The organism is Aeromonas sp. QDB11, from assembly GCF_027705265.1.
Taxonomy (GTDB): Bacteria; Pseudomonadota; Gammaproteobacteria; order Enterobacterales; family Aeromonadaceae; genus Aeromonas; species Aeromonas allosaccharophila.
In genome coordinates this window covers 1-57,671 of record NZ_JAPDBM010000017.1, presented here as the reverse complement: position 1 = coordinate 57,671, position 57,671 = coordinate 1, and the positions used below count along the sequence as shown (strand labels likewise).

The following is a 57,671-nucleotide window of genomic DNA, read 5'->3' as shown; positions in this document are numbered from 1 at the left end:
AGCACCAGCACCGGCTCCAGCCAGTCCCGAATGGCGGCAAGTCGCCCCTTTGACTCTATAACTACATGATTTTCCATATCTATCCTGCGGTTCATCTGTGCGTGTGTGGTTATTTTTATGGTTGTAAACGGGCTGGGCCCAATAGAAAAAAGCCCTTGTCTTGCGACAAGGGCTTTTTGAATTGGCTCCTCCTACTGGACTTGAACCAGTGACATACGGATTAACAGTCCGCCGTTCTACCGACTGAACTAAGGAGGAATTGTACTTCGGAGACCAGATATCGCTATCTCATCAACCTTAATTGGTGCCCAGAGACGGAATCGAACCGCCGACACGGGGATTTTCAATCCCCTGCTCTACCGACTGAGCTATCTGGGCAAATGGTGCCGGCTACCGGAATCGAACTGGTGACCTACTGATTACAAGTCAGTTGCTCTACCTACTGAGCTAAGCCGGCACACTTTAAACCATTGTGCATGAACAAATTTTTCTTTCATGGCACCAAAATTGGTGCCCAGAGACGGAATCGAACCGCCGACACGGGGATTTTCAATCCCCTGCTCTACCGACTGAGCTATCTGGGCGTGGGCGCTATTAAACGGATTTTAAGGCGGATGGTCAACGGGAAATTTCACTTTTTGTCTCGTTCGTCTCTTTTTTGCGCAACATCGCCCATTTCTGCCACTTCCTCGGCACAGGGCGCGCGTTTTCGCCCCCAGACTCTGGGTTCCTCTCCCTTGAGCAGGCGGGAGATGTTCTCGTGATGACGGATCAGAATGAGGCAGGAGAGCAGCGAGACAGGCAGGGTGTATTCGGGTTTGATCAGGTAGGTAAATAGAGGAGTCAGCAGCACGGTAATGATGGAGGCCAGCGAGGAGAAGCCGCTCACCAGCAGCACAACCAACCAGGTGCCGATCACGGCGCCCCCCATGGTAAAGCCGATGGGCATCATGGTGCCAAGGGCGGTGGCGACCCCTTTGCCACCACGAAAATGAAAGAAGATGGGGTACATATGGCCGAGACAGGCGGCGACCCCGATAAAGCCGAGGTAGACGGGTTTGATCTGCAGATACCAGGCGAGATAGACAGGCACAGTGCCCTTGAGCACATCGAGCAGCAGCACCACCAGCGCCGCCATCCGGCCACCGAGGCGCAGCACATTGGTTGCCCCCGGATTGTGGGAGCCATGATCCCGCGGGTCGGGCAGACCGGTGCAGCGGGAGACCAGCACAGCACTGGATAGTGAACCACCCAGGTAGGCCAGAATAATCATCAAAATCGTCAGGGCCGTCATCTTGGTCGTTTTTACCACGATATGAATGGGGTATGATGCGGGCCACATACGCTGGCATGGGCCCATGCCCACCCAGAGCGCCTCGGCAAGCCTGTTGCCCGGCCAGCATCCCTGCGCTGTCATCACAGCCCATCAAGAGTAAAGAAGAAGTACAGTCATGGACAAGGTGTTTATTCGCGGACTCGAAGTTTTGACCACCATCGGTGTATATGAGTGGGAGAAGGGCATTCGCCAGAAGCTCCGTTTTGACCTCGAGATGGGGTTCGACAACCGCCCCGCGGCAGCAACCGACGACATCAATCTGGCACTGGATTATGCCGACCTCTCCAACAAGATTTGCGAGCATGTCACCGGCAAGGTGGTCGAACTGGTCGAGACCATGGCCGAGCAGGTTGCCATGCTGGTTCTGACCGACGAGCGGGTGCAGTGGGTCAAGGTTACCCTGACCAAACCGGGTGCCGTGCCCAATGCCGCCGGTGTCGGCGTCGAGATCCTGCGCCATCGCACGCCAGCCACGAGCATCAACTGATGACCACCATCTATATCAGCCTGGGCTCCAACATCGAGCGGGATCGCCATATTCGCGCCGGGCTCGATGCCCTGCACGCCGAATTTGGCGAGCTGCGGGTCTCCCGGGTATTCGAGAGCGAAGCGGTCGGCTTCAACGGCCGCCCCTTCTACAACCTGGTAGCGGCCGCCGAGACCGATCTGCCGCTGGCCACCGTCTGCCAGCGACTGCGGGCCATGGAGTTCGCCCACGGCCGCGAGCCGGATGCCAAGAAGTTCGCCCCGCGCACCCTGGATCTCGATCTGCTGCTCTATGGCGATCTGGTCTGCGACACCCCGCTGGTGCTGCCGCGCGGTGAAGTACTCACCAACGCCTTCGTGCTGTGGCCGCTGGCCGAGCTGGCCCCCAAACTGCGCCACCCCGTCGATGGCCGCTCCATGGGCGAGCTGTGGCAAGCCTATGACAAGGCCTCCCAGCAGCTGTGCCCTATTCCCTTTCACTGGGAAGCGTGCGAATTGCAGCATCACTGATCGACAAGGGCGCCTCACGGCGCCCTTGTGGTTTATAGCCGATAAGAGGGCCTGACCCTGCGAGAGTGGCAGGATAGCGCCCACGACAGGAGAACCCCATGCCACTCGATACCATTCACCACTTCAACTGCCAGCTGCTGGCCGAACTGCCCCACCAGCGCTATGAGCATGAACCCATCCTCGACTACGCCACCGATGAAAAGGTCAAGGCGCGCCTCGGCTGGCAGGCGGAGTTCAGCAAGACCCTGTTTCTCAAGTTCAAGGATGGCCGCTTCGCCCTGCTGCTGACCCACAGGGACGGGCGGCTCGACAACAAGGCGGTCAAGGCCGCGCTCGGTGCCAAGCCCTCCATCTGCACCGCCGAGGAGATGCAAGCGGAGATTGGCTGCCTGCCGGGGGCGGTCTGCCCCTTCCTGCCCCGCGCCGATATTCCGCTACTGGTAGACCCGCAACTGCTCAACCACACCGCCTTCACCTGGACTCCGGGCCACCCGGAGCAGACCTTTCTGCTGGCGACCGAACATCTGGCCGAGGTTCTGGCACAGCTCCCCTGCGAGGTCAGCTATCTGCCCGCCCCGACGGCGTAGCCCCATCGCGCGCCAGCTGGGCGAAGATCAGCGCCGCCAGCATGGAGAGCAGCCCGACACAGAGATAGGTCAGATGGAACCCGGCCAGCCACTGACCGTTGGCCGCTGAGGTGCCCGCCGAGAAGAGCCCGAGCAGACTGGCGGCAATCGCTACCCCCAAACTCATGGAGAGCTGCATCACCACCGAGAGCAGACCGTTGCCACTGCTGGCCAGGGTCGGGCTCAAGTCCTGTAGGGTCAGGGTATTCATGGCGGAGAACTGCAGCGAGTTGATGGCGCCGAAGATCGCCAGCCAGCCCAGCAAGACCCCGTAGGGGAGCTGGTTATCGATAAAGTAGAAGCTGGCGATCATCGCCCCCAGCAACAGGGTGTTACCGATCAGAATGCGGCGATAGCCCACCTTCGGAATCAGCTTGTTCACCAGCGTCTTGGTCAGCATGGCGCCAATCACGGTGGGGATCATGGTCATCCCTGCCTTGCTCGGGGAGAAACCGAGCCCCAGCTGCAGAAACAGCGGGGTGAGGAAGGGCATGGCACCGCTGCCGAGGCGGGCAAACAGGTTGCCCCAGATGCCGATGGCAAAGGTGGCGGTCTTGAACAGGGCCAGGCTAAAGAGCGGCTGCTCCGCATTGGCGGCATAGAGCCAGTAACTCGCCATCGCCGCCAAGCCGAAGATCAGCGCAAACAGCGCCCAACCGGTGGAGATGCTGTGCTCCCCCAGCCCCTGCAAACCGACCGACACCAGCACCATGCCGACGCTGAACATCACAAATCCCTGCCAGTCAAAACGGGCGGTCTGCTGCCGCAGCTCCGGCATAAAATGCCAGCTCGCCATAAAGCCGAGCAGCCCCACCGGCAGGTTGATGAGAAACACCCAGTGCCAACTCGCCACTTCCACCAGCCAGCCACCGAGCGCCGGCCCCATCAGCGGGCCGAGCAGCCCCGGGATGGTGACAAACGACATCACCCGCAGCAGCTCGTGCTTGTCATAGACCCGCAGCACCGCCAACCGCCCCACCGGCATCAGCAGCGCACCGCCAATCCCCTGCAGCACACGAGCGGCCACCAGCATGGAGAGGGAATTGGAAGCGGCGCAAGCGAGCGAACCGAGCGTGAAAAGCGAGATGGCGACCAGATAGATACGGCGGGTGCCGAACCTGTCTGCCAACCAGCCGGAGGCCGGGATCAGCAGCGCCACCGTCAGCATGTAGGCGATGATCACCGACTGCATCTGCAGCGGGCTCTCCCCCAATGTCTCGGCCATGCTGGGCAGGGCGGTGTTGAGGATGGTGCCATCCAGCGCCTGCATAAAGAAACCGACCGCCGCCAGCAGGGGCAGCCACTTGCGCTGGGCGGGAGTCACCATGTTTGTGCTATCGGGCATGAGTCGCTACCTCCTCTTCAGATAAAAAATGACCCGCACGAAAGCGGGTCATATCAGCATGTCAGGCGTCCGGTTGGCCGAGCATGGCTTTGAGCCGCTCTTCCAGAGTGGGCTCGGGAGCCCTGAGGATCTCCATAAAGAGTCGCTCTATCCCCGCCTTGTCCTGGCTTTTCACGATAAACACCAGCCGGGACTGAGCCTTGCCCTCCGGCCAGTCACCCAATGCCTGCAGCGGATAGAGCTGACCGTGGACGCCGTGGATCACCACAGGCTGACTCTCCCCTTCCAGTTGCAAGATCCCCTTGAGCCGCAATAGAGCATCGCCATATTGCGCCTGCACCGCATCGATGGCAGCCAGCAGACGAGAAGGCTTGAGGGGCTCGCCGATACGCAAAGAGAAACTCTCAATATTGTTGTGAGCAAAAGCGCTGCCGTGCTCGAAGTGGGTCGGCGCAGCAGTGCCCACCTTGGCGGCGAACGGTTGCATCTTCGGCTGCATGGGTGACGCCAGCCCCTGCTTGGGGGATTCGGTGCGCAGCCAGGCCAGCAGCTGGCGCACATCGCGCCCCGCCGCCTCGTTGTAGGCGCCCAGCTTATCCAGCACCTTGGGCGAAAGCTCGCCATTAGTCACCCGCTCGATGGGCGCCGCCGGGTTGAGGGCCGCCAGCTGGGCTTCGACCCGCGCCAGCTGCTCGCTATCAACCAAATCCCCCTTGCTCACCACCAGCAGATCCGCCAGCGCCACCTGCTTCACCGCCTCATACTGGGCTGCCAGCTGCTGCTCGATATGACCGGCATCCACCACGGTGACGGTGCCATCGAAGCGGTAGCGCTGAGCGATAAAGCCCTCTTCCCTCAACGTGAACAGCACCGGGGCCGGGTCGGCGAGGCCAGTGGTCTCGATAATGAGCCGCTTGAACGGTTTGATCTTGCGCTGGATGGCCTTCATAAACAGCCCCTGCAGCGCCTCCACCAGAGAGCCCTGCACCGAGCAGCAGATGCAGCCGGAGTCGAGCAGCATCACCTGCTCATCCACCTGTTGCACCAGATGGTGATCCAGCCCCACCGAGCCGAACTCGTTGATCAGCACGGCGCACTCGCCGAGCTCCGGCTGCTTGACCCAGTGGTTGAGCAGAGTTGTCTTGCCGCTGCCGAGAAAGCCGGTCAGCAGGGTCACTGGGATACGAGTATCTTGCATATCGGTCATGTCGAGTCCTTACCGGTTGGCAAACAGGTCGCTGAGCCAGCGGTTTTCAAAGCGGCCATGGGGGTCGAGCTCGGCTTTCAACGCCACGAAGTCGTTCCAGCGCGGCAGCAGGGCCGGGAAGTCGTAGAGATCCATCGCCAGATGTTTGCCGAAGTGGGGAATGCCACCGAGCGGCACCAGCAGTTGCTGCAGCTCGCGCATCTGCTCCATGGAGCCGTTGACGAAGGTGCCGTCCGCCGCCAGATAGACCAGAAAACCGATCCAGCAGACCGGCTGGCCATAAGCGGCGCTGAGCCAGGCCTCGGAAGGGCCGGTACAACGCAGGATAAAGGGGTAGTGCAGCACGCCCGGATTGGCCTGCTGCCACGCTTGCAAGGTCTCCAGCGCCTCGTTCATGCGATGGAGCGGCACCGCCACTTCACAGTTGATCTGGGGCGCCGGGATCCCTTTGCAGAGGATCTGGTAGACGTTGCCCACCAGATCGGAGGCATCCTTGAAGCGGCGCACCGTCTCGAAGTGCTCGCCGGCCAGCGCCTCATCCTTGGTATCTTTCGCCATCTTCTGCAGGGTGGCATCAATAGTGGCGTTCATGCGGGCGTCGATATCGCCCTCCAGCAGCAGCGGCTCGCTGCCGCCAGCACGGTAGCGGGCCACCTCGTCATCGGAGGCGGGATCCACCAGCCAGATGTGGCTCTCGCCGGTCCAGGCAAACCACCAGCTCTTCACAAAGCCGTGCTCGCGATTGAGCCGCTCGTTGTGCTCCAAGAGGAAGGGGTAGTCGGTGGTGAACTTGGTACAGCGCATGATGCGATTCGGGACAGTGCGCAGGGTGACGTCGAGCAGGATGCCGAGCATCCCCATCCCCATCACGAAGGCACCGAAGCGTGGGTCGGTGCGATCCACCCGGATGATGTCGCCATTGGCCAGCATCACCGTCATCGCCTCTACCGCATCGCACAAGGCTGACTGATGCAGCCCCTGACCGTGGGTGCCGGTGCTGAGGGCGCCACCCAGGGTCTGGATACCGATAACGCCGGGAGATGCGGGCAGCATCCGCTCCATGGCGATCAGCTCGGCATAGACGGTATCGAGCGGCGTCCCCGCCTGATAGGTCACGGTATCGGCAGTATTCGCCAGCTGGCCGCGCAGGTGGTGCAAGTCCACCAGCAGCGCCTGACTGCCCTCGGCATAGACGCTGTGAATGGGTTCAAAAGAGAGTCCGGAGCCGATAAGGCGCAGCTTGCGCTCGGGATGTTCCCGCAGCAGCGCTTGCAGCTCGTCGCGGGTTTTCGGGCGCCACACCTGATCCAGCGCCCCGAGGGGATTGGTTCTCGACCAGTTGAACAGCACCTCCCGATTACCGATCGCCTTGATGCTGTGAAATGCCTGGAACTGAACCGTCATACCGCGCCTCATCTGACTTCTAAATGAGCGGCAATTCTACCGAAAAGCGAGTCACAAGGCATGGAAAACAAGCCCCTACAGTCGGGGATGGATAAGGGGGATGACTCCCCCACTCCCTCAGCGCGATTGCTGGGTCAATGCCAGCAGCATGCCGAATCCGACCAGCAGCCCGCCAAACACCCGATCGATCCAGTGGCGCACCGCCAACAGCCGACCCCGCACCGAGTCGGTGGAGAAGAAGATCGCCACTGCGCTGAACCAGACGGCGTGGGCCAGCACGATGAAGGCGCCATAACCGAGCTGAACCGCCAGCGACGTCTGCGGCTGCACCACCTGCATAAACAGGCTGACGATGAAGATGGTGGTCTTGGGGTTGAGCACATTGGTCAGAAAACCGGTACGCAGTGCCCCCAGGCTGGAGAGGACGGGCTGCTCGGCCAGCACCTCATCTGTCGCCGGTTTGGCGCGCAGCATTTTGATGCCGAGGAAGATCAGGTAGGCGGCCCCCGCCAGCTTGATGAGGTTGAACAACCAGAGCGACTGCTGGATCAGCAGGCCCACCCCGAGCAGGGTGTAGGTCACATGAACACAGACCCCGGCGGCTATGCCGAGCGCCGTCAGCACGCCGGTGCGACGGGAGAGCAGCAGGCTGTTGCGCGACACCATGGCAAAATCGGGCCCCGGGCTGATGACAGCAAAGAAGGTAATGGCCACTACGGCTAACAGTTCGGTCATGAAAAAGAGTCCTGATGCAGAGAGATATCGGCTATTTTATTTGGCATCAACACCAATAACGAACGATAACTTCTGACATGAATGGTGATAATAACTCACAGAAAGACCTCTCCCTCCCCTCCCTGACGGCACTGCGCTGTTTCGAGGTGGCGGCCCGCACCGAGCACTTCAGCCGCGCCGCCGATGAGCTGCACCTCACCCACGGTGCCGTCAGCCGTGCTGTACGCCTGCTTGAAGAGGATCTGGGGGTCATGCTGTTCGAACGGCGCCAGCGCAGGGTTTTTCTGACCGAGGCGGGCGAGCGGCTCTATCAGGCTGTCAGAGAGGGTTTAGGTGGCATCCGCCAGACCGCACAGTCACTGCGCCAACAAAGTCGCCCCCAGTCGCTGGTCATCTCCTGCGAACCCACCCTGCTGATGCGCTGGCTGATCCCGCGCTGGCCCGCCTTTCAAGCCCTGCACCCCGAGCTGGACGTGCATCTGATGGCGGGCGGTGGCGCCCTCAGCTTTGGCAACGGCATAGACCTCGCCATTCGGCGCAACGACTTTCACTGGCCTGATGACCTTTACAGCCAGCTGCTGTTTGAGGAGCAGACAGGGCCAGTCTGTCAGCCGGGCAAGGTGGCGCAGTTTTTCGAGCCACAAGGAGATCTGCCAGCGCTGCGCCCCTCTGCCCCCCGCCTGCACACCAAGACCCGTCCCGCCGCCTGGCAAAGCTGGCAGGAACAGGCCGGACAGAGTACAAGCGATGAGGCGCCGACCCAGACCTTCGAACACTTTTACTTCAGCCTGCAGGCCGCCGTGGCGGGCCTTGGCGTCGCCATCGGCCCCTACCGGCTGGTGTGCGACGATGTCGCCGCCGGCCTGCTGGCAGCCCCGCTAGGATTCATCCCGGATGGCACCGGCTATCACCTGCTCGCCCCCGCGCCGCCCATTCCCGGCAGCCCCCATGAAAAGCTGGCGAACTGGCTGCAATCCCTGAGCAAATAGGTCACGACACCTCGCGGGCCCCACCAGCGTCCCTGCCTCGCATGTGGCCGCTGGACAGTGACGACACAGATTCAGCGGGCCCGAAAACCACTGCCATGCTCTTGAGCCGCCTGCAACAAGGCATCGACCACGATACGCACCTTGAGCGGCATATGCTGACTCCTGGCCCAGATAACATTGATCGGCATCTCGCCACCAGACTGGTCATTGAGCACACAGACCAGCGCTCCCGCGTCCAGCTGCTCCCTGACCAGCCAGGTCGGTACCTGAACCAGCCCAAGACCAGCCAGCGCCGCTGCTCGTACGGCTTCGCCATCCCCCATCTCGTAGCGTACCGGGATATCGTAATCTTCCATTTTCCCCGCCCCGTTGCGGAGCAGCCAGCTATGACGATGTCCAGAGCGCCAGTCGATGATGCAATCGTGCCGTGACAACTCATCCGGGGTCAGGGGAACCCCACGCCGTGCCAGATAGGCGGGCGCCCCGCAGATGACCAGCTGCTGCTCCCCCAAGCGGCGAGCAACGAGATCGGCCTGATCTTCCAGCGCACCAATCCGCACCACCAGATCGATGTTGGCCTCAATGAGATCAACCTTGCGCTCGTTGAAGCTCACCGACAGATCCAGCTGTGGATGCTTGCCCGCCAGTTCCAGCAGGATCGGCAGCACATGCCTGCGGCCAAACGCAGCGGGCAGATCGATGCGCACGCGCCCCGACGGGCTCTGTTTTCCCGATGCAAAGCTCTGTTCCGTCTCCTCCAGCACCTGGATGGCCTGGAGACAGCTGGCCAGATATGCCTCCCCCTCCAGGGTCAGGCTCACCCGACGGGTTGTTCTGTGCAACAGCTTGACCCCCAGTCGCGCCTCAAGCCGCACTATGCTCTTGCTCAACGCCGAACCAGTCAGCCCCAACGCCAATGCGGCGGCGGTAAAACTGCCCGCCTGCGCCACGGCGACAAAGTGTCTGACGCTCAGAAAAGGGTCCTGCTCTGCCATCGACTCGGTCCTTGAGGGAAATAGAGATTGGAATAATAGCTACTTAATCAATCCCAAGGAATCAATCACACTGTAAACAGGTTCATTCAACGCCATCCCTGGCTTGGGTTGACCCAGAGAGCCTTGAGTTCCCGACTCGCTCAGACGTTGTTTTATCACCAGACAGGAGAGACCAGATGTTGACCGTTAAACCCCTCAGTGGACAAGTTGCCTTCGTACAAGGTGGTTCGCGCGGCATTGGCGCCGCCATTGTAAAACGCCTCGCTCGCGACGGTGCCGCCGTGGCCTTCACCTACGTTTCCTCGACCAGCAAGGCAGAGGAGATAGTCGCGACCATCACAGCCGCTGGCGGAAAGGCGCTGGCCATCCGGGCCGACAGCGCAGATGCCGTGGCCGTACAGCACGCCATCCGCCAAACCGTCACTACCTTTGGTCGATTGGACATCCTGGTGAACAACGCCGGGGTGCTGGTCTGGGGCCACATTGAAGAGCTGACCCTGGATGCCCTCGATCGCACCCTGGCGGTCAACATCCGCAGCGTGTTCGTGGCCTGTCAGGAGGCGGCCCATCATATGGGTACTGGGGGGCGCATCATCAACATCGGCAGCACCAATGCCGATCGCATCCCCATGGCAGGAGGGGCTGTCTACGCCATGAGCAAATCGGCACTGGTCGGCTTGACCAAGGGCATGGCTCGGGATCTGGGCCCGAAGGGCATCACGGTGAATAACGTGCAGCCAGGCCCGGTCGATACCGATATGAACCCGGCTGACGGGGAATCTGCGGCGCAGCTCAAGGGGATGATAGCGCTGGCCCGTTACGGCAAGGATGAGGAGATCGCCAGCTTCGTCGCCTATCTGGCAGGGCCCGAAGCGGGCTATATCACCGGCGCCAGCCTGACTATTGATGGCGGTTTCTCTGCCTGACCCTTGGTTTTAGGCTACACAAAAAAGCCCCTGCGCTTGCCGGGGCTTGATAACAGGGCGAGTTGCGGCGGCACAGGTCGCAGTGCTGCCACAGTGGCAAGGCGGATTCAGGCTGGCTCAAGCCTCCCCTCGACTGGCGAGGCCTCCTGCGCCAGCAGCTCCTCGCAAAACTGGCGCAACGGCATCGGGCGGGCAAACAGGTAGCCCTGCAGATAATCGACCCCCTTGGCCCTGAGGTAGTCAGCCTGACGTTCGGTCTCCACCCCTTCCGCCACCAGCGCCAGTCCGAGTCGGGTGGCCAGGTCGATCACGTTGTCCACGATATGTTCCGAGAGCGACTCGGTACCGATGCGGGCGATAAAGGATTTGTCGATCTTGAGGTAATCCACATGAAACTGCTGCAGGTAAGCCAGGCTGGAGTGGCCGGTACCAAAGTCGTCGATGGCGAGTTTGACCCCCATCTCGTCCAGCTGGCGGAACAGGGAGAGGGTCTGGGGATCTGACATCAGCAGCTCCCGTTCGGTCAGCTCCAGCACCAGTACCACCTTGCCGGGGAGGAAGTGGCCGAGGAAGGCGCGGCACTCGGCCAGCAGGGCAAAATCGTGGCAATGGGCGGCGCTGATGTTGAAGCTGATATGAAACCCGTCGGGCAACTGCGCCTGAACCCGATTCAACCGTGTAGCTACCAGCTTCATGATATGGGTGGTCATGGGGACGATCAGTCCCGACTCTTCCGCTTGCGGGATAAAGAGGTCGGGCCGGATCACCCCTTCATTGGCATGTTGCCAACGCATCAGCACCTCTGCCCCCATCATCTTGCCATCGTGGCTGGCAATCAGCGGCTGCAGATAGGGAACAAACTCCTTGGCTCGCAAGGCGCGTCGCAGCTCATCCGTTGGCGAACCGGGGCGCCCCAGCACCCACCATACCAGCCAGGCCAGCAGCGTAGAGGTTGCGGCCAGCCACAGCAACGCCTGATGCCTGGCGTCCCACAGCGACTTCCAGTAGACCGGCATGGCATAACCGGCGTGAATGGTGAAAGGATAATGGGATGAGCCGAGGGCGAGACTGGTTCTGCGATGCAGGGTGGGCGCTTCATTGAGATAGCGACCCGACGCGTCGAGCCAGGCTGACCCCACCTGCAGATAGAGGGCGCTGGACTTGCCACTCAGAGAGAGCATGAAGCTGAGCTGGGTGCTGTCGATGGCGCTCAATGCAGCATTCCTGCCCTGTTCGGTTCGCACCACTATCAACGGGTGATTCTGCCGCACCCGATTGCCACTCATCAGCAACAGCTTGTTGCCGGTATAGATCGACCTGTCATCGGCATCACTCACCGCGCCGAACAGGGAGGTACAGCTGATGATGCCGTCGCGCACCAGATTGACCGAACGCAGAAAGGGCTCGATGGCCACCTTTTTGCGCAATACCAGCAGGTTCTCGTCACAGGGCGCATTGACCAGTGGCAATACCGAGCGATTGGCCTGCTCCGCATGATCCAGCATCGCCTCCAGCAGGGTTCTGGCCTTGTGGGCCGAGGCACTGGAGTCCGCTTTCAGATCCTGCATATAGTTGCTGTGGATGATCCAGCCGCCCGCCAGCAGTGGCAGGACGAAGACCAGCAAGGCGCCGCCGAAGCGTAACCGGGTTCGGGAAAGATCGATCCTGAACAAAAACATAAAGAACCACGCCGCAATTCGTCAGGCCTGCCCAACGCAAGCACCCAGTGAACAGATATCCACTTTCCCTCGATAACGATGCCTCATCATTACCGCTCATATAGCCGTACAACATAACGCAAAGCGTTTATAAAACGAACCACCTGACAAGTGGTTGGATCTCTCTAGCAAAGATCGTGCAAACCATCCCCAAAAAAAATCAATGAAGAGCACATAAATGAATAATGCCGCGTAGATACGCGGCATTATTGGCTTTTTATTGCGTCAAATGCGCAATAACTCAGTTACACAGCTTGCTGCAGGATCACAGCATCGGCCTTCTTGGTGTAGGAGGCAATCTCGTTGAAGTTGAGGTAGCGGTAGGTATCTGCCGCAGTGGCATCGAGCGCCTTGGCGTATTGCAGGTACTCGGCCACGGTCGGGATCTTGCCGAGAATGGCGGCAACCGCAGCCAGCTCCGCAGAGGCCAGATAGACGTTGGCACCTTTACCTAGACGGTTCGGGAAGTTACGGGTGGAAGTGGAGACCACAGAGGCCCCTTCCGCTACCCGTGCCTGGTTACCCATGCACAGCGAACAGCCCGGGATCTCGATCCGAGCACCGACCCGGCCGAAGATGCCGTAGTAGCCCTCTTCGGTCAGCTGATCCTTGTCCATCTTGGTGGGCGGCGCAATCCACATGCGGGTCGGCAGCTCGCCCTGATACTTCTCGAGCAGTTTGCCGGCTGCGCGGAAGTGGCCGATGTTGGTCATGCAGGAGCCAATGAACACCTCGTCGATCTTGTCGCCAGCCACGTCGCTCAGCAGACGGGCATCGTCCGGATCGTTCGGCGCACAGAGGATCGGCTCCTTGATGGAGGCCAGATCGATCTCGATGATTTCGGCGTATTCGGCATCCTTGTCTGCTTCCAGCAGGGTCGGGTTGGCCAGCCACTCTTCCATCCCCTTGATACGACGGGTAATGGTGCGCACGTCGCCGTAGCCTTCGGAGAGCATCCATTTCAGCATCACGATGTTGGACTTCAGATACTCGATGATCGGCTCTTTATCCAGCTTGATGGTGCAACCGGCAGCGGAACGCTCGGCGCTGGCATCAGCCAGCTCGAACGCCTGCTCCACTTTCAGGGTCGGCAGACCTTCAATTTCGAGGATGCGGCCGGAGAAGATGTTCTTCTTGCCCGCTTTCTCGACGGTCAGCAGCCCTTTCTGGATGGCGGCATAGGGGATGGCATGAACCAGATCACGCAGGGTGATGCCCGGTTGCAGATCGCCCTTGAAGCGCACCAGCACGGATTCCGGCATGTCCAGCGGCATCACGCCGGTGGCGGCGGCGAAAGCCACCAGACCGGAGCCCGCAGGGAAGGAGATGCCGATGGGGAAACGGGTGTGGGAGTCACCACCAGTACCCACGGTATCCGGCAGCAGCATGCGGTTCAGCCAGGAGTGGATGACACCGTCACCCGGACGCAAGCTCACGCCGCCACGGTTCATGATGAAATCCGGCAGAGTGTGGTGGGTCTGTACGTCGATGGGCTTGGGATAGGCCGCGGTGTGGCAGAAGGACTGCATGGTCAGATCGGCAGAGAAGCCGAGGCAGGCCAGATCTTTGAGCTCGTCACGGGTCATCGGGCCCGTGGTGTCTTGGGAGCCGACCGTGGTCATCTTGGGCTCGCAGTAGGTGCCGGGGCGAATGCCCTGCACGCCACACGCCTTGCCCACCATCTTCTGGGCCAGGGTGAAGCCCTTGCGAGTATCGGCCACCGGCTGCGGGCGACGGAACACGGTGGAGAACGGCAGACCCAGCGCTTCGCGGGCCTTGTCAGTCAGGCCGCGACCGATGATCAGCGGGATACGGCCACCGGCGCGCACTTCGTCGATCAGCACGTCGGTTTTCAGTTCAAACTGCGCCAGCACCTGCTCGGTACCGTGCTTGCAGATCTTGCCGGCAAACGGGTAGATGTCGATCACATCGCCCATTTCCAGCTTGGAAACGTCAACTTCAATGGGCAGGGCGCCGGCATCTTCCATGGTGTTGAAGAAGATCGGGGCAATCTTGCCACCCAGACAGACACCGCCAGCGCGCTTGTTCGGCACGAACGGAATGTCATCGCCCATGAACCAGAGCACCGAGTTGGTGGCAGATTTACGGGAAGAGCCGGTACCGACCACGTCGCCGACATACGCCAGCGGGAAGCCCTTCTCTTTCAGGGCATCGATGGTCTTGATGGGGCCGACGGCGCCATCCTTGTCGGGGGTGATACCGGGACGGGCGTTTTTCAGCATCGCCAGGGCGTGCAGCGGAATGTCCGGGCGGGACCAGGCGTCCGGCGCCGGAGAGAGGTCGTCGGTGTTGGTTTCGCCGGTCACCTTGAACACGGTGACGGTGATCTTCTCGGCCAGCTCCGGGCGCGAGAGGAACCACTCGGCATCAGCCCAGGATTGCATCACCTGCTTGGCGTGGGCATTGCCCGCCTTGGCCTTCTCTTCCACATCGTGGAAGGAGTCAAACATCAGCAGGGTGTGGGAGAGCCCCTTGGCGGCAAGCGGGGCCAAAGTCGCATCGTCCAGCAGGTCGATCAGCGGTTGAATGTTGTAACCACCCTGCATGGTGCCCAGTAGCTCGACGGCTTGCGCGGCAGTCAGGATGGGAGAGTGGGCTTCGCCCTTGGCGACAGCGGTGAGGAAACCGGCTTTGACATAGGCCGCTTCATCAACACCGGGGGGAATACGGGAGGACAACAGCTCTTTCAGAAAATCTTCTTCACCAGCGGGCGGGTTCTTGAGCAGTTCGACCAGGGCGGCGACCTGCTCTGCATCCAGAGGTTTGGCAACCACGCCCTCGGCGGCACGTTCTGCGACGTGTTTACGGTATGTTTCAAGCACGACTAATTCCTCTTTGGTCTTTTTTTGGGGTTCGCCCAGGCTCGCGGCGATCGTCCTTGCGGGACACCCCGTAGGGTGCTCCCCACTATATAAGTTTTAACGACTAATTAAAATCCAAACCCTGTTTACTTATTCACCACAAAATCGTAACCAATTAAACAGACTGGCATTTTTTGAAAATTAATTGACCACCCTCAACCAGAGTTAACAAATTGGCATCAATTCGGCATTATTCGAACGTACTGCCCAGTTGCAGATAAAAGACGTCATTGCCCCCCTCCGCCATGCCGTAGCCGAGGAACACCGGGCCGAGGAAGCTCTCCACCCCGACATACACAGAACCGGCGGTAAACGAGCTATCCAGACTGATATCCGCCCCCTTGTTCCAGACGCCGCCCTGCTCCAGAGATCCACCGAGATAGAGCGGCACCTTGAGGGCGCCGAAGTCGTTGTCTGCCACCCGATAGATGTAGCGCAGGCCGCCAAACAGGCTGTAACGACCGCTCAGCTGGTAGCGCTGGAAACCGGAGAGGTGGAACAGCCCCCCCAGATCCTGGATATAGAGCGGGATGCTCTCTTCACTGCCCGAGCCACCCCCTTCGAGGATCAGGTTGAGGCTGTGTCTGTCCCAGGACCAGGGTTTGACCATGGAGAGGCGATAGTTCCACCCCTCGCTACGGGAGGCCTGAAAACCGTCCCCATCCAGATTGACGTGGGAGTAGCCCATCTTCACATCCCATTTGACCCCCTGGTAGGGGAAATAGCTGCTGTCCAGGGTGTCGTGTTCGAAGCGGGCATAGGGCCCCCATGCCGTGGCATCCCCTTGCAGCTCTTTGACGTTCTTGATCTCGATACTGCCCGTCTGCCCTTCCAGCCCCATAGACAGGCGACTCCAGGGCTGACGATTCCAGCCTACCGCCAGATCGGCGCTGAAGAAGGAGTACTCGGCATCGAGATAGGTGAACAACGGATCGTCCGGATCCGGGTTGAAGAGGCTTCTCTGGGTCTGGTCATAGGCCAGGCTCGCCTCGCCATAGAAGGTCTGGGAGGGTTCCAGCGGAGTATAGAAGTCGGTCTTGATATGCTTGGCCGTGCCGAGCGAAGCCTCGGTCAACCACTCGGCTCCCCAGTCATTGACGTTGGTGAGGGTATAGGACATGCCGACGTTGTAGTTGGAGGTATTCTCGAAGTCGTCGGAGAAGCCGAACTGGAAGTTGAGGTAGCCCGGCCCCCAGTTCTTCTCGCTGGCATCCACCACCAGCACGTTCTCCCCGTCGCGCTCCTCCACCTCATAGGTGATGCGGTCGAAGGACTCCAGCGCATAGAGCCGGCGAATACCCGCCTCCAGGCTCTCGTTGGTCTGGATCTTGTCCGGCCGCACTTTCAGCATGGCGCGCACCGTCTCGTCGGAGAGGCGCGACTTGTTGATGATCTCCACCTTGTCGATGAAGTAGGCGGGCTGACCGCTGCGCTCGGCACGGCGGCTCAATTTCTGGTTGCGATAGGCGTTGTACTGCGCCTTGGTGAGCGACAACCGGTCGAGTTGCAACGACGCCTTGTCCGCCGCTGCTTCACCCAACTTGATCCCCTCCGGCATGCGGGCAAAGTCGGCGATCCCCATATCGCCAAACTCGGGGGCGAGCAGAATATCCTTGGGCCCCATCAGCGCCTTCTGCTTGTCGGTGCCGACCTGGGTCATATAGGTAGTGAGTTGGTCAATCATCGCCAACCCTGACTTGAGGGATTCACGGGTGCGCAACTTGGCGCTGATATCCACCGCGATCACCACGTCGGCCCCCATCGCCTTGGCGACATCGACCGGCATGTTGTTGACGCTGCCCCCATCCGCCAGGATGTGGCCCTCCCACTCCACCGGCTTGAGCGCGCCGGGGATCGACATGGAAGCCTGCATCGCCTTGGCCAGACTACCGTGATCCAGCACGAAAGGCGTCACCGTCTCCATGTCGGTCGCCATGGCGCGGTAGGGGATCGGCAGATCGTCGAAACTCGCCTGCACCGGCAGGTTGGAGGTGGCCCCCCGCAGCAGGCTGGCCATGGATTGGCCCTGAAAGAAACCGTCCGGTAGCTGGGTGGTGTCGCCATTCACCCCGATGTCGGTGCGCAGCTGATACTGCTCGTTCTGCTGCTTCTTGCGCAGCGACAGCTCGTCACGACCGACCTTGTCCTGATACCCCTTGTTCCAGTCGATGGCAAGCGTCATGCGCTCCACCTCCTCGGCACTGAGCCCCATGGCGTACATCCCCGCCACATAGGAGCCCATGCTGGTACCGACGATGATGTCGACCGGGATCCGTTTCTGCTCCAGCACCTTGAGAATGCCGATATGGGCCGACCCCTTGGCGCCGCCGCCGCTGAGCACTACCGCAATTTTCGGGCGCTCCCCTGCTGCCGCCATGGCCAGCAGCGGGCAGGCCGCCAGCATCACCAAAAGCAGACGGGTCCATCCCGCACCTAAGCTGCGCATCATATTTTCCATATTATTCAGAGGGTCAGTCACCAAGGATGGCCTCTACTATAAGGGGCCGGGCAGTTAGCGCAACCGGCAATCCGCATCCAGAATGGCCTGCACGCCGGAGGAGCGAGTCACCGCCGCTGTGAGCGCAAACGTAATCTACAAATAAAGGGTCACCAGCCTCATGGGCGGGGCTGCGCTGCCGCTAATATGAGAGTCGTCAATCCTCAACCTTTTGAGCACCTTTATGCTGGCAACCCTCACGCTTAAACAGAAAATACTGGCTACGGTCACCCTGGCGGTAGTCGTCTCCTGCCTGCTGGTGGGCTACTTCAGTCAACGCTCGGCCCAGCAGCTGATCGAAAACCGGATGTTCGAACAGGAGCTGCCCAACCTGACCCAACGGATCAGCAAGGAGATCGAGCAGGATCTCCACGGTATCGCCCAGGCTGCCCGTCAACTGGCCACCGACCGCTTCATTCTCGACTGGGTAGATCGGGGCATGCCCAAAGACCAGGAGCCAATCCTCATCAACCAGCTCAAGGATGTGGCCAACCAGTATGGTCTAGTGACCGCCTCCTTCGCCGATCGCCAGACCGCCGCCTACTACAACCAAGATGGCTTTCTGCGCAACCTGACCCCCACGCAAGATGCCTGGTTCTATCACTACACCAAGAGCCAGAAGGAGATGACCCTCAGCATCTTCCGCGAGAGCAACGGCGAGGTGAAGCTGTTCGTCAACTTCCAGCAGCTCAACGGGCGCGGGCTGGCGGGCTTTGCCAAATCCCTCGACACCATGGTGACAATGGTCGCCAACTTCCGGCTGGAAGAGAGCGGCATCGTCTTTATGGTCGATGGCAGCGGCAAGGTGAAGCTGCACCCCGAGGCCAACCGTATCGAACGCGATACCCTGGGCGGCATCGCCAGCGGTGATACCGGCAGCCTGCTGGCCAAACGCCCCTTTGCCGTCATCAACGCCGAGGTGAATGGCGAGCCCATGGTACTGGCCAGCAGCTATATCCCGTTGCTCGACTGGTATCTGGTGGCCCAGGTGCCGCAAGCCGAGATCTATGCCGAGCTGGATCAGACCCGCAACGAGATCCTGATGATCTCGCTGGTGATTGCGCTGGCCATGGGGCTGATGGGGATGCTGCTGGCAGGCTCGGTCAGCCGTCCGCTCAACGAGCTGGCTCGCCTGTTCAAGGAGCTGGGCAGCGGCGATGGGGATCTCACCCAGCGCCTCAAGGTGGAGGGGCGTGACGAACTGAGTCAGGTCGCCACCGGCTTCAACAACTTCGTCGCCAAGATCCACGGCTCCATCGAGCAGGTGGCAGAGAACTCCCGCCAGCTCGCCGACACCGCCAACGAGGTGGCCAACAAGGCGCAGCTGACCCAGCACAACTGTACCGCCCAGCGTGACCGCACCGTGCAGGTGGCAACGGCCATCCACGAGATGGGTGCCACGGTGAGCGAGATCGCCGGTAACGCTTCGCTGGCAGCCGAAGTAGCCAGACAGGCCAACGATCAGGCCGATGCGGGGGCAGTGGTGGTGGCGCAGGCGCGCCACGGCATCGTCGGCCTCTCCGGCGAGATTGAGCAGGTGGCCGGGGTCATAGAATCGCTGGCGAGCCAGACCGACTCCATCGGCAGCATCCTCGAAACCATCCGCAGCATCTCGGAGCAGACCAACCTGCTGGCACTGAACGCCGCCATCGAGGCCGCTCGCGCCGGTGAACAGGGTCGCGGCTTCGCCGTGGTAGCGGATGAGGTGCGCAATCTGGCCAACCGCTCCGCCGCCTCAACCGCCGAGATCCAGGGGATGATCAACCGCTTGCAGGAGCAGAGTGCCCGCGCCGTCAGCGCCATGGCGCAGGGGCGTAACCAGAGTCTGGAGGTGGTGAACCAGGCCGATGAGGCCAACGCTGCCCTCGGCCAGATCACCGCCCATATCACCCAGATCAACGACATGAATATCCAGGTCGCCACCGCCACCGAGGAGCAGTCGAGCGTGGTCGGCGAGATCAACCGCAACGTGGAGGATATCAACCAGCTCACCATGGAGACCGCCGACATCGCCCACCAGCTGACCGAATCCAGCCGCAGCCTGCAGCAGCTCTCCGGTCAACTTGACAAGCTGGTCGGCAACTTCCGTCTGTAGTCTTGTCATCCCACTCCTGAAGACTCACCAGAGGGCGCTGCGGCGCCCTCTGTCATAGCCACGGCAAACGGTGACGCACGGCCATTCAAACGCCGTTATGCGGCTCTCGAAATGCCTCATAATCAGGGAAATATGAGGAGGAGTTATGGGCAAGCTGATCGTAATGATATTGCTGGGGGGCGTGCTCGGCGCCTGCAGCAACGGGCCGGTGCGGGTACACGGGGCGGATGTCAGCGTGGACGATACCCGGATCCGGGTCAGTGACGGCAGTGGTGGCTATGGCACCTTCTGCCCGCCGGGGCAGGCCAAGAAGGGGCGCTGCTAACCGGACTCCGAAGGCCAGATAGCAAAAAGCCGCTCATTCGAGCGGCTTTTTCATCCAAGCGGAGAAGAAAATTACTTTTTCTTCTTGGCCTTGGCGTTCGGCAGGTCGGTGATGGAGCCTTCGAACACTTCGGCAGCCAGACCCACAGACTCGTGCAGAGTCGGGTGAGCGTGGATGGTCAGCGCGATATCTTCGGCGTCAGCACCCATCTCGATGGCCAGACCGATTTCACCCAGCAGTTCACCGCCGTTGGTACCGACGATGGCACCACCGATAACGCGGCCGCTCTCCTTGTCGAAGATCAGCTTGGTCATGCCGTCGGAGCAATCAGAGGCAATGGCGCGACCGGAAGCAGCCCACGGGAAGGTGGCGACTTCAAAGTTCAGACCTTGTTGCTTGGCCTCTTTCTCGGTCAGACCGACCCATGCCATCTCTGGCTCGGTGTAGGCGATGGACGGGATCACTTTCGGGTCGAAGTAGTGCTTCTTGCCAGCGATCACTTCGGCGGCAACGTGACCTTCATGCACACCTTTGTGCGCCAGCATCGGCTGACCCACGATGTCACCGATGGCGTGGATGTGCGCCACGTTGGTACGCAGCTGCTTGTCCACCTCGATGAAACCGCGCTCGGTCACGGCAACGCCAGCCTTCTCGGCATCCAGCATCTTGCCGTTCGGCACACGACCTACGGCAACCAGCACGTTGTCGTAACGAACCGGCTCGGCCGGGGCGTGCTTGCCTTCGTAGGAGACGTACAGGCCGTCTTCACGGGCTTCAACTGCGGTGACCTTGGTCTCCAGCATGATGTTGAATTTCTTGGCCACGCGCTTGGTGTAAATCTTGACGATGTCTTTGTCGGCAGCCGGAACCAGCTGGTCGGCAAATTCCACCACGTCGATCTCGGAACCCAGAGAGGAGTAAACGGTACCCATCTCCAGACCGATGATGCCGCCACCGATAACCAGCAGTTTGCCAGGCACGGTTGTCAGCTCCAGCGCATCGGTAGAGTCCCATACGCGCGGGTCATCGTGGGGGATGAACGGCAGCTTCACCGGACGGGAGCCGGCGGCGATGATGGCGTTGTCGAAGGTAACGGTGGTCTTGCCGTCTTCGCCGGTCACTTCCAGGGTGTTCGGGCCGGTAAATTTACCGAAGCCGTTAACAACCTGAACTTTACGCATCTTGGCCATGCCAGCCAGACCGCCGGTCAGCTGGTTGATGACCTTCTCTTTCCACAGACGGATCTTGTCGATGTCGGTCTTGGGTTCGCCGAAGACGATGCCGTGCTCGGCCAGCGCCTTGGCTTCTTCAATCACTTTGGCGACGTGCAGCAGCGCCTTGGAGGGGATGCAGCCCACGTTCAGACAGACGCCACCCAGGGTGGAGTAACGCTCGACGATAATAGTATCCAGACCCAGATCGGCTGCACGGAAAGCAGCGGAATAACCGGCAGGGCCAGCACCCAGTACTACGACCTGGGTTTTGATTTCTTTACTCATCATGACCTCTTTGTCGTTCTTATATCCCCGGACAGCGCAGTCTTATGCCTTCTTTTCGTTGTAAAACAAGGCGGCTGCAGCCGTGAAAAAACGGGGCAAGTTTACGATCATGTTAATGAAATGAGAAGTAAAAAGGGCTGGCTCTGGGCCCGCCCTCTCACTTACAGGACCAGTCGACGAATGTCGGACAGCACGCCGTTCATGGTGGTGATGAAGCGAGCTCCATCGGCACCATCGATCACGCGGTGGTCGTAGCTCAGAGCCAGCGGCAGCATCAGGCGCGGCGCGAACTCTTTGCCGTTCCACTTCGGCTTCATCTCGGATTTGGAGACACCGAGGATGGCCACTTCCGGCGCGTTGACGATCGGGGTAAAGCTGGTACCGCCGATGCCACCCAGGCTGGAGATGGTGAAGCAACCGCCCTGCATGTCGGCAGCGGTCAGCTTGCCGGCACGAGCCTTCTTGGAGATCTCGGCCAGATCGCGAGACAGCTCCATGATGCCCTTCTTGTTAACATCGCGCACCACGGGCACAACCAGACCGTTGGGGGTATCCACCGCCACACCGATGTGGATGTACTTCTTCATGATCAGCTTGCTGCCATCTTCGGACAGGGAGCTGCAGAAGCGCGGGTGAGCTTCCAGCGCCTTGGCGGCCGCTTTCAGGATGAACACCAGCGGGGTGATCTTCACGTCCGACTTCTGCTTCTCGAGCATCGCGTTCTGCTCTTTGCGGAACGCTTCCAGCTCGGTGGTATCGGCTTCGTCGAACTGGGTGACATGAGGGATCATGACCCAGTTGCGGTGCAGGTTCGGACCGGAGATCTTCTGGATGCGGGTCAGATCGACTTCTTCCACATCACCGAACTTGCTGAAATCGACCTTCGGCCACGCCAGCACGCTCATGCCGTTGCCAGTGCCGGTACCGGCAGCCGGTGCAGACTCGGCGCGCTTGATGGCATCCTTCACATAGGCTTGCACGTCTTCTTTGACGATGCGGCCCTTGCGACCGGAGGCTTTTACCTTGGCCAGGTTGACGCCAAACTCGCGCGCCAGACGGCGTACTGCCGGGGAAGCGTGCACGTAAGCGTCGTTGGCTACGAAATCGGTCGCAGCGGCAGCGGCCTGGGCAACCGGTGCCGGAGCAGCGGCAACAGGGGCTGCAGCGACCGGAGCGGCAGCTTGAGCAACCGGCGCGGCGGCAGGGGCAGCGCCAGCCACTTCGAATACCATGATCAGGGAACCGGTGGAGACCTTGTCACCCGCCTTCACCTTGATCTCTTTGACCACACCGGCGAACGGGGCAGGTACTTCCATGGAGGCCTTGTCACCTTCCACGGCGATCAGGGACTGGTCGGCTTCAACCTTGTCACCCACGGCAACCATGATCTCGGTGACTTCCACTTCGTCACCACCGATATCCGGTACATTGACCTCTTTGGCAGCAGCGGCAACCGGGGCAGCAGCCACAGGAGCGGCGGCTTGAGCCGGAGCAGCAACGGCAGCAGGCGCAGCGCCAGCAGCCACTTCAAACACCATCACCAGAGAGCCGGTAGAGACCTTGGCGCCAGCGGCAACCTTGATTTCGACCACGCGACCGGCGAACGGTGCCGGTACTTCCATGGAGGCCTTGTCACCTTCCACGGCGATGATGGACTGGTCGGCTTCCACCATGTCGCCCACGGCAACCATGATTTCAGTCACGTCCACTTCGTCGTCACCGATGTCCGGCACGTGCACATCTTTGCGCACGGCAGCGGCAGGTGCGGCGGCCGGAGCAGCAGCAACCGGTGCAGCCACTTCAGCAGGGGCGGCAGCGCCTTCGGCTTCGAAGATCATGATCTGGGAACCGGTGGCAACCTTGTCGCCCACCTTGATCAGGATCTCTTTGACGATACCGGCGGACGGGGCCGGTACTTCCATGGAAGCCTTGTCGCCTTCTACCGCGATGATGGACTGGTCCAGCTCGACCTTGTCACCCACGGCCACCATGATCTCGGTGACTTCAACTTCATCGGCGCCGATATCCGGCACCATAATCTGTTTGGACATTGTGCTTTATCCTCTTGCGTGCATCCGCGTGACCGACTGCTGTCACGCGTCTCTCGCGTTAACCTTTGCAAGGTCGTACCGGGCAGCAAGTCCCGGCACGACACTTGATCCTCTTACGCGTACAGCGGGTTGACCTTGTCGGCATCGATGCCGTACTTGGCGATAGCGTCGGCCACAACCTGCTTGTCGATTTCGCCGCGCTTGGCCAGTTCGGTCAGGGCAGCAACCACCACGTAGAATTCGTTCACTTCGAAGTGACGACGCAGGTTGGCACGGCTGTCGGAACGGCCGTAACCATCGGTACCCAGCACGCGGTAGTTCTCGGTCGGAACGAAGGCGCGAACCTGATCGGCGAAGGACTTCATGTAGTCGGTCGCAGCGATGGTGGCTTCGGAACCCAGTACCTGAGCGATGTAGGGAACACGCGCCTCAGAGGTCGGGTGCAGCATGTTCCAGCGATCGGCGTCCTGACCGTCACGGGCCAGTTCGTTGAAGGAGGTGACGCTGAACACATCGGAACCGATACCGTACTCGCTGGCCAGGATCTGGGCGGCAGTACGCACGTGACCCAGGATGGAACCACAACCCAGCAGCTGAACTTTCGCCTTGGCACCGGCTACGGATTCCAGCTTGTAGATACCCTTGCGGATGCCTTCCTCGGCGCCTTCCGGCATGGCCGGCATGGCATAGTTCTCGTTCAGGGTGGTGATGTAGTAGAACACGTTCTCCGGGTTCTCACCGTACATGCGGCGCAGGCCGTCCTGTACGATCACCGCCACTTCATAGGCGTAGGACGGGTCGTAGGAGATGCAGTTCGGGATGGTGTTCGCCAGGATGTGGCTGTGACCATCTTCGTGCTGCAGACCTTCGCCGTTCAGGGTAGTACGACCGGAGGTCGCACCCAGCAGGAAGCCACGGGCTTGCTGGTCACCGGCTGCCCACGCCATGTCGCCAATCCGCTGGAAGCCGAACATGGAGTAGTAGATGTAGAACGGGATCATCGGGCAATCGTTGGTGCTGTAAGAGGTCGCAGCAGCCAGCCAGGAGGACATGGCGCCCAGCTCGTTGATACCGTCTTGCAGAACCTGACCCTGCTTGTCTTCCTTGTAGTAGGAGACGATGTCGCGGTCTTGCGGGGTGTACTGCTGACCGTGCGGGCTGTAGATACCGATCTGGCGGAACAGACCTTCCATACCGAAGGTACGGGCTTCGTCAGCCAGGATCGGCACGATGCGCTTGCCGATGGACTTGTCTTTCAGCATCACGTTCAGGGAACGCACGAACGCCATGGTGGTGGAGATTTCGCGCGCCTGCTCACCCAGCAGCGGGCCGAAGGCATCCAGTGCCGGGATTTCCAGCTTGGTGGTGCTTTCGCGCAGACGGGTCGGCAGATAGCCTTTCAGGGCAGCGCGACGGTCGTGCAGGTATTTGTGCTCGGCAGAACCGGCTTCGATCTTCAGGTAAGGCAGATCGGCCAGCTGCTCGTCGGCCACCGGCAGGTTGAAGCGGTCACGCAGGTGACGCACGGAGTCCAGCTCCATCTTCTTGACCTGGTGAGCGATGTTCTTGCCTTCAGCCGCTTCACCCATGCCGTAACCCTTGATGGTCTTGGCCAGAATAACGGTCGGCTTGCCCTTGGTCTGGGTCGCCTTGTTGAACGCCGCGAACAGTTTGCGAGGATCGTGACCACCGCGGTTCAGGGCGAAAATTTCCTCGTCGGTCATATCTTTGACCAGCGCGGCAGTTTCCGGATAACGGTTGAAGAAGTGCTCGCGGATGTAGCCACCGTCGCGGGACTTCATGGTCTGGTAGTCACCGTCCACGGTCTCGTTCATCAGCTGGATCAGCTTGCCTGAAGTGTCTTTCTTCAGCAGCTCATCCCACTTGCGACCCCAGATGACCTTGGTGACATCCCAGCCGGCGCCAGCGAACAGGCCTTCCAGCTCGTTGATGACCTTGCCGTTACCGACAACCGGACCATCCAGACGCTGCAGGTTGCAGTTGACCACGAACACCAGGTTGTCGAGCTTTTCACGCACGGCAACGGTCAGGGCACCTTTGGCTTCCGGCTCATCCATCTCGCCGTCACCCAGGAAGGCGTAAACGGTCTGCTCGGAGCAATCCTTGATACCACGGTCGGTCAGGTACTTCAGGAAGCGAGCCTGATAGATGGCGGCGATGGGGCCCAGACCCATGGAAACGGTCGGGAACTGCCAGAAGTCCGGCATCAGTTTCGGGTGCGGATAGGAAGGGATACCCTTGCCGTCCACTTCCTGACGGAAGTTGTCCAGCTGCTCTTCGGTCAGACGACCTTCAGCGAAGGCGCGAGCATAGATGCCCGGGGAGATGTGACCCTGGAAGTAAACCAGATCGCCACCATCCTTCTCGTTGCGAGCACGGAAGAAGTGGTTGAAGCAGACATCATAGATGGTCGCAGAAGAAGCGAAGGAAGACATGTGACCACCCAGGTCCAGGTCTTTCTTGGACGCGCGCAGCACGATCATCATGGCGTTCCAGCGGATGATGGCGCGAATGCGGCGCTCCATCTCCAGGTCGCCCGGGTAGTCCGGCTCGTCGCTGGACGGGATGGTGTTGATGTAATCGCGATTTGCCTTGGCAGCCACGTCCACACCGCTTACGCGGGCTTTCTCGGCCAACTGTTCAAGGATGAACTGAGCGCGTTGCGGACCCTCTTCACGCAGCAGGGATTCCAGAGAGGCAAGCCACTCCAGCGTTTCTATCGGGTCCACATCGTTCTTCAGGATATCAGACATGGCTGGTTCCTATTTTGTTGTGATTGCACGGCATTGCACGGCGAAAGGCGCAAGCATTCGACAATAAAGCCTTGTGGGATTAGTTTTCCTGCTGACGGATCCGACGCATGGATCGCTGGATCCGGCTGTCTTCCCTCTGCATATCCAACAAGGTGTCCTCGATAAAGGCCAGATGCTCATGACAAGCTGTTCTGGCCCGCTCCGGAGCCCCCGAAAGAATAGCCTCGATCAGATTCGCGCGATGGCGACGTATCTTGGCTACCACTCCCGGGCGGCGATTCAAAATCTCGTTATTCTGCAGAATGTTCTGCTCGAGCATCGGGCTCATGGCCCGCAGCAGGTGCAGCAGCACCACGTTGTGGGACGCCTCGGCCACCGCCAGATAGAACTGGGTCACGGCTGCCGATTCGGCCACCAGCGAGCCCGACTGGCCCGCCTCTTCGATGGCGGTTTGCACCTGACGAATGCGCTCGAAATCAGACCCGGTTCCCCGCAAGGCCGCGTAGTAGGCACAGATGCCTTCCAGCGCGTGGCGAAACTCCAGCAGGTCATACCGGGCTTCCGGGTGGGTACTGAGCAGTTCGAACAGGGGATCGGCCATCCCCTTGCTCAGGGCATTCTGCACGTAAGTGCCGCCGCCCTGACGGCGATAAAGCAACCCGCGCGCTTCCAGCCGCTGGATGGCTTCGCGCAGAGAGGGGCGCGATACCTGAAACTGGATGGCGAGTTCCCGCTCGGGAGGCAATTTCTGCCCCGGCTGCAGGCTGCCTTCCAGAATCATCTGTTCCAGCTCGGCGACAATGGAGTCGGCCAACTTGGGTTGCGTAATCTTGCGATAGGGCATGAGGCTACTTTGTTAAATTGGTATTACCAATTTCATGGATGGGGCGAAAATTAGCAGAGCCCTTTTGAAAAGTCCACCCAAAAGATGATCTGAGTCAAGAATCAACCCCACCACTTAAGGGGTAAAACAGGGCAAACATGATTTAGCTCATAGAAAATGGTCTGACCAATATTCTTGACGGCGCTCACAAATAACATTTGCGCAACCAGAGGCGAAAATGGCCTGCCAGATCGGCAAGCCATTGATTTTAAAATCCAAACTAAATTTGAATAATTACTTTAGCTGTTTAGCAGCTGCCGGTAGTAATCCCACTGAAAACTGGCTCCGGGATCCGTCTTGCGCCCTGGTGCGATGTCACAATGGCCGACAATTTTTTCATGGGTGATGGCCGGATAGCGCTCTGAGATGGCTCGGGTGAGCCCCGCCAGCGCCCGGTACTGGGCCTCGGTATAGGGGGTCTCGTCGGTTCCTTCCAGCTCGATACCGATGGAGAAGTCATTGCACGCCTCCCGCCCCTGCCAGCTCGATACTCCCGCATGCCAGGCGCGCGCGCCGAACTGCACATACTGCACCAGCTCGCCATCACGGCGGATCAGGCAGTGGGCCGAGACCCGCAACTGATGAATACCGGCAAAATAGGGGTGAGCCTCGGGGTTGAGCCGCCCCATAAAGAGATCGTCGATAAAGGGGCCGCCAAACTCCCCTGGCGGCAGGCTGATGCCATGCACCACCAGCAGGGAGATATCGTCCGGCGCGGCCCGTTCGTTGTGATGCGGGGAAGGCACCCGGCGCGCCTGCTGGCACCAGCCAGCGGCATCGATAGAAAGGCAAGGTTGCGAAGCGAGTTGAGTCATCGGCTACTCGAGTTGGCTGATTAATGGCGAAAAGATGAAGAGATGTAATGGACAAGCCAGCACCAACTCACTGAATCAACGGGAAATGGTATGTTAGGCTGAGTCATCTTTCGCTCGATATGGATGGGTTATGCAGCACACGGCACGCTGGATGTGGTTACTGGCCTGGCTCTCTCTGATGGGCCTGCTGACCCTCTACTTCCACTCCCGCTCGCAACCGGGCGTCACCGCCAGCGGCGAGCTATTGCTGCGGGCCGACCAGAGCGGCCACTATCGTCTGGAGGGTGCCATCAACGGTCAGCCGGTGCAACTGCTGCTCGATACCGGCGCCACCCGCATCACCATCCCGCAGCAGGTTGCCGAGCGGCTCGGCCTGACGGCGCATGGCAGCAGCCAGGTCAATACCGCCGCGGGGCAGATCCGGGTCGGCAACGGCACCATCGAAACGCTGGCGATGGGGCCATTGACCTTGTACGATCTGGCGATCTTTATCAATCCGGCGGCAGACGGTGACGAAGTGCTGGTTGGCATGAACGCCCTCGGTCGGCTGGAGCTGGTTCAAAAGGAGCGGCAACTGCTGCTCAGACCCTTGCAGGAATAAGGCATGTTTCAACAGAATGTCAGCCGCGCCGTGCGCGCCGCACTACTCGAAGATCTGGGCGATGCCCTCACCACGCTGGACCAACCGGACGCCAGCGCCGATATCACCGCCCAGCTGATCCCGGCCGACCGGATGGCCAGCGCCCGGGTTATCACCCGCGAAGCCGGTGTGTTCTGCGGCCAGCCCTGGGTAGACGAAGTGTTCGTACAACTCGGCGGCGAGGTGAAGGTGGAGTGGAAGGTGCAGGATGGGGAAGTGCTCTCCCCCAATCAGGAGCTGTTCCGCCTCCATGGCCCTGCCCGCCTGCTGCTGACCGGCGAGCGCAATGCGCTGAACTTTGTCCAGACCCTCTCCGGCGTCGCCACCCTCACCGCCCGCTATGTGGCTGAACTGGAAGGCACCGACTGCCGTCTGCTCGACACCCGCAAGACCATCCCAGGGCTGCGCACCGCCCAGAAGTACGCGGTCACCTGCGGCGGTGGCAAGAATCACCGCATCGGCCTCTACGACGCTTACCTCATCAAAGAGAACCATATCCTCGCCTGTGGCGGCATTGCCGAAGCGATTAATGAGGCTCGCCGTCTCAATCCGGGCAAGCCGGTCGAGGTGGAGGTCGAATCGCTGGCAGAGCTGGAACAGGCGCTGGCGGCACACGCCGATATCGTGATGCTCGACAACTTCGACGTGACCATGATGCGCGAAGCCGTCGCCATCAATCAGGGCCGCGCCAAGCTGGAAGTCTCCGGCAATGTGACGCTGGATACTCTGGCCGAATTTGCCGCCACCGGCGTCGATTTTATCTCTGTCGGGGCGCTCACCAAGCATGTACGGGCGCTCGATCTCTCCATGCGCTTTATCCAGCAGTGAGATTCCCCCCATAGGCTTGAGCAAACACTCGATATAACCGGATAAACAACTTGCAAAAGGCGCCATAGGCGCCTTTTCTTTAAGCAGGATCCCTCGGCAAAGGAGTGTGATGACGGACCCGCCTCCCCCCATAAAAAAGAGTCGTTAGAAGCCTCTTATTTTATGATTTATATCATGTTTTTGGTAAATGATAGAAAAGTGGTTAACAAAGGCAGCAATCTCTGTTGCCACCCATGACAGCTCGGATAAGATACTGACGTGCGGATGGTTTTCTACCGGCACTTCCCAGGAACCAAGGATAAAAGGATATTTTCCATGAACAGCAAAATGAAGAAACAGTCGGGCTTTACCCTTATTGAACTGATGATCGTGGTCGCGATCGTGGCCATTTTGGCGGCGGTAGCGCTGCCAGCGTATCAAACCTACACCAAACGCGCGAAGTTTTCTGAGGTTGTTTCTGCTGTTGGCCCCTACAAGACAGCCATTGAGATCTGTGCCCAGACAACCGCAGTTGCAAGCGGAGCACTTTCAACTTGCGACTCAGGCTCTAATGGTGTGCCTGCTGACATAGCCGCTGGTGCAGGTACAGGCGAAGTTGATTCTGTGATAGTAAGTCCGACAACAAATGCTGTAACTGCAACAGGTAAATCTGCAACCTTTGGGGCAACACAAAACTACGTTATTACCCCCACAGTCCAGGCTGATGGCAAGGTTACTTGGGCTGTAACTGGAAGCTGTAAAACTAGCGGCCTTTGCTAACGCATGACCTCTAGCCCTAATAGCGGCCTGGCGTTAAGCCTGGCCGCCTCTTCACTGATCAGTGAAGAGGACTCCCAGCGCTATCTGAGCCAGGCCAAGGCCCAGCGAAAACCCTTTGTGACCTTTCTGATAGAGAACAGCATCCTCGACAGCAAGGCATTGGCAGATTTTTGCGAGCTGGAGTATGGGGTACCTCTGCTGGATCTTGCCGCCTTCGATTTGGCCGAGATCCCGCAGAAGTTCCTCAATCAAAAGCTGATCGACAAGCACCACGTGTTGCCCATCTATACCCAGGGCCACACCCTCTATATCGCCATGTCGGATCCGACCAATGTGTCGGCACTGGAGGATTTCGGCTTCAGCTTCGGGCTCCATACCGAGGCGCTGCTGGTGGAGGAGAACAAGCTCACCGCCGCCATAGCCAAGCTGCTGGAGAGCGAGAACGACGCCCTCGGCATGGAGGATATCGACGAATCCGAGATTTCGGATCTCGAGGTCTCCGACGAGAACAGTCGGCTGGATGAGAGCGTCAATACTGCCGATGACGATGCTCCCATCGTCAAGTACATCAACAAAATCATGATGGATGCCATCAAGCGCGGCGCCTCCGACCTGCACTTCGAACCCTACGAGTTCAAGTATCGGGTCCGCTTTCGCATCGATGGCATCCTGCACGAGATCGCCACCCCGCCGGTCAATCTGGCCAACCGCTTCTCCGCCCGCCTCAAGGTGATGGCGCGGCTCGATATCGCCGAGCGGCGGCTGCCGCAGGATGGCCGCATCAAGCTGAAGCTGTCGCGCAACAAGTCGATGGATATGCGGGTCAACACCCTGCCCACCATGTGGGGGGAGAAGATCGTGATCCGTCTGCTCGACTCCTCGGCGGCGAGGCTCAATATCGAACAACTCGGCTTTGATGACCGACAGAAGGCGCAATACCTGCGCGCCCTCTCCAAGCCGCAGGGGATGATCCTGGTGACCGGCCCCACCGGCTCGGGCAAAACCGTCTCGCTCTATACCGGCCTCAATATTCTCAACACCACCGAGGTGAACATCTCCACCGCCGAAGATCCGGTAGAGATCAACCTGCCCGGCGTCAACCAGGTGCAGGTCAACCCCAAAGCGGGGCTCACCTTCGCCAGTGCCCTGCGATCCTTCTTGCGGCAAGACCCGGATGTGGTAATGGTAGGGGAGATCCGTGATCTCGAAACCGCCGAGATCGCCATCAAGGCAGCACAGACCGGTCACTTGGTGCTCTCCACCCTGCACACCAACTCGGCGGCCGAGACCTTGACCCGGATGATGAACATGGGGGTGCCCGCCTTCAACATCGCCTCCTCGGTGACCCTGATCATGGCCCAGCGGCTGGCCCGAAAACTGTGCGACCACTGCAAGGCGCCGGAGGTGGTGCCGGAAGCCGAACTGCTGGAGCTGGGATTTACCCCGCAGCAGCTGGCGGCCGGATTGCGACTGTTCAAACCGGTCGGTTGCAAGGAGTGTTCCGGCGGCTACAAGGGGCGAGTCGGCATTTACGAAATCATGCTGATGTCAGAGAACATCGCCAAATTGATCATGCAGGGGGCGAACTCGCTGCAAATCGCGGCGATTGCCCAAAAAGAGGGGATGCGTACCCTGCGTACCTCGGGGCTGGAGAAGGCCCGACTTGGAGTCACCAGTCTGGCAGAGGTCAACCGGGTTACCACCAACTAATTCGCGTGGCGAAACAGTCGCCGCTAATACTCGGTGCCTAGGTTCGATTAGCATTGCGTAATCGGACATTCGCGCAGGGAAACAGGATTAACGCTACGTCATCGGACGTTTGTGTCATAAGGGCTGGCGCCCGACCCAATTGCAGGATGCAAAGATGGCAACCCTAACCAAGAAGAACAATGCCCCCAAGAAAGTCTTCGCCTTCCGCTGGCACGGGGTAAACCGCAAGGGGCAGAAGGTCTCCGGCGAGCTGCAGGCCGACAGCATCAACACCGTCAAGGCCGAACTGCGCAAGCAGGGGGTCAACGTCACCAAGGTGGCCAAGAAATCCCAGGGGCTCTTTTCCAAGGGTGGCGCCAAGATCAAACCGATGGATATCGCCATCGTCTCCCGCCAGATCACCACCATGCTCTCCGCTGGCGTGCCACTGGTGCAGAGCCTGCAGATCATCGCCCGCAGCCACGAGAAGGCCTCGATGCGCGAACTGATGGGTCAGATTGCCGCCGATGTGGAGACCGGCACCCCCATGTCGGAGGCGCTGCGCCGTCATCCCCGCTACTTTGACGATCTCTACTGCGATCTGGTGGAAGCCGGTGAGCAATCCGGTGCGCTGGAGACCATTTACGACCGTATCGCCACTTACCGGGAGAAATCGGAAGCACTCAAATCGAAGATCAAGAAGGCGATGTTCTACCCCACCATGGTCATTCTGGTGGCCATCGTGGTGACCTCCATCCTGCTGTTGTTCGTCATTCCGCAGTTCGAGGATATCTTCAAAAGCTTCGGTGCCGAGCTGCCGGTGTTCACCCAGTTTGTCATCGGCATCTCCCGCTTTATGCAGAACTGGTGGTATGTCTTCTTTGGTGGCTCAGCCCTTGGCATCTTCCTCTATGTACGGGCTTGGCGCGCCTCCCAAAAGGTGAAAGACAACACCGACAAGTTTGTACTCACCATTCCGGTGGTCGGGATGATCCTGCACAAGGCCGCCATGGCCCGCTTTGCCCGCACTCTGTCGACCACTTTCTCCGCCGGTATCCCGCTGGTGGATGCGCTGATTTCGGCGGCAGGCGCCTCCGGCAACTATGTCTATCGCACCGCGGTCATGGCCATCCGCAACGAGGTGGTGGCCGGTATGCAGATCAACGTGGCGATGCGCACCGTTGATCTCTTCCCCGACATGGTGATCCAGATGGTGATGATCGGTGAGGAGTCCGGTGCCATCGATGATATGCTCTCCAAGGTTGCCACCATCTTCGAACAGGAGGTGGATGATCTGGTCGATGGCCTCACCAGCCTGCTGGAACCCCTCATCATGGTAGTTCTCGGGGTGCTGGTCGGCGGCATGGTTATCGCCATGTACCTGCCCATCTTCAAGCTTGGCGACGTGGTAGGCTGATTCATCAGGGCATGGCGCTACCGCCATGCCCTCCCCCTCATTTAATGACTGACGGTTGGTTATGACACTTCTTATCGAGCTGGCTCACGGCTTGCCCTGGCTCTACTTCTCGCTGGTTTTTCTCTTCTCCCTGATGATCGGCAGTTTCCTTAACGTGGTGATCCATCGCCTGCCTATCATGCTGGAGCGGGAGTGGCAGGCCGAGTATCGCAGCTACTTCGCCCCCGATGAGGAGGCCACTGCGCCAGAGCGCTACAACCTGATGGTACCGCGCTCTGCATGCCCTCACTGTGGTCACGCCATCACTGCGCTGGAGAACATCCCGCTGCTGAGCTGGCTCTGGCTCAAGGGGCGTTGCCGCGACTGTCAGGCCCCCATCTCGGCCCGCTATCCGCTGGTAGAGCTGCTGACCGCCCTGCTCTCGGTGGCTGTTGCTATGGTGATTACACCGGGCTGGAGCACGCTGGCCGCCCTGTTGCTCACCTGGGTGCTGCTCGCCCTCACCTTTATCGATCTCGACAAGATGTTGCTGCCCGACCAGCTCACTCTGCCACTGCTGTGGGGCGGGCTGCTGTTCAACCTGGCGGGAGGCTTTGTGCCGCTGGCGGATGCAGTGATTGGCGCCATGGCGGGCTATCTGGTGCTCTGGAGCCTCTACTGGGCCTTCAAGCTGCTCACTGGCAAAGAGGGAATGGGCTATGGCGACTTCAAGCTGCTGGCGGCCCTCGGCGCCTGGCTCGGTTGGCAGGCGCTGCCCATTATTTTGCTGCTCTCATCCCTGGTCGGCGCCGTGATCGGCATCAGCCTGATCGCCTTGCACAAACACCATCAGGGCAAGCCTATCCCCTTCGGCCCCTACCTCGCCATCGCGGGCTGGATCGCCCTGTTGTGGGGCGATACCATCACCCGCTGGTATCTCTCTACCCTGCTTTGAGCAAGAGGCCCACATGTATGTAGTTGCTATCACAGGTGGTATCGGCAGCGGCAAAACCACAATTGCCAATCAGTTTGCCGCGCTGGGTATCGAGGTGGTGGATGCCGATGTGATCGCCCGCGAGGTCGTTGAGCCGGGCACCCCGGCCCTTGCCGCCATCGCCGACCATTTTGGCCCGGATGTGATTGATCAGAGCGGTCAACTCGATCGTCGCGCCCTGCGCGAGCGGGTCTTTAGCGACCCACAGGCCAAGGAGTGGCTCAATGCTCTGCTCCACCCGCTGATTCGCAGCGAAATGCTGCGCCAGTGTGCCGCAGCCAGTTCACCTTACTGCCTGCTGGTGGTGCCGCTGCTGGTGGAGAACAAACTCACCGGCCTCGCCAATCGGGTGCTGGTGATCGATGTGGATGAAGCCACCCAGATTGAGCGCACCTGCCGTCGGGATGGGGTATCGGCCGAGCAGGCCAAGGCCATTATCGCCGCCCAGGCGAGCCGGCCGGAGCGCCTTGCCGCGGCGGATGATGTCATCGAAAACCACAATGGCAGCGAAATGGCGATTAAAACGCGGATTTTGGCGCTGCACGAGACATATCTGGCAATTGCCTCTCAACAAGCCCGCCAAGTGTGAGTACACTAGGCCGGTTTATGGCTGGCCAGGATTAGGCATGATTTACGATTTCCCCCTTAATGAAAAAAGCCGGACCTATCTTCGTCTGGAGTCCCTGTTTTCCCAGATCCGCGACAATCTGGAGAGTGAACAATCCTGGGCACATATCGCCTTCTTCAAGGGGCTGTTCGATCTGCAGGAGTTGCTGGAGCGTGGTGACCTGCGCGCCGACCTCATCAAGGATCTGGAGCGTCTCGGCCAGCGTCTGAGCCACTGGGCCAGCCTGCCCGATGTCGATCTGGAACAGATCAAGCAGATGCAGCAAGAGAGCAGCCAGCTCTCCCGCAACCTGCTCAACTCGCCACGCCCGGGTGCCCGCCTGAAAGAGGATCGTCTGCTCGGCTCCATCCGCCAGCGTTTCTCCATCCCCGGTGGCCTGTGTGCCTTCGATGTACCGCAGTTGCACCACTGGCTCGGTACTCCGGCCATCACCCGTCACCAGCAGATGCAGGGCTGGCTGAGCGACATCAACCTGCTGATGAATGCCATCACCCTGTTGCTGCGCCTGTGGCGTGAGTCAGGCAGCTTCAGTGAGCAGGTTGCCAGCAACGGTTTCTTCCAGGACACTGCAGAGAGCGCCGAGCTTATCCGCATCAAGCTGCCGGGCAATCTGTTCTGCTACCCGACCCTGAGCGGCCACAAGAACCGCTTCGCCCTGCGTTTTCTGCCCACCGCAGAACAGCCGATTGGCGATGTGACGTTCCAGCTTGCCTGCTGCTAAGGAGACATCCTGATGGTCACCAAGGTCAAATGCCCGACTTGCCAAACCGAGCTGGAGTGGGGTCCGCAGAGTCCGTTTCGCCCCTTCTGCAGCAAGCGCTGCCAGCTGATCGATCTCGGCGAATGGGCCGATGAAGAGAAGCGCATTCCGGGGGAGATCAACCCGGATCTGCTGCCGGAGCCGGAAGAGGGCGATCAGTGGCTATAAGCCAGTGGTCACTCACCTCTGTAAAATGAAAAAAGGGCCGACGGGCCCTTTTTTGATGCTTGTTGGTTGCTATCGGCTCACGCCAGCTGGCCCTGTAGCCGCGCCACAATCGGGCCATTGGCATCGGGGAAGTGGTAGTTGTGCAGCTCTGCCACCGGCACCCACAGACACTCCTGCCCCTCCTTGCCAAACGGTTCGCCGCTGAAACGGGTCACCTTCCAGATATCCAGCAAGACCTGCTTTTCGGGGTAGTCGTGCTGCAACTCCATGAAGGGAGTGCAATCCTGCACCCGGATGCCGATCTCTTCCCACAGCTCTCTGTCCAGCGCGGTGAGCAGATCCTCGCCCGACTCTACCTTGCCACCGGGAAACTCCCAGCGATCTCCCTGATGGCGATCGGAGGAGCGTCTGGCGATGAAGATATCGCCTTGTTCATTCTCGATGACGCCAACCGCCACCCAGATCCGCTTTTTCTGTTCCATCTTGTTACCTTTGCACACTATGCCTGACTGGGCCGTTCGATGCGCCCAACCTCCGGCTGGGTGAGCGGCCGATGATGCCTGATATCCGATAACCCTTCACCAAGTGGCGCCACCCCGGTGACTTCGCCACCCTCTGACAAAAACAAGGCGGGCACCGGGCCCGCCTTGTCATGGCACTGCGTCGATCAGGTCAACTGACCGTGGCAGTGCTTGTACTTCTTGCCGGAGCCGCACGGGCAGGGATCGTTGCGACCGATCTTCTGCTCATCGCGCACGAAGGTGGTGTGACCCTCTTCGCCTGTGGCCTGTTCATCGGCCAGCTGGCTCTCTGCGGCGGCATGGGTGTAGGTACGGGGAGCGGCTTCCGCCTGCTGGCGCTGCTGCTCTTCCATCGCTTCCACATCACGCTCCTGGACCTGGACACGGCTCAGAATGCTGACCACGTCGCGCTTGAGGGTTTCCAGCATCTGGGTGAACAGATCGAAGGATTCGCGCTTGTACTCCTGCTTGGGGTTCTTCTGGGCGTAACCGCGCAGATGGATGCCCTGACGCAGGTGATCCATGGCCGCCAGATGCTCTTTCCACAGACCATCTAGAGTTTGCAGCATCACCGCTTTCTCGAAGTTGCGCAGCACCTCTTTGCCAACCAGCTCTTCCTTGTGAGCATAGAGCTTGGTGGCTTCATCCAGAATGCGCTCGCGCAGCTTCTCTTCATAAAGCTTGTCATCTTCCGCCAGCCACTGTTGCAGCGGCAGATCCAGCGCGAAGTCGGCCTTCAGGCGCGCTTCCAGACCCGGCACGTCCCACATTTCTTCCAGAGACTGGGGCGGGATATACTCGTCGATCACCGCACCGTACACATCGTCACGGATGACGTGAATGGTCTCGGAGATGTCGTTGGTATCCAGCAGCTCGTTGCGCTGCTCGTAGACCACCTTGCGCTGGTCGTTGGCAACGTCATCAAACTCCAGCAAGCTCTTGCGGATGTCGAAGTTGCGACCTTCCACCTTGCGCTGGGCGTTTTCGATCGCCTTGGTGACCCACGGGTGCTCGATGGCTTCGCCCTCTTCCATGCCCAGCTTCTTCATCATGCCGGTCACGCGATCGGAGGCGAAGATCCGCATCAGGGTATCTTCCATGGAGAGGTAGAAACGGGAGGAACCCGGGTCACCCTGACGACCGGAACGGCCGCGCAGCTGGTTGTCGATACGACGGGATTCGTGACGCTCGGTACCGATAATGTGCAGACCACCGGCGGCCAGCACCTCATCGTGACGCACCTGCCAGGCGGCTTTCAGCTCGGCAATCTGCTCGCTGGTCGGATTTTCCAGCTTGGCAATCTCTGCCTGCCAGTTGCCGCCCAGCACGATGTCGGTACCACGACCGGCCATGTTGGTGGCGATGGTGACCGCACCAATCTGGCCCGCCTGAGCGACGATCTCCGCCTCCATGGCGTGGAACTTGGCGTTCAGTACCTTGTGCGGAATGTTCTCCTTGGTCAGGATGCCGGAGAGCAGCTCGGAGTTCTCGATGGAGACGGTACCGACCAGTACAGGCTGGCCCTTGGCCACGCACTGACGGATATCTTCGATGATGGCGGCATATTTCTCGTTGGCGGTCAGGTAGACCAGATCGCCCATGTCTTTGCGCACCATCGGCTTGTTGGTCGGGATAACTACGGTATCCAGGCCATAAATCTGCTGGAATTCAAAGGCTTCGGTATCTGCAGTACCGGTCATCCCCGCCAGCTTGTTGTAGAGACGGAAGTAGTTCTGGAAGGTGATGGAGGCCAGCGTCTGGTTCTCGTTCTGGATTTTCACCCCTTCCTTCGCTTCAACGGCCTGATGCAGACCATCGGACCAGCGACGACCCGGCATGGTACGGCCGGTGTGCTCGTCGACGATGACGATCTCGTCTTTCTGGACGATGTAGTCCACGTTGCGCTCGAACAGGGTGTGAGCACGCAGACCGGCGTTGACGTGGTGCAGCAGGCTGATGTTGGAGGCGGAGAACAGCGAGTCGTTCTCGTCCAGCAGCCCCTCTTTCTTGAGCAGCTCTTCCACGAAGATCTGGCCGTTTTCGGTCAGCAGGGCCTGACGGTTCTTCTCGTCCACCGTGTAGTGACCATCGCCGGTGTACTCTTCGGTGTCTTCCTTGTCCTGCTTGACCAGCAGCGGGATCAGCTTGTTGACGCGAATATAGAGTTCTGAGCTGTCTTCGGCCGGGCCGGAGATGATCAGCGGGGTACGGGCTTCATCGATAAGCACCGAGTCCACCTCATCCACCAGCGCGTAGTTGAGCGGACGTTGGACGCGCTGCTCCGGCGAGAACGCCATGTTGTCGCGCAGGTAGTCAAAACCGAATTCGTTGTTGGTACCGTAGGTGATGTCGGCGGCGTAGGCGTCACGCTTCTGGGACGCATCCATGCCGGGCACGTTGCAATCGACGGTCATGCCGAGGAAGGCAAAGAGCGGACGGTTCGCTTCCGCATCACGCTTGGCCAGGTAGTCGTTCACCGTTACCACGTGCACGCCACGGCCACTCAGGGCATTCAGGTAAGCTGGCAGAGTTGCGGTCAGGGTTTTACCTTCACCGGTCTTCATTTCCGCGATGCGGTTGGAGTTCAGCACCATGCCGCCGATCAGCTGCACGTCGAAGTGACGCATGCCGAACACCCGCTTGGAGGCTTCACGCACGGTCGCGAACGCTTCCGGCAGCAGCTGCTCCAGGGTCTCACCCTGCTCGATACGCTGACGGTATTCAGCCGTTTTGGCCTGCAACTCGGCATCGGACAGAGCCTCGAACTGCGGCTCCATGGCATTGATCTGTTTTACAATTTTGCGCAAAGCCTTGAGCGTTCTGTCGTTCCGGCTGCCGATAATCTTGGTAAGCAGTGTGCTAATCATGGGTACCAACTATTTCTGGTTATAAAAGCGTTCCGTCACTGGAACTGAAGAAAAAAACCTAACCCCGGCTGGCACTGAGAAAGCGTGCGGGGTTGACCTGACGACCGTCTTTCAACACTTCGTAATGCAGGTGGACCCCGGTCGCGCGACCGGTACGTCCCATCAAGGCAATCTTCTGACCCTGATCAACCAGGGTGCCCACCTCGACCAGCAACCTGGAGTTGTGGGCATAGCGGGTGACCAGGCCATTGCCGTGATTAATCTCCACCATATTGCCAAATTCCGGATGACGGCCCGCCCAGCTGACAATGCCGGGCCCGGTGGCCAGAATCGGGGTTCCGGGTTTGCCACGGAAATCGACCCCTTTGTGCATCTTGGCACGCCCGTTGAACGGATCGACCCGCCCACCAAACCCGGACGAGACCCAAACTCGCTCCTGTTTGACTGGCGTGCCGGAAATAAAACCGGCATCGGTGATATGGTGATTCATGATGAAAGATTCAAGTACCGACAGCTGCTCTTCGCGGCTGCTGAGCTGCTGGCTGAGGTGTTTCATCGAGGCTTGCAGCTCGTTGAGGCTCACTTCCAGATCTTCATCATAAGAAGGGCCGCCCATCGGGGGCAGCTCTTTGAAATTGAACTCGTCGGGATCGAGATCGGCCTGCTCGGTCAATCGTTCGCCGAGGGCATTGAGACGGCCAAGCTGGCCCTGCATGGTGCCCACCTGAGCAGCCAGCATTGCCAACTGTTCACGGGCTTCGTCGCCACTCTGGTCGACGGACTGTTGCTCGGCAACGGCAAGCGCCACTTCCAGCGCCTCCATTTTCTGGTGCCAGCTCTGCCAGAGCCAACCACCACCTAGAGCCAACAGGGAGAAGAGAATACCGCCGACCCAGGCCAGACGTTGTTTGGGCAGGTGCAACTTGCGTCGCTGCTTGCCGTGGAGGATCAGGGTAATGCTCATAGAACTAAGTCTGCTCGGTCAGGTGCGGCCAGGAGCCTGCACGGGAAATAAAACCGGGAGATAATCGGTATTAAAGGATGGAGTAAACAAATGACGGAACGTCGGTGCGGAGAGAGGACCGACGTTCCGTTGCACAGCTATCAGGCCAGAACCAGACCGTTATCGTAGTAAGCGATAGGCGCTTTGTCGCCCTCACCCTCGAAGGTCACCAGTTCCCAAGCCTCCTGCTCGGCCAGCAAGGCACGCAGCAGCTTGTTGTTCAGGGCATGTCCGGTCTTGTAGGCACGGAACTCACCGATGATGCTGCGGTTACACATATAGAGGTCACCGATTGCGTCCAGCATCTTGTGCTTGACGAACTCGTCCTCATAACGCAAACCGTCTTCGTTCAGTACCCGATAGTCGTCCAGTACCACGGCGTTTTCCAGGCTTCCGCCCAGCGCCAGATTCTGGGAACGCAGGTACTCGATATCACGCATGAACCCGAAGGTACGGGCACGGCTGATCTCTTTCACGAAGGAGGCACCGGAGAAGTCCAGTACGCAACGCTGATTGCGACCTTCAAAGACCGGATGCTGGAAATCGATCTCGAGATCCATCTTGAAGCCGTTGCGATAGGGGTGGAATTCCGCCCACTTGTCGCCGTCTTCAACCCGGATGCTCTTCTTGATCCGCACAAACTGCTTGGCAGCATTTTGCTCACGGATCCCGACTTCCTGCAGCAGGTAGATAAAGGGATGCGCACTGCCGTCCATCACCGGGATCTCGGGCGCGTCAACCTCGACATAGAGGTTGTCGATCCCCATCCCGGCCAGCGCGGCAGAGAGGTGCTCAATGGTAGAGACACGGACACCGGCTTCGTTAACCAGAGCGGTACAGAGCACGGTATCGCGCACCTGATCGGCATTGGCTGGCAGCTCCACCACAGGATTCAGGTCGGTACGCAAGTAAACGATCCCTGTGTTCACAGGCGCCGGACGGAACGTCATGGTGACTTTCCGGCCCGAATGCAGGCCGACACCAGTCGCCTGTACACTCGTTTTCAAGGTTCTTTGTCTAATCATGGGTGTACCCTAAACAGCTTAAAATCCGAACCAGATGGTCGTTGGCAGGCCATCTTAGCACATTCCTTGAACAACAAACAAACAAGAGCCATAAGAGGCTTAGTCAGCTTGCTTGCGCAGGAACGCCGGAATATCCAGGTAATCCGGTTCGCGACGAGCTTGCGGCTCGGCGTTGACCACCTTGGCCGGGGCTTCGTCCATCACGCGGCCTTGCATCATGTCGCTGACCAGCGGCTGACGTACCGGGCGCTCTTGCACCTGGCTGCTCTTGACCAGAGTGATGTCCGGCTTGCGCTCGGCACCGATACCAGTAGCAACCACGGTCACACGCAGTTCGTCGTGCATTTCCGGGTCGATTACGGTACCCACAACAACGGTAGCGTTCTCGGAAGCGAAGGCCTTGACCGCGTTACCCACGGTTTCGAACTCTTCGATGGTCATGTCCATACCGGCGGTGATGTTGACCAGGATGCCACGGGCACCGGCCAGATCCACGTCTTCCAGCAGCGGGCTGGAGATGGCTTTCTCGGCAGCTTCTTCGGCACGGTCATCACCGGAGGCGGAACCGGTACCCATCATGGCGGTACCCATTTCACGCATCACGGTACGCACGTCCGCGAAGTCGACGTTGATCAAGCCCGGACGGGTGATCAGCTCGGCAATGCCCTGTACCGCGCCAAGCAGTACATCGTTGGCCGCCTTGAAAGCATCCAGCAGGGAGATACCGCGACCCAGCACCTTCAGCAACTTGTCGTTGGGGATGGTGATCAGGGAGTCGACGTTTTTGGAAAGCTCTTCGATACCGTGCGCGGCGAAGCCCATCCGTTTCTTCCCTTCAAAGGAGAACGGCTTGGTGACTACGGCAACGGTCAGGATGCCCATCTCGCGTGCCACTTCGGCTACGATCGGCGCAGCACCTGTACCGGTACCACCGCCCATACCGGCAGCGATGAACACCATGTCGGAACCGGTCAGCAGCTCACGCAGCGCTTCGCGATCTTCCATGGCCGCATCACGACCCACTTCCGGATTGGCGCCGGCACCCAGCCCCTTGGTGATGCCACCGCCGATCTGCAGGGTTGTGTTGGCGCTGGAGTTACGCAGTGCCTGGGCGTCGGTGTTGACGGTAATGAACTCAACACCCTCAATATTTTGACGAACCATGTGCTCGACAGCGTTACCGCCGCCGCCACCTACACCGATCACTTTAATGACGGCTTCGTCAGTGTGGCTATCCATAAATTCAAACATGTTGTCTCTCCGCTTTATTTGCCTGACTCAGCAAAATTCTTAGAACTCGCCACGCAGCCAGTTGCTAACCCGTTTGACCAGGCCACCGACGCTTGCCTTGGCGGCATATTCTTTGTTGCTACCTGTGGCTTGATGGGTGCGGCCATATTGCAGCAACCCGACCGCAGTCGAGTACACCGGTGCCTGCACGTAATCACTCAAACCACGTATGTTCATGGGCTCTCCCACCCGGACCTGGCTCTGGAAGATCTGCTCTGCACACTCCACAATGCCTTCAATCTGGGCAGCGCCGCCGGTCAAGACCACACCGGCTGCCAGCTGATGCTTGACCCCCTGCGCTTTCAACTCGCTCTGTACCCGCACCAGCTCATCATTCACCATGGAGAGCAACTCGGTGTAACGGGGCTCAATCACTTCAGCCAGTGTCTGCCGTTGCAGGCTGCGCGCCGGACGACCGCCGACACTGGGTACTTCAATATTGTCTTCCTTGCTGACCAGACGGCCGAGGGCGCAACCGTAGCGCACCTTGATCGCTTCCGCGTCGAGCGGCGGTGTACCGAAGGCGTAAGCGATATCGCTGGTCACTGTGCTGCCAGCGTACGGGATCACCTTGGTGTGACGCAGGGCACCGCCGGTAAACAGCGACATGTCCATGGTACCGCCACCGATGTCCACTACGCAGACACCCAGCTCTTTCTCGTCTTCGGTCAACACGGCATAGCTGGAGGCCAGCGCGGAGAAGATCAGTTGATCCACCCGCAAGCCGACCTTCTCCACACATTTCTCAATGTTGCGGGCCATGTCGTTGTGGCAGGTGATCAGGTGAACCTTGGCCGCCATCCGCACACCGGAGAGGCCAACCGGGTTCTTGATCCCTTCCTGATAATCGATGGCAAACTCCTGAGGCAGCACATGCAGCACCCGCAGCTCGTCGGAGAGGCGAACCGACTTGGCGGTGTGGATCACGTTGTCCACATCCTCCTGGGTCACCTCTTCATCGGAGATGGGCACCATACCGGTCTCATTACGGCAGTCAATATGCTTGCCGGACAAACCCAGATAAACCGAGCTGATCTGGCAATCGGCCATCATCTCGGCCTCTTCCACCGCGCGGCGCAGTGACTTGACCACGGAGTCGAGGTCATTGACCCCGCCCTTCTCCATTCCGCGGGAAGCGTGACTGCCCATACCGATGACGTTCAGTTCACCGTCCGGCAATACTTCCCCGACCAGAACCGCCACCTTGGTTGTGCCGATATCCAGTCCGACAATCAAATTCCTATCTGCGGTGTTGGTCATGCACTTTCTCTTCGCTCTTCTTCCAGCCAACTGCCATTCCGGTGTCGTATCGAAGATCCACGTAGGCAACTTGCGCACGGGGTTCGATGACCGGGAAGGCATCGATAAACCGCTGCAACCGGAGCGCAATGTCATTGCGTCCCAGGAACAGCTTGATATTGCCATCCAGGGTCAGTTCCCAGGCATGGCGGGGGGTCAGATTCACCCCCAGCAACTTGTATCCCTTGGCAGCCAGTTGCGACTCGTACTGCCGACTCTCTTTCAACACCCGGGCGGCCTGGTCATCCGGCCCTGACAGCTGCAACAGCGGCGTCTTGACCCGATCCGGGGCACTGAATACCGTGCCCCTGGTGTTGACGAAGCGGTTGCCATTCCAGCGCGCCGCCACATCTTGTTCCGTGAGGTAGATCTTGATCTTGTTCGGCCACTTCTTTCGTACCGAGACCTGAGCTACCCATGGCAGGGCATTGAGCCGTGCCTGCAATTCGTTGACGTCCAATTCGAAGAAGTTGCGCAGCTCGGCGCCATCCAGCACGGCCATCCGCAGCTCTTCGGTTTGCAAATACTGGTGTTGCCCCTGCAGCAACAGCTCGCTCATGGGCAACCGGTTGGCATCTGTCAGCCAACCTTTAACGTCCAGCGCCGTCCGGTAGCAGCCCCATATCACCAGCAGGAAAAACACTACGCCTGCGATGAAGCCACCCTTGGTGCGCCCCTGTGCCCTTGCCTCCACCCGATCGTTCCCCGTGTAACGCGCTAATCCGGCCTTTTGACAGACCGGTTCGCCATTATATAGGCCCCGGCTTGGCGGTCAAAATACTCATTGGGCCCTCAGGCGCCAGATTTCATGCTATCTATGCTCAATTTCATCTCTCCGAGACGACGGGCAAGCGCCCCGACGTTCCCGGCGCCTTGAGTCAGCACCAAATCCCCCTCGCCGATCAGGTCGGCCAGCACGGCTGGCACGTCATCTGGCGTGGCGACGAAGATGGGTTCAAGGTTGCCGCGCGAGCGAATGGAGCGGCACAGTGCTCGTCCATCTGCGCCCGGGATCGGCTCCTCACCGGCAGCATAAACCTCCAGCATCACCAGCACGTCTACCTTGGAGAGCACATCGGCGAAGTCCTCGTAGAGGTCGCGGGTGCGGGTATAACGGTGCGGCTGGAACACCATCACCAGACGTTTCTCGGGCCAACCGGCACGGGCGGCGTTGATAGTGACCTTCACTTCACTCGGGTGGTGACCGTAATCGTCCACCAGCATCGCCTTGCCGCGGCCGGTCTCAAACTCGCCATACTGCTGGAAGCGACGGCCGACCCCTTCAAATTTGGCCAGCGCACGAATGATGGCCTCATCGCTGACACCGTCCTCAGTCGCGACAGCTATCGCCGCTGCGGCGTTCATTGCGTTGTGAATCCCCGGCAAATTGAGGGTGACCTGCAGTTCCCCAGCCTCTTTGCGGCGAACCCGGAAGCAGCTGTGGTTGGTGGTCTGGACAAAATCCAGCACCTGCACATCGGCATCGTCAGAGAGACCATAGGTCAGCGTCGGGCGGGCAATCTCGGGCAACATGCCACGGATCACCGGATCATCGATGCAGACCACCGCCAGTCCGTAGAAGGGCAGATTGTGCAGAAACTCGATGAAGGTAGCCTTCAGCTTGGAGAAGTCACCGCCGTAGGTATCCATGTGATCCGCTTCGATGTTGGTCACGATAGAGACCATCGGCTGCAGATGCAGGAAAGAGGCGTCGCTCTCGTCCGCCTCGGCAATCAGATAGCGGCTGCTGCCCAGGCGGGCATTGGTGCCGGCACTGTTGAGCAGACCACCGATGACGAAGGTCGGGTCACGGTCGGCTTCGGCATAGATGCTCGCCACCAGACTGGTGGTGGTGGTCTTGCCGTGAGTACCGGCAATGGCGATGCCGTGACGAAAACGCATCAGCTCAGCCAGCATCTCGGCACGGCGCACGACCGGGATCCGCAGTTCGCGGGCAGCCAGCAGCTCAGGGTTGTCCTGCTTGATGGCGGTAGAGACCACCACCACGCTGGCACCCTCGACGTGTTCGGCACTGTGACCGACAAAGATGTGCGCGCCCAGTCCGGCCAACCGTTCGGTCACGGCGTTGCGAGCCAGATCAGAACCCGTTACCTGATACCCTTCGTTGGCAAGCACTTCGGCGATCCCGCCCATACCGGCACCACCGATACCGATAAAGTGGATGCGACGCACGCGGCGCATTTCGGGGATCACAGTACGCAGTTTTGCCAGTTCAACCTTGGTCATAATCGTCTCTTTAGTCTGCCGCAGGCCATGTGCCGTCAAAGCGCGGCTGCACGGCGGCATCAATACATACAGGTACAAGGCTGCACGGTGTCACCGCTGCAACCTTGCTCATCAATCTTTACCACTCTGCCCGGTTGCGAGCTGTTTGCACTCATCGGCAACCCGCTCGGCTGCATCGGTAATGGCGACGCGGCGAGCCGCTTTCGCCATGTTAAACAGGGTCTCCCTGCGACCAGCCAGCCAGGTCAGGCGTGCCGCCAGTGACGCGGTATTCAGCTCGGACTGGGGCAGGAACTCGGCCGCACCGCCGTCGACCAGCGTCAGGGCGTTACGGGTCTGGTGATCATCCACCGCATGGGGCAGCGGCACGAAAATGGCAGCCACACCGGCGGCAGCCACTTCGGAAACGGTCAGGGCACCGGCACGGCAAACCACCAGATCGGCCCAGGCGTAGGCACTGGCCATATCCTTGATAAATTCGCTCACCTCGGCATTGATGCCGTGCTGGGCATAGGAAGCAGACACTGTCTCGGCATTGCCCTTGCCACACTGGTGACGCACCTCGATAGGCACACCAGCCGCCGCCACCGCAGCAGGTACCTGCTCGTTGAGCACCCGGGCACCCAGACTGCCACCGACGATCAGCAGATGCAGCGGCTCGCTGCTACTGCGCAGTTGCGGGTCCGGCAGGGCGACCACTTCGGGACGCACCGGATTACCTACCACGGCGGTGCGACGGCTCGGCGCGAAGGCGCCCGGAAATGCCATCAGTACCCGCCTGGCGATACGCGCCAGCAGCTTGTTGGTCATGCCGGCAGCGGCATTCTGTTCATGGAGCAGCAACGGGATGCCGGAAAACCAGGCCGCCACGCCGCCTGGACCGGAGGCAAAACCGCCCATGCCGAGCACCACGTCAGGGCGAACGGTCTTGAGCACCTGACGCGCCTGCAGAATCGATTTGACGATGCGATAGGGCGCCACCAGCAGTCGCTTGATGCCGTTGCCACGCACCCCCTGAATATCGATGAAGGAGATGGGATAACCGTGGGCGGGCACCAGCTCCGCCTCCATCCGGTCGGCAGTGCCGAGCCAATGGACAGTCCAGCCCTGGGCCTTCAGGCGATCGGCCACGGCCAGACCGGGGAACACATGCCCACCGGTACCACCTGCCATCACCAACAGAGTCTTGCTCACTAAACCTCCCGCACGCGCGCCTGGGCTGTCGCCTGACGCAACTCAAAATCGATTCGAATCAACATGCTCACCGCCACCGCCATGATGATGAGACTGGAACCACCGTAACTGACCAGCGGCAGGGTCAGGCCCTTGGTCGGCATCATGCCGCTGGCCGCACCGACGTTGACGAAGGTCTGGAAGCTGAACCAGATGCCGATGCCGATGGCCAGATAGCCGTCATAGAGCCGCTCGGCCACCAGCGCGCGATGCCCCAGCTTGAGTGCCTTGATCGCCAGCGCAAAAATCAGGAACAGGGCTCCCAGCACCCCGACGTAACCCAACTCTTCACCGAGGATCGCAAACACGAAGTCGGTGTGCGCCTCCGGCAGGTACTCCATCTTCTGGATGGAGTTGCCAAGCCCTTCGCCAAACCAGCTGCCACGGCCAAACGCCATCAGCGACTGGGTCAACTGGTAGCCGCTGCCGAACGGATCGGCCCAGGGATCCATAAAGGAGGTCACCCGCCGCATCCGGTAGGGCTCGACGATGATCAGCATCACCACCGAGCCAAGGCCCGCACCGATCAGGGTCAAAAACTGCCCCAGTCGGGCACCGGCCAGAAACAGCATGCCGAACGAGGTAACGAACATCACCACGGTGGAACCCAGGTCCGGCTGCAACAGCAGCAAGACCGCCAGCACCCCGAACACCGCCAGCGGTTTCAAGAAGCCGATCCAGGCTTCGCGCACTTCGCTCTGACGCCGCACCAGATAACCGGCCAGATAGACAAACAACGCCAGCTTGCCAAATTCCGCAGGCTGCAGGTTGAAGGGGCCGAGCGGCAACCAGCGCACCGCACCGTTAACGTTGCGGCCCACCAGCAGCACCAGCACCAGCATCAAGATTGCCAGCAGCAGCATGGGGCCGTTGTGCTGTTGCCAGCGCGCCATCGGCACCTGCAACACAAACCAGGAGATACCGAGCGCCATCACCAGAAACAGGGCGTGACGCTTCACAAACATGAATGGGTCATCCCCCAGCGCAATCCCCTCGGGGATCGACGCCGAGGCCACGATGACCACCCCGACTGCCATCAGGGAGAGCGCCAGCAGTACCAGCTGCCGATCGTAGAGACCGGCAGGGCGCGCCGGTAACAACCAGCGCTGGAACAAACCTGCTGCTGCGCGAAGGGCGTTCATAGTGCCAGCACCATCTCGGTGAAACGATCGCCGCGCACCTCGAACGACTTGAACTGATCGAGGCTGGCACAGGCGGGCGCCAGCAACACCCAGTCACCGGGCCGGGCATCGGCCGCAGCTTTGGCGACCGCAGCGGCCAAGTCGGCCACCCGTTCGGTCTGCTCGCCCAGCGCCAGCAGCACCTCGGCATCCTGACCGAAGCAGTACATGTGATCGATCTGGTTGCCCAGCAGCGCCTGGATCGGGCCAAAATCCTGCTCCTTGCCCTGACCACCGGCCAGCAGCAACAGGCGCCCCTTGACCGACTCGCGCACACCGGCAACGGCAGCCAGCGTGGCTCCCACGTTGGTGGCCTTGGAGTCGTTGATCCAGCGCACCCCGTTCACCTCGCGCACGAAGCGGGCACGGTGCGGCAAGCCCTCGAAACGACGCAGCACGGTGAGTTGCGCAGCGCGGGGAATACCGACCGCATCGCACAGCGCCATGGCGGCAAGGGCGTTGGCCTGATTGTGGGCGCCAACGACCTTCATCTCGTCGACCGCCAGCAGCGGCTCGCCGTGCAGGGTCAGCCAGTAGCGGCCATCCAGCAGGCAACGGCCATAGCCATTGCAGTCGAGGCCAAAGCTCTGCCACACCTGACCCACATCCGGCAGGGTCTGGGCATCGTCGCGATTGACCAGAATGTGTTTGGAGTGCTGATGGATCTCCATCTTGGCGGCGCGATAGTCGGCCATGCCCTGATAGCGATCCATATGATCCTCACTGAGGTTTAACACCACGGACGCGGCAGCACGCAGGCTGTAGGTGGTCTCGAGCTGGAAGCTGGATAGCTCCAGCACGCAGAGATCCATCGGCTGCTTGAGCAGCTCCAGCGCCGGTGTACCGATATTGCCGCCCACACCGACCTTGAGTCCCGCTTCGGCAATCATCTCGCCCACCAGGGTAGTGACGGTGCTCTTGCCGTTGGAGCCGGTGATGGCGATGACCGGGGTCTGGGTCTCGCGGACAAACAGCTCGATATCCCCGATGATCTGCACGCCACGCTCGGCGGCGGCTTTCAGTTCGGGGGTCGCCAGCGCGATACCGGGGCTCGCGACGATCATGTGCGCCTGCTTGAGCAGCGCCTCGTCGAGCCCGTGAATGAGCTCCACCTCCGGCGGCAGTTGATCCTTGCCGGGCGGGTTGGCACGGGTATCCATCACCAGTGGCGTGACGCCACGGCCGAGGAAGTAATCGACACAGGAAAGTCCGGTTTTGCCCAATCCGATGATGATGACCATGGTCTTACCTCACCTTCAGGGTGGCAAGACCCAGCAGCACCAGCACGAGGGTGATGATCCAGAAGCGCACGATAACGCGCGGCTCCGGCCAGCCCTTCTTCTCGTAGTGGTGATGGATCGGCGCCATGCGGAAGATCCGCACGCCGCGCAGCTTGTAGGAACCCACCTGCAGGATCACCGAGACAGTCTCCATCACGAAGACGCCACCCATGATCACCAGCAGGAACTCCTGACGCACCAGCACGGCTATGGTGCCAAGCGCACCGCCGAGGGCCAGGGAACCGACGTCCCCCATGAAGACCTGGGCCGGATAGGTGTTGAACCAGAGGAAGCCCAGACCTGCACCCACGATGGCGGTACAGACGATCACCAGCTCGGAGGTATAGGGCACATAGGGAATGTGCAGGTAGTTGGCGAAGTTGACGTTGCCGGTCGCCCAGGCGATCAGGGCAAAGCCCCCTGCCACCATCACGGTCGGCATGATGGCCAGGCCGTCGAGACCATCAGTCAGGTTGACCGCATTGGAGGTACCGACGATGACAAAGTAGGTCAGCACGATAAACATCAGGCCGAGCTGCGGCATCACATCCTTGAGGAAAGGCACCACCAGCTGGGTCTGCCCCTCATGGGTTGCGGTGGCATAGAGGAATACCGCCACCGCCAGCGCTACCGCTGATTGCCAGAAGTACTTCCAGCGCGCGATCAGGCCGTCGGTATTCTTGCGCACCACCTTGAGGTAGTCGTCGGCAAAGCCGATGGCGCCGTAGGCTCCCAGCACAAACAGCACCAGCCAGACATAGGGGTTGTCGAGGCGGCACCAGAGCAGTACAGACGTGAAAATCGCAGCAATGATCATCAGGCCCCCCATGGTCGGGGTGCCCCGCTTGCTGAGGTGGGACTCGGGACCGTCGTTGCGGATCACCTGGCCGAATTTCAGGATCTGCAGGCGGCGAATGAGGCGCGGCCCCATCCAGAGGGCAACCCCCAGTCCGGTGATGATCGACAGGATGGCGCGAAACGTCAGGTAGGAGAAGACGTTGAAGAAGGTGAAGTGCGGGGTGAGCAGTTCGGCCAGCCAGACTAGCATGTGGCTGACTCCTGATGGCCTTTGACCATCTCGACGATATCTTCCATGCGGGAGCCACGGGCACCCTTGACCAGAATCGAAATTTCCTGATGTGTATTTATCATTTGCGCAAGCACTTCAAACAACGACGCCTTGTTATCGAAATGTCGGCCCGCCGCGGCATCTGCGGTGTGGCGACTCTGTTCCCCCACTGTCAGCACGGCATCTAGGCCGCGCTCGCGGGCATGACGGCCAACCCGGGCGTGTTGCTCGGCAGACTCCTCACCCAGTTCCCGCATATCACCGAACACCAGTACCTTGAAGCCGCCCATGGCGGTCAGGGTATCGATGCCCGCCAGCACGGATTCCACGCTGGCATTGTAGGTATCGTCCACCAGGGTCAGACCGCCCCAGCGCTGCACGCAGAAGCGTCCCTTGACCGGCGCCATCTGCTCCAGCCCCGCCTTGACACAGGCGAGGGATGCACCGAGGGCCAGACAGCCCGCGGCGGCAGCCAGCGCATTGGCCACGTTGTGGCGACCCGGGATCGCCAGAGTCAGGCTCAGCTCGCCCTGCGGGGTCACCATCACAAACTCGGCGCAGCCTTGCTCATTGAGCACCATGTCGCGCGCGTGGAACGGCTGGCTCTGATCTTCGATGGAGAAGGCGCACTGAATGCCGCGTTCCCGCCACTTCGGCCAGAATTCGTTGTCGGCATTGACGATGGCGGTGCCACCCTCGCTCAAGCCCTCAAAAATTTCGCTCTTGGCGTGGAACACCCCTTCCAGCGAGCCGAAGCCCTCCAGATGTGCCGCTGCCACGTTGTTGATGATGGCGGCATCGGGTCTGGCCAATGAGGTGGTCCAGGCGATCTCGCCCGGATGGTTGGCACCCAGCTCCATCACCGCAAACTTGTGTTGCGGCTCGAGGCGCAGCAGGGTGAGCGGCACGCCCACCTCGTTGTTGAAGTTGCCAGCGGTGGCCAGCACTTCCCCTTCGTTGCGCAGGATGGCGGTCGCCATCTCCTTCACCGTGGTCTTGCCGCAGCTGCCGGTAATGGCCAGCACTTTCGGATTGATGCGCTCGCGCACCAGCTTGCCGAGTCGGCCCAGCCCCTTGAGGCTGTCGGCCACCACCAGCTGAGGGATGGCCAGCGGCAGTTCACGCTCGACCAGCAGGGCAGAGGCCCCTGCCTGAACGGCCTGCTCGCAAAAATCGTGGGCATCGAAGCGCTCGCCGCGCAGGGCAACGAACAGGGCACCCGCGCCCAGAGTGCGGGTGTCGGTACTGACGACGGTGATCTCGCCATCGTTACCAATCAGACGGGCATCGAGTACCTGCGCCAGCTCGGCAAGCCTGAGGGTCATCATTTGAATGACTCCAATAATGTGTGCAAGGCGGCCGCGACGGTTTCCCGGTCGCTATAGTGCCGCTTGTCGGTTCCAATGATCTGATAATCCTCGTGACCCTTACCGGCCACCAGGATGATGTCCTGTTTGCTCGCCTGACCGATGGCCAGCTCAATCGCCTTGACGCGGTCGTGCTCCACCTGCACCGCAGCAGGATCGCGAAGACCCGCCACCATGTCGGCCATGATCCGGGCCGGCTCCTCGGTACGGGGATTGTCGTCGGTCAGGATCACGCGATCCGCATACTGTTCGGCCATGGCCGCCATCATGGGGCGCTTGCCGCGATCGCGGTCGCCACCGCAACCGACCAGACACCAGAGCTGGCCTGTGCAGTGCACCCGCAGGGCCTGCAATGCCTTTTCCAGCGCATCCGGGGTGTGGGCGTAATCGACCACCGCCAGCGGCGTATCGCCACCGCCGAAACACTCCATGCGACCGGTCACCGGCTGCAATTGAGGCGCTGTTGCCAGCAGCTCGTGGAAGTCGTAACCGAGCACCAGCATCACGCCCATCGCGGCCAGCACATTGCTGACGTTGAAGCGCCCGAGCAAGGGGGCGGATAATACACCATTCCCCCAGCTGGAGTTAATCTGCGCGCGAAAACCTTGCTGGTGAAAATCGAGCTGCTGCGCCGTTAATTGACGGCCAGAATGGTGTTCAATCGGGCCGTCCACACTGAAGGCCACCGCTGCCGGGTATTTTTCTAGCCAATTGGCACCCAGCTCGTCATCCCGGTTGATCACCGCATTCGACTCATCGACCAGCTGCAGTAGCTGCTCCTTGGCGGCGCCATAGGCTTCCATGGTGCCGTGGTAGTCGAGGTGATCCCGGCTCAGGTTGGTGAAGACGGCGGCGGCAAACGGCAGCGCGGCGACACGGTGCTGCACCAGACCATGGCTGGAGACCTCCATCGCCACCAGATCCGCCCCCCGCTCTTGCAGCGCAGCCAGATTGGCTTGCACCTGCACGGCGCTACCGGTGGTGTTTTCCGCTTCGATCAGATTGCCAAACAGACCGTTGCCGATGGTGCCCATCACGCCCGCTTTGCCACCCAGCAGGGTGCGCCAGTTGGCGACCAGCAAAGCGGTAGTGCTCTTGCCGTTGGTGCCGGTGATCCCGACCAGCGCCAGTTTTTTCGCTGGCTGGTCGTAGAAATACCCGGAGAGCGCAGAGAGGTGAACGGGCAGATCCCGCATCCCGATACAGGGAACGGAAACCGCTGGCGCGATAAATTCACCATCCTCCTCAAACACAACAGCGGCCGCTCCCTGAGCCACCGCCTGTTCGATAAACCGTCTGCCATCCACCTGATGACCACGAATGGCCACGAAGAGTGAGCCGGGGCCGACCCGCCGACTATCGAGCTGGATATCGGTCAGGGTGAGCGCCGGCGCCTGGATACCGAAGGGGCGCAGTAATACATCAAGTGCGCGGGACAAGAGAGGCCTCCGTACGGGCAAGTTTGGTGGGCACCGCTGGCGGCACCGCATCGGGACGAATATTGAAGAGCTGCAGCACCCCGCCCATGGCCTCTGCAAACGGTGGGGTCGCCACGGCGCCGCCATAATAGGCGCTGCCTTTTGGCTCGTTGATCACCACCACCATGACGAAACGGGGATCACTGGCGGGCGCGAAACCGGCAAACCAGGCCATGTAATCCTTGCCATAGCCACCGGCGACGGCGACCTTGGCGGTACCACTCTTGCCGCCGACCCGATAGCCCGGGATCTTGGCTTTCGGAATGGCGTTGTCGACCACATACTCGAGCGCCTGCAACATGGCAGAGGCGTTGTTGTGATCGATCACCTGCTCACCCTTGGGCGGCGTAGTCACCTTGACGATGGAGAGCGGCACCCGTTTGCCCTTGTTGGCCAATGTGGCATAGGCGGAAGCCAACTGCAGCGGGGTGACTCGCAGGCCATAACCGAACGAGAGGGTCGCCCGCTCGATATCGGACCAGCGACGGCGCTGAGGCAGCATGCCGCTGCTCTCACCCATCAGCCCGCTACCGGTATCCATGCCGAAACCGAACATGCTGAGGGTGTTGATCATCTCCTGCGCCGGCATCCGCAGCGCGATGCGCGACATACCGATGTTGGAGGAGTAGCGCAGGATGTCGTAGAGGTTGGTCGCCTTGTGGATACTGACGTCCTTGATCTGCTTGGCCCCGATAAAGAGCGGCCCGCCCTGGATGGTGTCTTTCCAGCTGGTCACGCCAGCCTGCAAGTCACTGAGCAAAATCAATGGCTTGATGGTAGAGCCCGGCTCGTAGGTATCGGTCACCACCCGGTTGCGCACCCGGAAGCTCTGATACTGGCCGCGGTTGTTCGGGTTATAGGAGGGGGTGTTGACCATGGCGAGCACTTCACCGGTCTTGATATCCAGCATCACCATGGAGCCGGAGGTCGCCTTGTTCTCGTCGGTCGCCCGCTTGAGCGCGCGGTAGGCCAGTGCTTGCACCCGCTGATCGATACTGAGTTGCAGATCGTTGGCGTTCTTGCCCTCTTTGACAAGGCCAAGCCGCTCGATGACCCGCCCCTGACGATCCTTGCGCACCCGCATCTCGCCGGGCGTCGCAGTCAGCCACTCGTTGTAGCTGCGCTCAATCCCTTCAATACCGCTGCCATCGATATTGGTCACCCCCACCAGATGGGCGCTGATCTCGCCGGTCGGGTAGAAGCGGCGCGCTTCGGGACGCAGGTAAATGCCACCCAGCTTGAGCCCCTTGATATATTCCGCCACGGCAGGGGTCACCTGACGCTGCAGATAGACGAAGCGCTTGCTGGGGTTGGCGATGCGGTGTTTGAGGGTATTGATGTCTAGCTTGAGCACGGCGGAGAGCGCCAGCCAGGCTCGCTCATTATTGATGGCACCGGATTCGTGGACGGTCTTGGGATCGGCCCAGACTGCTTCGACCGGCACCGAGACCGCCAGCTGCTCGCCGTTGCGATCGGTGATCATGCCGCGCACCGCCTGGGTGGAGGTGGTTCGCAGGGAGCGCATGTCCCCCTCCTGACGCAGACGATCCGGATTGATCACCTGGATCCAGGCCAGACGCAGGATCAGACCCACAAACGCGATGCCGATAAACACCGCAAGCGTGCGAAAGCGCCACGGATAGATCGATGGCGCTTTGACAGTCGCTTTGGCAGCTTTGGCTGTAGCCTTGCGTTTCATGGTTGGGTAATTACCTTCTCGGTGGTCACCAGCGGACGACCCATCTGCAACTTGTCCATCGCCAGACTCGCCACCCGGGAGTGTTCAGCCAGAGTGCCCTGCTCCAGCAGCAGATGGCGCCATTCGATATTGAGGCGATCCTCTTCCGCCATCAGATCGTTCTGCTGGGCCGTCAGACCTCGGGTCATGTTGGTCACCAGGATCACGGCAAACGCGGTCACCAGCACGGCGACCGACAGAAAAATCTGCAGCTTGTGCCGCCAGAGATCGGCAACGATCTCCTTGGCCAGATGAACACGCACTTCGCTCATCGCTTACTCCGCCAGCCGTTCGGCAACCCGCAGCACCGAGCTGCGTGACCGGCTGTTTTCAGATACTTCATGATCAGAAGGCTTGAGTGCCTTGCCGACCGACTTCAATTTGCGACCGCCAGCGAGCTGGGCTTCGGTCAACGGAATGCCGTAAGGCACTTCCGGCCCCTTCTCGTGCTTGCGGATGAAATGCTTCACCAACCGGTCTTCCAGCGAATGGAAGCTGATCACCGACAGACGGCCATGTGGTGCCAATACTTCCAGCGCACCGTTGAGCGCGGTTTCGATCTCGTCCAGCTCGCTGTTGATATAGATGCGAATGGCCTGGAAGCTGCGGGTTGCCGCATGCTTGCCCTTCTCCTTGCTCGGATTGACCCGGGCAATCATCTCCGCCAGTTGACGGGTACGCACATAAGGCTCGGTCACGCGGTCGTGCACGATGGCGCGGGCGATCTTCTTGGCAAAACGCTCCTCACCGAAGGTCTTCAGCACCCAGGCGATGTCATCCACATCGGCCTTGGCCAGCCACTCGGCGGCGCTCTGACCGGAAGTGGGGTCCATTCGCATATCGAGCGGACCATCTTTCATAAAGCTGAAGCCGCGCTCGGCATCATCCAGTTGGGGTGAAGAGACCCCCAGATCCAGCAGGAAGCCATCCACTTTGCCCAACAAACCGCGCTCATCCAGATAGGAAGCGATGCCGGAGAAGGGACCATGCACGATTTCGAAACGGGGATCCTGGATCTTGGCTGCTTCGGCGATCGCCTGCGGATCGCGGTCGATGGCGATCAGGCGGCCATTGGGACCAAGGTGCTGCAGGATCAGACGAGAATGACCACCACGGCCAAAAGTACCGTCGACGTAGACACCGTCCGGCTTGATGGCCAGACCTTCAACGGCTTCGTGCAGCAGCACTGTGATGTGTTCAGCGGCTTGGGTCATTTATAAAGAGAAATCCTGTAGTCGTGGTGAGCTTGCCCAATCGTCCCCGGGCAGACCCAAGATGTCGTCATTGACCTGTTGTTGCCAGCGGGCTTCATCCCACAACTCAAACTTGTTGAGCTGGCCCACCAGCATGATTTTCTTGTCCAGCCCCGCATGGTTGCGCAGTGGCTGACTGAGCAGCAGACGGCCATTGCCATCCAGCTCGCATTCGGTTGCATGTCCCAGCAGCAGTCGCTGCAAACGGCGCTCTTGCGGATTCATGCTGGAGAGGGTCTTGAGCTTGCGCTCGACCTCTTCCCATTCAGTCAGGGGATAAAGCAGCAGACAGGGATGGGCAATATCGATGGTACAGACCAGCTGGCCGTCGCTTTCATCGCGCAGCCAATCACGAAATTTGGTCGGAATAGCCAGCCGCCCTTTACTGTCCAGGCTGATAGCATGAGCGCCACGCAACAAATTGCAGTCCCTGAAGGTGAGTGAGCAGGCAGATTGCCCCTCTAAAAACCACTTTAATCCACTTTTCCCCACGTTGAAGTTTAAGGACGTGCAGGGGGCTTTTCAAGCAAGGAGATGGGACAGAGGGAACATATTGACGCAGCATTTGCATACTGCGGATTGAGTGGGTTGATTTTCCACAAGTTATTTGGCGTTAAACTCTGGTGATTAATTGAAATAAGTGAATGAACTGAGAACAGACACAATATGCGGGTGCGAACAGCCATCCGGTGTCCTATCACTATCTATCGCTGCCATTGCGCTAAATACGAGACTATTCGACTGATTTAAAACATATAATTTCATTCAACATGGCGAGGGCGTTGTTTCCCAAATCGATGCAGCTTGAATGGAACTAACTGAGGACTCGGTGATCTGATCACCACCATCCCCTTCAAGTC

49 protein-coding genes and 4 tRNA genes (1 of these 53 running past the window's edge) are annotated in these 57,671 nt (G+C 60.0%); 16 read left to right on the top strand and 37 right to left on the bottom strand.

The window, feature by feature from the left end:
- The 6 genes from OKC40_RS08115 to plsY form a co-directional block, all read right to left on the bottom strand.
- Positions 1–77 carry the 5' portion of a CD0519/CD1768 family membrane protein gene (locus tag OKC40_RS08115; RefSeq protein WP_270794761.1) on the bottom strand. 1,096 nt of this gene lie to the left of the window's left edge, so only the first 77 of its 1,173 coding nucleotides appear in the window; the start codon lies at positions 75–77; the stop codon falls past the left edge of the window.
- A gap of 105 nt (positions 78–182) precedes the next feature.
- A tRNA-Asn gene (locus OKC40_RS08110) sits at positions 183–258 on the bottom strand.
- A gap of 44 nt (positions 259–302) precedes the next feature.
- Positions 303–378 (bottom strand) — tRNA-Phe (locus tag OKC40_RS08105).
- A gap of 3 nt (positions 379–381) precedes the next feature.
- Positions 382–457: transfer RNA gene (locus OKC40_RS08100), tRNA-Thr, on the bottom strand.
- Between the two features lie 51 nt (positions 458–508).
- Positions 509–584 (bottom strand) — tRNA-Phe (locus OKC40_RS08095).
- A gap of 47 nt (positions 585–631) precedes the next feature.
- Entirely contained in the window at positions 632–1,294 is a 663-nt protein-coding gene (gene plsY, locus OKC40_RS08090; RefSeq protein ID WP_270794760.1) for a glycerol-3-phosphate 1-O-acyltransferase PlsY, read from the bottom strand.
- Between the two features lie 157 nt (positions 1,295–1,451).
- Between plsY and folB the strand changes: the two genes are divergently transcribed.
- The 3 genes from folB to OKC40_RS08075 all read left to right on the top strand — a co-directional run bounded on the left by folB (position 1,452) and on the right by OKC40_RS08075 (position 2,919).
- Positions 1,452–1,823, top strand: a complete 372-nt coding sequence (gene folB, locus OKC40_RS08085; protein ID WP_270794759.1) for a dihydroneopterin aldolase — start codon at positions 1,452–1,454, stop codon at positions 1,821–1,823.
- The gene (gene folK, locus OKC40_RS08080; protein WP_194495576.1) at positions 1,823–2,332 is read left to right on the top strand and encodes a 2-amino-4-hydroxy-6-hydroxymethyldihydropteridine diphosphokinase; all 510 of its coding nucleotides are present in this window, start codon (positions 1,823–1,825) and stop codon (positions 2,330–2,332) included. Before folB ends, folK begins: the two co-directional genes overlap by 1 nt.
- Positions 2,333–2,430: 98 nt before the next feature.
- Positions 2,431–2,919, top strand: coding sequence for a YbaK/EbsC family protein (locus OKC40_RS08075; RefSeq protein WP_005336108.1), 489 nt, complete (start codon positions 2,431–2,433; stop codon positions 2,917–2,919).
- Here OKC40_RS08075 and mdtD read toward each other — a convergent pair.
- From mdtD to OKC40_RS08055, 4 genes are all read right to left on the bottom strand, one after another.
- Positions 2,891–4,303 carry a multidrug transporter subunit MdtD gene (mdtD, locus tag OKC40_RS08070; protein ID WP_270794753.1) on the bottom strand — a complete coding sequence of 471 codons (1,413 nt, stop codon included), beginning with the start codon at positions 4,301–4,303 and terminating at the stop codon, positions 2,891–2,893. The genes OKC40_RS08075 and mdtD overlap by 29 nt on opposite strands.
- 61 nt (positions 4,304–4,364) lie before the next feature.
- The gene (locus OKC40_RS08065; RefSeq protein ID WP_270794751.1) at positions 4,365–5,510 is read right to left on the bottom strand and encodes a CobW family GTP-binding protein; all 1,146 of its coding nucleotides are present in this window, start codon (positions 5,508–5,510) and stop codon (positions 4,365–4,367) included.
- A gap of 9 nt (positions 5,511–5,519) precedes the next feature.
- Positions 5,520–6,914: a D-arabinono-1,4-lactone oxidase gene (locus OKC40_RS08060; protein WP_270794750.1), complete on the bottom strand. Its 1,395-nt coding sequence runs from the start codon at positions 6,912–6,914 to the stop codon at positions 5,520–5,522.
- Positions 6,915–7,031: 117 nt separating this feature from the next.
- Positions 7,032–7,649 (bottom strand): LysE family translocator, encoded by a 618-nt coding sequence (locus tag OKC40_RS08055; RefSeq protein WP_270794749.1) that lies wholly within the window; start codon positions 7,647–7,649, stop codon positions 7,032–7,034.
- Between the two features lie 77 nt (positions 7,650–7,726).
- Between OKC40_RS08055 and OKC40_RS08050 the strand changes: the two genes are divergently transcribed.
- Positions 7,727–8,638: a LysR family transcriptional regulator gene (locus OKC40_RS08050; RefSeq protein ID WP_270794748.1), complete on the top strand. Its 912-nt coding sequence runs from the start codon at positions 7,727–7,729 to the stop codon at positions 8,636–8,638.
- Positions 8,639–8,709: 71 nt separating this feature from the next.
- Here the strand turns inward: OKC40_RS08050 and OKC40_RS08045 are convergent, their stop codons facing one another.
- Positions 8,710–9,633, bottom strand: a complete 924-nt coding sequence (locus OKC40_RS08045) for a LysR family transcriptional regulator (RefSeq protein ID WP_270794747.1) — start codon at positions 9,631–9,633, stop codon at positions 8,710–8,712.
- 176 nt (positions 9,634–9,809) lie between these two features.
- Here OKC40_RS08045 and OKC40_RS08040 point away from each other — a divergent pair, with 176 nt between their 5' ends.
- On the top strand, positions 9,810–10,559 hold the full coding sequence (locus tag OKC40_RS08040) for a 3-oxoacyl-ACP reductase family protein (RefSeq protein ID WP_270794746.1): 750 nt from the start codon (positions 9,810–9,812) through the stop codon (positions 10,557–10,559).
- 107 nt (positions 10,560–10,666) lie between these two features.
- Here OKC40_RS08040 and OKC40_RS08035 read toward each other — a convergent pair whose 3' ends face one another.
- The 3 genes from OKC40_RS08035 to OKC40_RS08025 form a co-directional block, all read right to left on the bottom strand.
- Positions 10,667–12,238: an EAL domain-containing protein gene (locus OKC40_RS08035; protein ID WP_270794744.1), complete on the bottom strand. Its 1,572-nt coding sequence runs from the start codon at positions 12,236–12,238 to the stop codon at positions 10,667–10,669.
- A 284-nt stretch (positions 12,239–12,522) separates the two neighbouring features.
- Positions 12,523–15,120: a bifunctional aconitate hydratase 2/2-methylisocitrate dehydratase gene (gene acnB, locus OKC40_RS08030; protein ID WP_270794742.1), complete on the bottom strand. Its 2,598-nt coding sequence runs from the start codon at positions 15,118–15,120 to the stop codon at positions 12,523–12,525.
- A 229-nt stretch (positions 15,121–15,349) separates the two neighbouring features.
- Entirely contained in the window at positions 15,350–17,605 is a 2,256-nt protein-coding gene (locus OKC40_RS08025; RefSeq protein ID WP_270794741.1) for a patatin-like phospholipase family protein, read from the bottom strand.
- 235 nt (positions 17,606–17,840) lie between these two features.
- Here OKC40_RS08025 and OKC40_RS08020 point away from each other — a divergent pair, with 235 nt between their 5' ends.
- The gene (locus OKC40_RS08020; RefSeq protein WP_270794739.1) at positions 17,841–19,751 is read left to right on the top strand and encodes a methyl-accepting chemotaxis protein; all 1,911 of its coding nucleotides are present in this window, start codon (positions 17,841–17,843) and stop codon (positions 19,749–19,751) included.
- Positions 19,752–19,896: 145 nt separating this feature from the next.
- Positions 19,897–20,076 carry a hypothetical protein gene (locus tag OKC40_RS08015; protein WP_270794737.1) on the top strand — a complete coding sequence of 60 codons (180 nt, stop codon included), beginning with the start codon at positions 19,897–19,899 and terminating at the stop codon, positions 20,074–20,076.
- A 71-nt stretch (positions 20,077–20,147) separates the two neighbouring features.
- Here the strand turns inward: OKC40_RS08015 and lpdA are convergent, their stop codons facing one another.
- From lpdA to ampD, 5 genes are all read right to left on the bottom strand, one after another.
- Positions 20,148–21,575, bottom strand: a complete 1,428-nt coding sequence (gene lpdA / locus OKC40_RS08010) for a dihydrolipoyl dehydrogenase (protein ID WP_139406703.1) — start codon at positions 21,573–21,575, stop codon at positions 20,148–20,150.
- Between the two features lie 161 nt (positions 21,576–21,736).
- On the bottom strand, positions 21,737–23,626 hold the full coding sequence (gene aceF, locus OKC40_RS08005; protein WP_270794735.1) for a pyruvate dehydrogenase complex dihydrolipoyllysine-residue acetyltransferase: 1,890 nt from the start codon (positions 23,624–23,626) through the stop codon (positions 21,737–21,739).
- A gap of 113 nt (positions 23,627–23,739) precedes the next feature.
- Complete coding sequence (gene aceE, locus OKC40_RS08000) at positions 23,740–26,400, bottom strand: pyruvate dehydrogenase (acetyl-transferring), homodimeric type (protein ID WP_042655688.1); 2,661 nt, start codon at positions 26,398–26,400, stop codon at positions 23,740–23,742.
- A gap of 79 nt (positions 26,401–26,479) precedes the next feature.
- Positions 26,480–27,244 carry a pyruvate dehydrogenase complex transcriptional repressor PdhR gene (gene pdhR / locus OKC40_RS07995; protein WP_058053405.1) on the bottom strand — a complete coding sequence of 255 codons (765 nt, stop codon included), beginning with the start codon at positions 27,242–27,244 and terminating at the stop codon, positions 26,480–26,482.
- Between the two features lie 278 nt (positions 27,245–27,522).
- Positions 27,523–28,098: a 1,6-anhydro-N-acetylmuramyl-L-alanine amidase AmpD gene (gene ampD / locus OKC40_RS07990; RefSeq protein ID WP_270794732.1), complete on the bottom strand. Its 576-nt coding sequence runs from the start codon at positions 28,096–28,098 to the stop codon at positions 27,523–27,525.
- A gap of 130 nt (positions 28,099–28,228) precedes the next feature.
- Here ampD and OKC40_RS07985 point away from each other — a divergent pair, with 130 nt between their 5' ends.
- The 9 genes from OKC40_RS07985 to yacG all read left to right on the top strand — a co-directional run bounded on the left by OKC40_RS07985 (position 28,229) and on the right by yacG (position 35,960).
- A complete protein-coding gene (locus OKC40_RS07985) occupies positions 28,229–28,699 on the top strand; it encodes a retropepsin-like aspartic protease family protein (protein ID WP_163127637.1) in 471 nt (156 codons plus the stop codon).
- Between the two features lie 3 nt (positions 28,700–28,702).
- Positions 28,703–29,566 (top strand): carboxylating nicotinate-nucleotide diphosphorylase, encoded by an 864-nt coding sequence (nadC, locus tag OKC40_RS07980; protein WP_270794731.1) that lies wholly within the window; start codon positions 28,703–28,705, stop codon positions 29,564–29,566.
- A 315-nt stretch (positions 29,567–29,881) separates the two neighbouring features.
- Complete coding sequence (gene tapA / locus OKC40_RS07975) at positions 29,882–30,325, top strand: type IVa pilus major pilin TapA (RefSeq protein WP_319878101.1); 444 nt, start codon at positions 29,882–29,884, stop codon at positions 30,323–30,325.
- Between the two features lie 3 nt (positions 30,326–30,328).
- On the top strand, positions 30,329–32,035 hold the full coding sequence (gene tapB / locus OKC40_RS07970) for a PilB family type IVa pilus assembly ATPase TapB (RefSeq protein WP_270794730.1): 1,707 nt from the start codon (positions 30,329–30,331) through the stop codon (positions 32,033–32,035).
- Between the two features lie 154 nt (positions 32,036–32,189).
- The gene (locus tag OKC40_RS07965) at positions 32,190–33,431 is read left to right on the top strand and encodes a type II secretion system F family protein (RefSeq protein ID WP_234605458.1); all 1,242 of its coding nucleotides are present in this window, start codon (positions 32,190–32,192) and stop codon (positions 33,429–33,431) included.
- Between the two features lie 61 nt (positions 33,432–33,492).
- Positions 33,493–34,365 (top strand): prepilin peptidase, encoded by an 873-nt coding sequence (locus OKC40_RS07960; protein ID WP_270794728.1) that lies wholly within the window; start codon positions 33,493–33,495, stop codon positions 34,363–34,365.
- A gap of 13 nt (positions 34,366–34,378) precedes the next feature.
- Positions 34,379–34,993 carry a dephospho-CoA kinase gene (gene coaE, locus OKC40_RS07955; protein WP_270794727.1) on the top strand — a complete coding sequence of 205 codons (615 nt, stop codon included), beginning with the start codon at positions 34,379–34,381 and terminating at the stop codon, positions 34,991–34,993.
- A gap of 37 nt (positions 34,994–35,030) precedes the next feature.
- Positions 35,031–35,753, top strand: a complete 723-nt coding sequence (gene zapD / locus OKC40_RS07950) for a cell division protein ZapD (RefSeq protein WP_042058692.1) — start codon at positions 35,031–35,033, stop codon at positions 35,751–35,753.
- Between the two features lie 12 nt (positions 35,754–35,765).
- The gene (gene yacG / locus OKC40_RS07945; protein WP_033138127.1) at positions 35,766–35,960 is read left to right on the top strand and encodes a DNA gyrase inhibitor YacG; all 195 of its coding nucleotides are present in this window, start codon (positions 35,766–35,768) and stop codon (positions 35,958–35,960) included.
- A 77-nt stretch (positions 35,961–36,037) separates the two neighbouring features.
- Here the strand turns inward: yacG and mutT are convergent, their stop codons facing one another.
- The 18 genes from mutT to mraZ form a co-directional block, all read right to left on the bottom strand.
- A complete protein-coding gene (mutT, locus tag OKC40_RS07940; protein WP_270794725.1) occupies positions 36,038–36,442 on the bottom strand; it encodes an 8-oxo-dGTP diphosphatase MutT in 405 nt (134 codons plus the stop codon).
- A gap of 185 nt (positions 36,443–36,627) precedes the next feature.
- Positions 36,628–39,348 carry a preprotein translocase subunit SecA gene (gene secA, locus OKC40_RS07935; protein WP_270794724.1) on the bottom strand — a complete coding sequence of 907 codons (2,721 nt, stop codon included), beginning with the start codon at positions 39,346–39,348 and terminating at the stop codon, positions 36,628–36,630.
- A 58-nt stretch (positions 39,349–39,406) separates the two neighbouring features.
- On the bottom strand, positions 39,407–40,312 hold the full coding sequence (locus OKC40_RS07930) for a M23 family metallopeptidase (protein WP_042058684.1): 906 nt from the start codon (positions 40,310–40,312) through the stop codon (positions 39,407–39,409).
- Positions 40,313–40,452: 140 nt separating this feature from the next.
- Positions 40,453–41,376, bottom strand: a complete 924-nt coding sequence (gene lpxC, locus OKC40_RS07925) for a UDP-3-O-acyl-N-acetylglucosamine deacetylase (RefSeq protein ID WP_005336146.1) — start codon at positions 41,374–41,376, stop codon at positions 40,453–40,455.
- A gap of 99 nt (positions 41,377–41,475) precedes the next feature.
- Positions 41,476–42,627 (bottom strand): cell division protein FtsZ, encoded by a 1,152-nt coding sequence (ftsZ, locus tag OKC40_RS07920; protein ID WP_005336147.1) that lies wholly within the window; start codon positions 42,625–42,627, stop codon positions 41,476–41,478.
- Between the two features lie 39 nt (positions 42,628–42,666).
- Complete coding sequence (gene ftsA / locus OKC40_RS07915) at positions 42,667–43,926, bottom strand: cell division protein FtsA (protein WP_005336148.1); 1,260 nt, start codon at positions 43,924–43,926, stop codon at positions 42,667–42,669.
- Positions 43,907–44,659, bottom strand: a complete 753-nt coding sequence (locus OKC40_RS07910) for a cell division protein FtsQ/DivIB (protein ID WP_042655677.1) — start codon at positions 44,657–44,659, stop codon at positions 43,907–43,909. Before OKC40_RS07910 ends, ftsA begins: the two co-directional genes overlap by 20 nt.
- A 98-nt stretch (positions 44,660–44,757) precedes the next feature.
- Complete coding sequence (murC, locus tag OKC40_RS07905; RefSeq protein ID WP_139406679.1) at positions 44,758–46,212, bottom strand: UDP-N-acetylmuramate--L-alanine ligase; 1,455 nt, start codon at positions 46,210–46,212, stop codon at positions 44,758–44,760.
- A gap of 111 nt (positions 46,213–46,323) precedes the next feature.
- Positions 46,324–47,406 (bottom strand): undecaprenyldiphospho-muramoylpentapeptide beta-N-acetylglucosaminyltransferase, encoded by a 1,083-nt coding sequence (murG, locus tag OKC40_RS07900; protein WP_234605444.1) that lies wholly within the window; start codon positions 47,404–47,406, stop codon positions 46,324–46,326.
- Complete coding sequence (ftsW, locus tag OKC40_RS07895; RefSeq protein WP_042058675.1) at positions 47,406–48,587, bottom strand: cell division protein FtsW; 1,182 nt, start codon at positions 48,585–48,587, stop codon at positions 47,406–47,408. Before ftsW ends, murG begins: the two co-directional genes overlap by 1 nt.
- On the bottom strand, positions 48,584–49,867 hold the full coding sequence (murD, locus tag OKC40_RS07890) for a UDP-N-acetylmuramoyl-L-alanine--D-glutamate ligase (RefSeq protein ID WP_270794722.1): 1,284 nt from the start codon (positions 49,865–49,867) through the stop codon (positions 48,584–48,586). The genes ftsW and murD overlap by 4 nt, the downstream gene beginning before the upstream one ends.
- Before the next feature lie 4 nt (positions 49,868–49,871).
- A complete protein-coding gene (gene mraY / locus OKC40_RS07885; RefSeq protein ID WP_005355120.1) occupies positions 49,872–50,954 on the bottom strand; it encodes a phospho-N-acetylmuramoyl-pentapeptide-transferase in 1,083 nt (360 codons plus the stop codon).
- A complete protein-coding gene (locus tag OKC40_RS07880) occupies positions 50,948–52,303 on the bottom strand; it encodes a UDP-N-acetylmuramoyl-tripeptide--D-alanyl-D-alanine ligase (protein WP_234605440.1) in 1,356 nt (451 codons plus the stop codon). The genes mraY and OKC40_RS07880 overlap by 7 nt, the downstream gene beginning before the upstream one ends.
- Positions 52,300–53,832, bottom strand: coding sequence for a UDP-N-acetylmuramoyl-L-alanyl-D-glutamate--2,6-diaminopimelate ligase (gene murE, locus OKC40_RS07875; RefSeq protein ID WP_182938395.1), 1,533 nt, complete (start codon positions 53,830–53,832; stop codon positions 52,300–52,302). The genes OKC40_RS07880 and murE overlap by 4 nt, the downstream gene beginning before the upstream one ends.
- Positions 53,765–55,519 carry a penicillin-binding transpeptidase domain-containing protein gene (locus OKC40_RS07870; protein WP_270794718.1) on the bottom strand — a complete coding sequence of 585 codons (1,755 nt, stop codon included), beginning with the start codon at positions 55,517–55,519 and terminating at the stop codon, positions 53,765–53,767. Before OKC40_RS07870 ends, murE begins: the two co-directional genes overlap by 68 nt.
- On the bottom strand, positions 55,516–55,830 hold the full coding sequence (gene ftsL / locus OKC40_RS07865) for a cell division protein FtsL (RefSeq protein WP_042058665.1): 315 nt from the start codon (positions 55,828–55,830) through the stop codon (positions 55,516–55,518). Before ftsL ends, OKC40_RS07870 begins: the two co-directional genes overlap by 4 nt.
- A 3-nt stretch (positions 55,831–55,833) precedes the next feature.
- Positions 55,834–56,772, bottom strand: a complete 939-nt coding sequence (rsmH, locus tag OKC40_RS07860) for a 16S rRNA (cytosine(1402)-N(4))-methyltransferase RsmH (protein ID WP_005336168.1) — start codon at positions 56,770–56,772, stop codon at positions 55,834–55,836.
- Entirely contained in the window at positions 56,773–57,231 is a 459-nt protein-coding gene (gene mraZ / locus OKC40_RS07855; protein ID WP_042655670.1) for a division/cell wall cluster transcriptional repressor MraZ, read from the bottom strand. It abuts the gene before it with no gap.
- Positions 57,232–57,671 lie beyond the last annotated feature (440 nt).

What these genes read in the sequence shown, in the direction of transcription:
- plsY (WP_270794760.1), bottom strand. Translation starts at nt 1,294, where the DNA reads ATGACGGCCCTGACGATTTTGATGATTATTCTGGCCTACCTGGGTGGT.
- folB (WP_270794759.1), top strand. Translation starts at nt 1,452, where the DNA reads ATGGACAAGGTGTTTATTCGCGGACTCGAAGTTTTGACCACCATCGGT.
- folK (WP_194495576.1), top strand. Translation starts at nt 1,823, where the DNA reads ATGACCACCATCTATATCAGCCTGGGCTCCAACATCGAGCGGGATCGC.
- OKC40_RS08075 (WP_005336108.1), top strand. Translation starts at nt 2,431, where the DNA reads ATGCCACTCGATACCATTCACCACTTCAACTGCCAGCTGCTGGCCGAA.
- mdtD (WP_270794753.1), bottom strand. Translation starts at nt 4,303, where the DNA reads ATGCCCGATAGCACAAACATGGTGACTCCCGCCCAGCGCAAGTGGCTG.
- OKC40_RS08065 (WP_270794751.1), bottom strand. Translation starts at nt 5,510, where the DNA reads ATGACCGATATGCAAGATACTCGTATCCCAGTGACCCTGCTGACCGGC.
- OKC40_RS08060 (WP_270794750.1), bottom strand. Translation starts at nt 6,914, where the DNA reads ATGACGGTTCAGTTCCAGGCATTTCACAGCATCAAGGCGATCGGTAAT.
- OKC40_RS08055 (WP_270794749.1), bottom strand. Translation starts at nt 7,649, where the DNA reads ATGACCGAACTGTTAGCCGTAGTGGCCATTACCTTCTTTGCTGTCATC.
- OKC40_RS08050 (WP_270794748.1), top strand. Translation starts at nt 7,727, where the DNA reads ATGAATGGTGATAATAACTCACAGAAAGACCTCTCCCTCCCCTCCCTG.
- OKC40_RS08045 (WP_270794747.1), bottom strand. Translation starts at nt 9,633, where the DNA reads ATGGCAGAGCAGGACCCTTTTCTGAGCGTCAGACACTTTGTCGCCGTG.
- OKC40_RS08040 (WP_270794746.1), top strand. Translation starts at nt 9,810, where the DNA reads ATGTTGACCGTTAAACCCCTCAGTGGACAAGTTGCCTTCGTACAAGGT.
- OKC40_RS08035 (WP_270794744.1), bottom strand. Translation starts at nt 12,238, where the DNA reads ATGTTTTTGTTCAGGATCGATCTTTCCCGAACCCGGTTACGCTTCGGC.
- OKC40_RS08025 (WP_270794741.1), bottom strand. Translation starts at nt 17,605, where the DNA reads ATGCGCAGCTTAGGTGCGGGATGGACCCGTCTGCTTTTGGTGATGCTG.
- OKC40_RS08020 (WP_270794739.1), top strand. Translation starts at nt 17,841, where the DNA reads ATGCTGGCAACCCTCACGCTTAAACAGAAAATACTGGCTACGGTCACC.
- OKC40_RS08015 (WP_270794737.1), top strand. Translation starts at nt 19,897, where the DNA reads ATGGGCAAGCTGATCGTAATGATATTGCTGGGGGGCGTGCTCGGCGCC.
- lpdA (WP_139406703.1), bottom strand. Translation starts at nt 21,575, where the DNA reads ATGAGTAAAGAAATCAAAACCCAGGTCGTAGTACTGGGTGCTGGCCCT.
- aceF (WP_270794735.1), bottom strand. Translation starts at nt 23,626, where the DNA reads ATGTCCAAACAGATTATGGTGCCGGATATCGGCGCCGATGAAGTTGAA.
- aceE (WP_042655688.1), bottom strand. Translation starts at nt 26,400, where the DNA reads ATGTCTGATATCCTGAAGAACGATGTGGACCCGATAGAAACGCTGGAG.
- pdhR (WP_058053405.1), bottom strand. Translation starts at nt 27,244, where the DNA reads ATGCCCTATCGCAAGATTACGCAACCCAAGTTGGCCGACTCCATTGTC.
- ampD (WP_270794732.1), bottom strand. Translation starts at nt 28,098, where the DNA reads ATGACTCAACTCGCTTCGCAACCTTGCCTTTCTATCGATGCCGCTGGC.
- OKC40_RS07985 (WP_163127637.1), top strand. Translation starts at nt 28,229, where the DNA reads ATGCAGCACACGGCACGCTGGATGTGGTTACTGGCCTGGCTCTCTCTG.
- nadC (WP_270794731.1), top strand. Translation starts at nt 28,703, where the DNA reads ATGTTTCAACAGAATGTCAGCCGCGCCGTGCGCGCCGCACTACTCGAA.
- tapA (WP_319878101.1), top strand. Translation starts at nt 29,882, where the DNA reads ATGAACAGCAAAATGAAGAAACAGTCGGGCTTTACCCTTATTGAACTG.
- tapB (WP_270794730.1), top strand. Translation starts at nt 30,329, where the DNA reads ATGACCTCTAGCCCTAATAGCGGCCTGGCGTTAAGCCTGGCCGCCTCT.
- OKC40_RS07965 (WP_234605458.1), top strand. Translation starts at nt 32,190, where the DNA reads ATGGCAACCCTAACCAAGAAGAACAATGCCCCCAAGAAAGTCTTCGCC.
- OKC40_RS07960 (WP_270794728.1), top strand. Translation starts at nt 33,493, where the DNA reads ATGACACTTCTTATCGAGCTGGCTCACGGCTTGCCCTGGCTCTACTTC.
- coaE (WP_270794727.1), top strand. Translation starts at nt 34,379, where the DNA reads ATGTATGTAGTTGCTATCACAGGTGGTATCGGCAGCGGCAAAACCACA.
- zapD (WP_042058692.1), top strand. Translation starts at nt 35,031, where the DNA reads ATGATTTACGATTTCCCCCTTAATGAAAAAAGCCGGACCTATCTTCGT.
- yacG (WP_033138127.1), top strand. Translation starts at nt 35,766, where the DNA reads ATGGTCACCAAGGTCAAATGCCCGACTTGCCAAACCGAGCTGGAGTGG.
- mutT (WP_270794725.1), bottom strand. Translation starts at nt 36,442, where the DNA reads ATGGAACAGAAAAAGCGGATCTGGGTGGCGGTTGGCGTCATCGAGAAT.
- secA (WP_270794724.1), bottom strand. Translation starts at nt 39,348, where the DNA reads ATGATTAGCACACTGCTTACCAAGATTATCGGCAGCCGGAACGACAGA.
- OKC40_RS07930 (WP_042058684.1), bottom strand. Translation starts at nt 40,312, where the DNA reads ATGAGCATTACCCTGATCCTCCACGGCAAGCAGCGACGCAAGTTGCAC.
- lpxC (WP_005336146.1), bottom strand. Translation starts at nt 41,376, where the DNA reads ATGATTAGACAAAGAACCTTGAAAACGAGTGTACAGGCGACTGGTGTC.
- ftsZ (WP_005336147.1), bottom strand. Translation starts at nt 42,627, where the DNA reads ATGTTTGAATTTATGGATAGCCACACTGACGAAGCCGTCATTAAAGTG.
- ftsA (WP_005336148.1), bottom strand. Translation starts at nt 43,926, where the DNA reads ATGACCAACACCGCAGATAGGAATTTGATTGTCGGACTGGATATCGGC.
- murC (WP_139406679.1), bottom strand. Translation starts at nt 46,212, where the DNA reads ATGACCAAGGTTGAACTGGCAAAACTGCGTACTGTGATCCCCGAAATG.
- ftsW (WP_042058675.1), bottom strand. Translation starts at nt 48,587, where the DNA reads ATGAACGCCCTTCGCGCAGCAGCAGGTTTGTTCCAGCGCTGGTTGTTA.
- murD (WP_270794722.1), bottom strand. Translation starts at nt 49,867, where the DNA reads ATGGTCATCATCATCGGATTGGGCAAAACCGGACTTTCCTGTGTCGAT.
- mraY (WP_005355120.1), bottom strand. Translation starts at nt 50,954, where the DNA reads ATGCTAGTCTGGCTGGCCGAACTGCTCACCCCGCACTTCACCTTCTTC.
- OKC40_RS07880 (WP_234605440.1), bottom strand. Translation starts at nt 52,303, where the DNA reads ATGATGACCCTCAGGCTTGCCGAGCTGGCGCAGGTACTCGATGCCCGT.
- murE (WP_182938395.1), bottom strand. Translation starts at nt 53,832, where the DNA reads ATGCGGTGCCGCCAGCGGTGCCCACCAAACTTGCCCGTACGGAGGCCT.
- OKC40_RS07870 (WP_270794718.1), bottom strand. Translation starts at nt 55,519, where the DNA reads ATGAAACGCAAGGCTACAGCCAAAGCTGCCAAAGCGACTGTCAAAGCG.
- ftsL (WP_042058665.1), bottom strand. Translation starts at nt 55,830, where the DNA reads ATGAGCGAAGTGCGTGTTCATCTGGCCAAGGAGATCGTTGCCGATCTC.
- rsmH (WP_005336168.1), bottom strand. Translation starts at nt 56,772, where the DNA reads ATGACCCAAGCCGCTGAACACATCACAGTGCTGCTGCACGAAGCCGTT.